General features: G+C 72.6%; 48 protein-coding genes and 4 pseudogenes (1 of these 52 cut by a window edge). 31 read left to right on the plus strand and 21 right to left on the minus strand.

The genetic code is table 11. The features are described 5' to 3' along the window. Positions 1 to 1254, minus strand: partial view of a GDSL-type esterase/lipase family protein gene (locus OHA72_RS64650; RefSeq protein ID WP_442788580.1) — the 5' portion only. Its footprint begins 414 nt before the window's first position; 1254 of the gene's 1668 nt are visible here — the first part of the coding sequence; its start codon is at positions 1252 to 1254; its stop codon lies off the left edge, out of view. Positions 1255 to 1405: 151 nt separating this feature from the next. On the opposite strand from OHA72_RS64650, the gene OHA72_RS14330 reads away from it, so the two are divergent. Genes OHA72_RS14330 through OHA72_RS14365 form a run of 8 tightly spaced genes read left to right on the plus strand, consistent with a single transcriptional unit; the run spans position 1406 to position 7767 of the window. After that, positions 1406 to 2839, plus strand: coding sequence for a glycoside hydrolase family 76 protein (locus OHA72_RS14330; RefSeq protein ID WP_327008315.1), 1434 nt, complete (start codon positions 1406 to 1408; stop codon positions 2837 to 2839). A 50-nt stretch (positions 2840 to 2889) separates the two neighbouring features. Continuing rightward, positions 2890 to 3432, plus strand: a complete 543-nt coding sequence (locus OHA72_RS14335; protein WP_327008316.1) for an RNA polymerase sigma factor — start codon at positions 2890 to 2892, stop codon at positions 3430 to 3432. Continuing rightward, entirely contained in the window at positions 3429 to 4250 is an 822-nt protein-coding gene (locus OHA72_RS14340) for a zf-HC2 domain-containing protein (protein WP_327008317.1), read from the plus strand. The genes OHA72_RS14335 and OHA72_RS14340 overlap by 4 nt, the downstream gene beginning before the upstream one ends. After that, complete coding sequence (locus tag OHA72_RS14345) at positions 4247 to 5134, plus strand: ABC transporter ATP-binding protein (RefSeq protein ID WP_327008318.1); 888 nt, start codon at positions 4247 to 4249, stop codon at positions 5132 to 5134. Before OHA72_RS14340 ends, OHA72_RS14345 begins: the two co-directional genes overlap by 4 nt. Continuing rightward, complete coding sequence (locus OHA72_RS14350; protein WP_327008319.1) at positions 5131 to 6717, plus strand: hypothetical protein; 1587 nt, start codon at positions 5131 to 5133, stop codon at positions 6715 to 6717. Before OHA72_RS14345 ends, OHA72_RS14350 begins: the two co-directional genes overlap by 4 nt. Next, on the plus strand, positions 6705 to 6857 hold the full coding sequence (locus OHA72_RS14355; RefSeq protein WP_327008320.1) for a hypothetical protein: 153 nt from the start codon (positions 6705 to 6707) through the stop codon (positions 6855 to 6857). The genes OHA72_RS14350 and OHA72_RS14355 overlap by 13 nt, the downstream gene beginning before the upstream one ends. Beyond that, on the plus strand, positions 6845 to 7195 hold the full coding sequence (locus tag OHA72_RS14360) for a hypothetical protein (RefSeq protein WP_327008321.1): 351 nt from the start codon (positions 6845 to 6847) through the stop codon (positions 7193 to 7195). The genes OHA72_RS14355 and OHA72_RS14360 overlap by 13 nt, the downstream gene beginning before the upstream one ends. After that, positions 7192 to 7767: a hypothetical protein gene (locus tag OHA72_RS14365; protein ID WP_327008322.1), complete on the plus strand. Its 576-nt coding sequence runs from the start codon at positions 7192 to 7194 to the stop codon at positions 7765 to 7767. Before OHA72_RS14360 ends, OHA72_RS14365 begins: the two co-directional genes overlap by 4 nt. Positions 7768 to 7832: 65 nt before the next feature. On the opposite strand, the gene OHA72_RS14370 is transcribed toward OHA72_RS14365, so the two are convergent. Then, positions 7833 to 9437: an ABC-F family ATP-binding cassette domain-containing protein gene (locus OHA72_RS14370; protein WP_327008323.1), complete on the minus strand. Its 1605-nt coding sequence runs from the start codon at positions 9435 to 9437 to the stop codon at positions 7833 to 7835. Positions 9438 to 9692: 255 nt separating this feature from the next. Continuing rightward, entirely contained in the window at positions 9693 to 13055 is a 3363-nt protein-coding gene (locus OHA72_RS14375; RefSeq protein WP_327008324.1) for a hypothetical protein, read from the minus strand. Positions 13056 to 13079: 24 nt separating this feature from the next. On the opposite strand from OHA72_RS14375, the gene OHA72_RS14380 reads away from it, so the two are divergent. Genes OHA72_RS14380 through OHA72_RS14390 form a run of 3 tightly spaced genes read left to right on the plus strand, consistent with a single transcriptional unit; the run spans position 13080 to position 15235 of the window. After that, positions 13080 to 13580, plus strand: a complete 501-nt coding sequence (locus OHA72_RS14380) for an acyl-CoA thioesterase (protein ID WP_327008325.1) — start codon at positions 13080 to 13082, stop codon at positions 13578 to 13580. Between the two features lie 36 nt (positions 13581 to 13616). Continuing rightward, positions 13617 to 14144: an RNA polymerase sigma factor gene (locus OHA72_RS14385; protein WP_327008326.1), complete on the plus strand. Its 528-nt coding sequence runs from the start codon at positions 13617 to 13619 to the stop codon at positions 14142 to 14144. After that, positions 14141 to 15235 (plus strand): hypothetical protein, encoded by a 1095-nt coding sequence (locus OHA72_RS14390; protein ID WP_327008327.1) that lies wholly within the window; start codon positions 14141 to 14143, stop codon positions 15233 to 15235. Before OHA72_RS14385 ends, OHA72_RS14390 begins: the two co-directional genes overlap by 4 nt. Here the strand turns inward: OHA72_RS14390 and OHA72_RS14395 are convergent. After that, positions 15204 to 15689 carry a TspO/MBR family protein gene (locus OHA72_RS14395; RefSeq protein WP_327008328.1) on the minus strand — a complete coding sequence of 162 codons (486 nt, stop codon included), beginning with the start codon at positions 15687 to 15689 and terminating at the stop codon, positions 15204 to 15206. The two genes, OHA72_RS14390 and OHA72_RS14395, sit on opposite strands and share 32 nt — an antisense overlap. A gap of 98 nt (positions 15690 to 15787) precedes the next feature. Here OHA72_RS14395 and OHA72_RS14400 point away from each other — a divergent pair, with 98 nt between their 5' ends. Beyond that, positions 15788 to 17722 (plus strand): acetoacetate--CoA ligase, encoded by a 1935-nt coding sequence (locus tag OHA72_RS14400; RefSeq protein WP_327008329.1) that lies wholly within the window; start codon positions 15788 to 15790, stop codon positions 17720 to 17722. On the opposite strand, the gene OHA72_RS14405 is transcribed toward OHA72_RS14400, so the two are convergent. Beyond that, positions 17712 to 18452 carry a TIGR03089 family protein gene (locus tag OHA72_RS14405; protein WP_327008330.1) on the minus strand — a complete coding sequence of 247 codons (741 nt, stop codon included), beginning with the start codon at positions 18450 to 18452 and terminating at the stop codon, positions 17712 to 17714. The genes OHA72_RS14400 and OHA72_RS14405 overlap by 11 nt on opposite strands. A gap of 71 nt (positions 18453 to 18523) precedes the next feature. Here OHA72_RS14405 and OHA72_RS14410 point away from each other — a divergent pair, with 71 nt between their 5' ends. From OHA72_RS14410 to OHA72_RS14420, 3 genes are all read left to right on the plus strand, one after another. Beyond that, on the plus strand, positions 18524 to 20527 hold the full coding sequence (locus OHA72_RS14410) for an N-acetylmuramoyl-L-alanine amidase (RefSeq protein ID WP_327008331.1): 2004 nt from the start codon (positions 18524 to 18526) through the stop codon (positions 20525 to 20527). A 129-nt stretch (positions 20528 to 20656) separates the two neighbouring features. Further along, positions 20657 to 21802, plus strand: coding sequence for a glycosyltransferase family 4 protein (locus tag OHA72_RS14415; RefSeq protein WP_327008332.1), 1146 nt, complete (start codon positions 20657 to 20659; stop codon positions 21800 to 21802). Between the two features lie 101 nt (positions 21803 to 21903). Beyond that, positions 21904 to 23001, plus strand: coding sequence for a mannose-1-phosphate guanylyltransferase (locus OHA72_RS14420; protein ID WP_327008333.1), 1098 nt, complete (start codon positions 21904 to 21906; stop codon positions 22999 to 23001). A gap of 456 nt (positions 23002 to 23457) precedes the next feature. On the opposite strand, the gene OHA72_RS14425 is transcribed toward OHA72_RS14420, so the two are convergent. The 4 genes and pseudogenes from OHA72_RS14425 to cofD all read right to left on the minus strand — a co-directional run bounded on the left by OHA72_RS14425 (position 23458) and on the right by cofD (position 26676). Then, positions 23458 to 24006: an NUDIX hydrolase gene (locus tag OHA72_RS14425; protein ID WP_327008334.1), complete on the minus strand. Its 549-nt coding sequence runs from the start codon at positions 24004 to 24006 to the stop codon at positions 23458 to 23460. A gap of 542 nt (positions 24007 to 24548) precedes the next feature. Beyond that, a pseudogene (locus tag OHA72_RS64655) lies at positions 24549 to 25364 on the minus strand (coenzyme F420-0:L-glutamate ligase); the annotation flags it as partial. A gap of 62 nt (positions 25365 to 25426) precedes the next feature. After that, positions 25427 to 25723, minus strand: coding sequence for a hypothetical protein (locus OHA72_RS14435; RefSeq protein ID WP_327008335.1), 297 nt, complete (start codon positions 25721 to 25723; stop codon positions 25427 to 25429). Beyond that, positions 25720 to 26676 carry a 2-phospho-L-lactate transferase gene (gene cofD, locus OHA72_RS14440; protein WP_327008336.1) on the minus strand — a complete coding sequence of 319 codons (957 nt, stop codon included), beginning with the start codon at positions 26674 to 26676 and terminating at the stop codon, positions 25720 to 25722. The genes OHA72_RS14435 and cofD overlap by 4 nt, the downstream gene beginning before the upstream one ends. Positions 26677 to 26807: 131 nt before the next feature. Here cofD and OHA72_RS14445 point away from each other — a divergent pair, with 131 nt between their 5' ends. Together OHA72_RS14445 and OHA72_RS14450 are read left to right on the plus strand one after the other, a co-directional pair. Beyond that, entirely contained in the window at positions 26808 to 28655 is a 1848-nt protein-coding gene (locus OHA72_RS14445; protein WP_327008337.1) for a hypothetical protein, read from the plus strand. A 312-nt stretch (positions 28656 to 28967) separates the two neighbouring features. Continuing rightward, positions 28968 to 31448 (plus strand): bifunctional FO biosynthesis protein CofGH, encoded by a 2481-nt coding sequence (locus tag OHA72_RS14450; protein ID WP_327011560.1) that lies wholly within the window; start codon positions 28968 to 28970, stop codon positions 31446 to 31448. Positions 31449 to 31703: 255 nt separating this feature from the next. On the opposite strand, the pseudogene OHA72_RS14455 reads toward OHA72_RS14450, so the two are convergent. Further along, positions 31704 to 32102, minus strand: a pseudogene (locus OHA72_RS14455) (signal peptidase I); the annotation flags it as partial. Between the two features lie 324 nt (positions 32103 to 32426). Here OHA72_RS14455 and OHA72_RS14460 point away from each other — a divergent pair. Beyond that, complete coding sequence (locus OHA72_RS14460; protein WP_033364663.1) at positions 32427 to 32684, plus strand: WhiB family transcriptional regulator; 258 nt, start codon at positions 32427 to 32429, stop codon at positions 32682 to 32684. Positions 32685 to 32730: 46 nt separating this feature from the next. Here OHA72_RS14460 and OHA72_RS14465 read toward each other — a convergent pair whose 3' ends face one another. Further along, positions 32731 to 33087 carry a DUF3499 domain-containing protein gene (locus tag OHA72_RS14465; RefSeq protein ID WP_327008338.1) on the minus strand — a complete coding sequence of 119 codons (357 nt, stop codon included), beginning with the start codon at positions 33085 to 33087 and terminating at the stop codon, positions 32731 to 32733. 173 nt (positions 33088 to 33260) lie between these two features. Between OHA72_RS14465 and OHA72_RS14470 the strand changes: the two genes are divergently transcribed. Next, positions 33261 to 33710 (plus strand): metallopeptidase family protein, encoded by a 450-nt coding sequence (locus OHA72_RS14470; RefSeq protein ID WP_033364641.1) that lies wholly within the window; start codon positions 33261 to 33263, stop codon positions 33708 to 33710. A 1-nt stretch (position 33711) separates the two neighbouring features. On the opposite strand, the gene OHA72_RS14475 is transcribed toward OHA72_RS14470, so the two are convergent. Genes OHA72_RS14475 through OHA72_RS14490 form a run of 4 tightly spaced genes read right to left on the minus strand, consistent with a single transcriptional unit; the run spans position 33712 to position 37512 of the window. Beyond that, positions 33712 to 35046 carry an NAD(P)/FAD-dependent oxidoreductase gene (locus tag OHA72_RS14475; protein ID WP_327011561.1) on the minus strand — a complete coding sequence of 445 codons (1335 nt, stop codon included), beginning with the start codon at positions 35044 to 35046 and terminating at the stop codon, positions 33712 to 33714. Between the two features lie 8 nt (positions 35047 to 35054). Beyond that, positions 35055 to 35651, minus strand: a complete 597-nt coding sequence (locus tag OHA72_RS14480) for a pyridoxamine 5'-phosphate oxidase family protein (protein WP_327008339.1) — start codon at positions 35649 to 35651, stop codon at positions 35055 to 35057. Continuing rightward, positions 35636 to 37015, minus strand: a complete 1380-nt coding sequence (locus OHA72_RS14485; protein ID WP_327011562.1) for an aspartate aminotransferase family protein — start codon at positions 37013 to 37015, stop codon at positions 35636 to 35638. The genes OHA72_RS14480 and OHA72_RS14485 overlap by 16 nt, the downstream gene beginning before the upstream one ends. Beyond that, positions 37012 to 37512, minus strand: a complete 501-nt coding sequence (locus OHA72_RS14490) for an Lrp/AsnC family transcriptional regulator (protein WP_327008340.1) — start codon at positions 37510 to 37512, stop codon at positions 37012 to 37014. The genes OHA72_RS14485 and OHA72_RS14490 overlap by 4 nt, the downstream gene beginning before the upstream one ends. A gap of 231 nt (positions 37513 to 37743) precedes the next feature. Here OHA72_RS14490 and OHA72_RS14495 point away from each other — a divergent pair, with 231 nt between their 5' ends. The 6 genes from OHA72_RS14495 to speB all read left to right on the plus strand — a co-directional run bounded on the left by OHA72_RS14495 (position 37744) and on the right by speB (position 44203). Then, a complete protein-coding gene (locus OHA72_RS14495; protein WP_327008341.1) occupies positions 37744 to 38979 on the plus strand; it encodes a polyamine ABC transporter substrate-binding protein in 1236 nt (411 codons plus the stop codon). Positions 38980 to 38982: 3 nt separating this feature from the next. After that, on the plus strand, positions 38983 to 40131 hold the full coding sequence (locus tag OHA72_RS14500; protein ID WP_327008342.1) for an ABC transporter ATP-binding protein: 1149 nt from the start codon (positions 38983 to 38985) through the stop codon (positions 40129 to 40131). Positions 40132 to 40305: 174 nt separating this feature from the next. Further along, positions 40306 to 41208 carry an ABC transporter permease gene (locus OHA72_RS14505; protein WP_327008343.1) on the plus strand — a complete coding sequence of 301 codons (903 nt, stop codon included), beginning with the start codon at positions 40306 to 40308 and terminating at the stop codon, positions 41206 to 41208. Further along, positions 41208 to 42014, plus strand: a complete 807-nt coding sequence (locus tag OHA72_RS14510) for an ABC transporter permease (RefSeq protein WP_327008344.1) — start codon at positions 41208 to 41210, stop codon at positions 42012 to 42014. The genes OHA72_RS14505 and OHA72_RS14510 overlap by 1 nt, the downstream gene beginning before the upstream one ends. A gap of 3 nt (positions 42015 to 42017) precedes the next feature. Next, entirely contained in the window at positions 42018 to 43214 is a 1197-nt protein-coding gene (locus OHA72_RS14515; RefSeq protein WP_327008345.1) for a saccharopine dehydrogenase family protein, read from the plus strand. Next, positions 43211 to 44203, plus strand: a complete 993-nt coding sequence (gene speB, locus OHA72_RS14520; RefSeq protein WP_327008346.1) for an agmatinase — start codon at positions 43211 to 43213, stop codon at positions 44201 to 44203. Before OHA72_RS14515 ends, speB begins: the two co-directional genes overlap by 4 nt. Here the strand turns inward: speB and OHA72_RS14525 are convergent. The 5 genes and pseudogenes from OHA72_RS14525 to OHA72_RS14545 all read right to left on the minus strand — a co-directional run bounded on the left by OHA72_RS14525 (position 44186) and on the right by OHA72_RS14545 (position 49404). Next, positions 44186 to 44566, minus strand: a complete 381-nt coding sequence (locus OHA72_RS14525; RefSeq protein ID WP_327008347.1) for a DUF779 domain-containing protein — start codon at positions 44564 to 44566, stop codon at positions 44186 to 44188. The genes speB and OHA72_RS14525 overlap by 18 nt on opposite strands. Before the next feature lie 2 nt (positions 44567 to 44568). Continuing rightward, positions 44569 to 46095 (minus strand): aldehyde dehydrogenase, encoded by a 1527-nt coding sequence (adh, locus tag OHA72_RS14530; RefSeq protein WP_327011563.1) that lies wholly within the window; start codon positions 46093 to 46095, stop codon positions 44569 to 44571. After that, positions 46059 to 46595, minus strand: a pseudogene (locus OHA72_RS14535) (transcriptional regulator); the annotation flags it as partial. The pseudogene OHA72_RS14535 and the gene adh, both read right to left, overlap by 37 nt. A gap of 71 nt (positions 46596 to 46666) precedes the next feature. Next, on the minus strand, positions 46667 to 47974 hold the full coding sequence (gene gabT, locus OHA72_RS14540) for a 4-aminobutyrate--2-oxoglutarate transaminase (protein WP_327008348.1): 1308 nt from the start codon (positions 47972 to 47974) through the stop codon (positions 46667 to 46669). Next, positions 47974 to 49404 carry a gamma-aminobutyraldehyde dehydrogenase gene (locus OHA72_RS14545; protein WP_327008349.1) on the minus strand — a complete coding sequence of 477 codons (1431 nt, stop codon included), beginning with the start codon at positions 49402 to 49404 and terminating at the stop codon, positions 47974 to 47976. Before OHA72_RS14545 ends, gabT begins: the two co-directional genes overlap by 1 nt. Positions 49405 to 49520: 116 nt before the next feature. Here OHA72_RS14545 and OHA72_RS14550 point away from each other — a divergent pair, with 116 nt between their 5' ends. Then, positions 49521 to 50945: an aldehyde dehydrogenase family protein gene (locus OHA72_RS14550; protein WP_327008350.1), complete on the plus strand. Its 1425-nt coding sequence runs from the start codon at positions 49521 to 49523 to the stop codon at positions 50943 to 50945. Here OHA72_RS14550 and OHA72_RS14555 read toward each other — a convergent pair. Beyond that, positions 50917 to 51876: a cation diffusion facilitator family transporter gene (locus tag OHA72_RS14555; RefSeq protein ID WP_327008351.1), complete on the minus strand. Its 960-nt coding sequence runs from the start codon at positions 51874 to 51876 to the stop codon at positions 50917 to 50919. The genes OHA72_RS14550 and OHA72_RS14555 overlap by 29 nt on opposite strands. A gap of 142 nt (positions 51877 to 52018) precedes the next feature. Here OHA72_RS14555 and OHA72_RS14560 point away from each other — a divergent pair, with 142 nt between their 5' ends. The 5 genes and pseudogenes from OHA72_RS14560 (at position 52019) to manA (ending at position 56948) form a co-directional block, all read left to right on the plus strand. After that, on the plus strand, positions 52019 to 53389 hold the full coding sequence (locus OHA72_RS14560; protein ID WP_327008352.1) for a phosphomannomutase/phosphoglucomutase: 1371 nt from the start codon (positions 52019 to 52021) through the stop codon (positions 53387 to 53389). 30 nt (positions 53390 to 53419) lie between these two features. Continuing rightward, positions 53420 to 53665 (plus strand): Trm112 family protein, encoded by a 246-nt coding sequence (locus OHA72_RS14565; RefSeq protein ID WP_327008353.1) that lies wholly within the window; start codon positions 53420 to 53422, stop codon positions 53663 to 53665. A gap of 5 nt (positions 53666 to 53670) precedes the next feature. Continuing rightward, positions 53671 to 54848, plus strand: a pseudogene (locus tag OHA72_RS14570) (SIS domain-containing protein). Beyond that, the gene (locus OHA72_RS14575) at positions 54845 to 55804 is read left to right on the plus strand and encodes a cation diffusion facilitator family transporter (protein WP_327008354.1); all 960 of its coding nucleotides are present in this window, start codon (positions 54845 to 54847) and stop codon (positions 55802 to 55804) included. Before OHA72_RS14570 ends, OHA72_RS14575 begins: the two are co-directional and overlap by 4 nt. A 1-nt stretch (position 55805) precedes the next feature. Next, positions 55806 to 56948, plus strand: coding sequence for a mannose-6-phosphate isomerase, class I (gene manA / locus OHA72_RS14580; protein WP_327008355.1), 1143 nt, complete (start codon positions 55806 to 55808; stop codon positions 56946 to 56948). The last annotated feature ends 128 nt before the right edge of the window (positions 56949 to 57076 follow it).

The raw sequence follows: 57076 nt of genomic DNA on the forward strand, positions 1-57076 counted from the left end.
GACGCCCGGGTACGCGCCGCCCTCGTCCGTGACGGCGATGTCGTCGACGTAGCCGCGGAACGGGCCGGTGCCGGTCGGGCGGTCGAAGCCGACGTCGACGCGGGTGACGGTGCGCCCGGCGAGCGCGCCGAGGTTGACCCGCACCAGGTTCCACTGGTTGAGCACCAGGCGGCCGCCCTCACCCTGCAGCTGCGGGTGGGCGCGGACGCCGAACTGGTCCACGGCACCGGAGTCGCGCAGCGCCGAGCCGTCGCTGAACTGCAGGTCGACCGCGACGAACGTGCCGGTCGCCTGCTGCGGATAGATCCAGTACGACAGCACGCTGGACGCGCCGATCGGCAGGTCCGCGGCGAAGATCCGCTGGTAGGAGTACGACTGGGTGGCGGAGTTGTCGCTGCCGGAGTACATCAGCGCGCCGGTGCCGCTGCGGGACACGCCCTCGGCCCGGGGCGAGGACTCCATCGCGGTCAGGGCGCAGCAGTAGCCGCCGACGCCGATCGCCGCGCCGGCGCTGTCGAGCCAGGTCGGCGCCGGGTCGCCCGCCTCGAACGAGGCCCGCAGCAGGGGCCAGTCGCGGCCGTCGCCGAGGACCGGCTCCAGCGCGGTGTACCAGCGCACGGCCATGCGTGCGTAGCCGGAGTCGTTCGGGTGCAGCGTGTCGTTGAGGTCCGACGCCGCGAGCGTCGAGAGGTCGACGAGCCGGGCCCTGGCGCCGCGGGCGCTCACGACACCGGGGACGGCCGCGTTGAAGGCGTTGATCCGTGCCTGGATGGTGGCGTCGAGCGCGGGCACGATCTTCGCGACGAGGACGGTTGCGGTGGGGCGTGCGGCGAGGATCTGGTCAATGAGCCCGCCGAGCCGCTGCGGTGCCGTGCCCACCTGGTAGTTCTGGTTCATGTCGTTGGTGCCGATGTGCAGCAGGACCACGTCGGGCTGGTAGGTCGCGAGCCAGCCGTCGATGTTCGCCGCGATCTGGTCGATCCGCCAGCCGGAGTGGCCCTCGTTGTCGGTGTCCGGCAGCGACCCGGACCGCTGCGAGCCGACGAAGTCCACGGCGTAGCCGGCACCGGCGGCCAGGCGGTTGTACAGCGGCGCCCGGTAGCTGGAGGTGGTCGGGCTGCCCTCGCCCCAGGTGATCGAGTCGCCGAGCGGCATGATCTTGATCGGCCTGGTCGTCACGGCCGCCCCGGCGGGTGCGGCAACCGCGGCGACGGCGATGAGGCAGCCCACGAGGGCGGCGGCGAGCTTGCGCAACGTGGAGCTCCTCCGTGCCGGACATTGGCGAATGTGGCGAGTGTGTCGGCGTGGTCCGGTTGTGTCAAGAGTTGACAGAACCGCAACGCGGGGAGGATCGTCGATGAAAACCGGATGGCGGTCCGGGCCACGCTTCCCCTGGGAGGGAACTGTGTCCCTGCGCCTGCTCGCCGCCCCCGTGCTCGCCCTGGCCGCCGTGGTGCTCATCCCCGCGCCGGCGGCGCAGGCCGCCACGACGATCTGCAACCGCTACTGCGACGGCCGCGACGCCGCGCTCGCCCCGTCCGACCGGCAGCCGGTCGCCAGCACCCTGTACGGGCGGCGCTTCACCCTGCACGTCAACGACACCGACGCCATGGCATGGGGGAGCCTCGACAACGGCAGGGCCGGCGACGAGGTGTGGCTGGACCGGTCCTTCGACGGCGGCCGCACCTGGGTCGACGGCCGCCTCGGCGCGGGTGCCGTCGCCGCCGGCGCCACCAGCCGGCGCACCGCGCAGTTCAACGTCGACAACTGGGCCGCGAACGGCGTCGGGGCGCTGCGCGCCTGCGGCAAGGCCGGCGACCGGCCCGAACTGACCTGCACCGCGTGGGCCCGCAGCACCTGGAACGCGTGGGACCGGCGCACCGCCGCCGCCACCGCCCTGATGATGCAGTACAACCTCGGCACCGGCCTGTTCGGCAACAACGACTGGTGGACCGGCGCCAACGCGCTCACCGCCGTCATCGACAACAGCCGCCGCTCGGGGATGGGCAGCTACCGGTACGCCATCGCCACCACCTACGACAAGCAGGTGACCGCGAAGCTCGGCCAGTTCCGCAACGAGTACCTCGACGACACCGGCTGGTGGGCCCTGGCCTGGGTCGCCGCCTACGACGCGACCGGCGACAGCCGCTACCTGAACACCTCCCGTGCCGGCGCCGACCACATGTACGCCTACTGGGACACCACCCGCTGCGGCGGCGGGGTCTGGTGGAAGACGGACCGGCTGGTCAAGAACGCCATCGAGAACAGCCTCTACATCCAGCTCAACGCGGCCCTGTCGGCGCGGATCCCGGGCGACACCGTCTACCGCGGGCGGGCCCAGGCGGGCTGGACCTGGTTCCAGAGCACCGGCATGCTCAACGGCGCCAACCTCGTCAACGACGGGATCAGCCTCAGCACCTGCCGCAACAACGGCGCCGTCACCTGGACCTACAACCAGGGTGTCCTGATCAACGCGCTGGTCCAGCTCAACCGGCTCACCGGCGACGCGGCCGCGCTGGGCACCGCCCGGCGCATCGGTGACGCGCTGGTCGGCAGCGCCTACCTGTCGCCGGGCGGCATCCTGCGCGAGCCCAACGAGAGCAACACCTGCTCCGGCGACGGCGTGTCGTTCAAGGGCGCCGCGATCCGCGGGCTCGGCGTGCTGAACACGGCGACCGGCGGGGCGTACAACGCCTATCTGCAGCGCAACGCGGACAGCGCGTACCTCAACGCCCGCGACACGATCGACGCCTACGGCAGCCACTGGGCCGGGCCGCGGACCGCCACCAACCACAGCTGCCAGCACAGCGCAGTGGATCTGCTCAACGCCGCTGCGTAGTTTTCCGCGCACCCGTGAACCGATCGGCGGGTCCGATCCGATGATGGGGTGTGACATCACCACCTGAGGACGCCGATCTGCTCGCGCTGGCCGCCGCCGGCGACAGGGCGGCGTTCGAGGCGTTCTATCGACGGCACGCCGTCTGGTTGACGTTGCGGCTGCGGTACCGGTGTGCCGACGCCGCCCTGGTCGACGACGTCGTCCAGGAGACGTTCCTGGAGTTGTGGCACGGCGGCGCGGCGCGGTATCGGGCCGAGGGCGACGTGGCCGGCTGGCTGTGGCGGATCGGCTCGCGCCGCCTCGTCGACGCGCTGCGCCGCACCGGCGCCCGCCACCGGCTCGGCCGCGTCCTGGCCCGGCTGCGCGGCCGCGACGAGCCGTCCGCCGAGGAGCAGGTGCTGCGCGGCGTCGAGCACGGCGACCTCGCCGGCGCCCTGGCCCGCCTCTCCCCGGAGCTGCGGGCCGTCATCCAGGCCACCGTCCTGGACGGGCTCACCACCGCCGAGGCGGCGGTGCTGCTCGGCATCCCGCCCGGCACGGTCAAGACGCGGGCGATGCGGGCCCGCCGGCAACTACGGCAGGAGCTGGCATGAGACATTCTGCTGCCTGGCATCTCCAGGACTGCGACCTGCACGCGTATGCCGGCGGTGAGCTCGGCGGCCCGCTGCTCTGGTCGGTGGAGGCGCACCTCGCCGCGTGCGCCCCGTGCCGCGACCGGCTGCACGGCTGCGTGTCGCGGACCGACCCGCGGCTGGTCGAGGACGGCTGGGCCCGCGTCGACGCCGCCCTCGACGCACCCGTCCCCGGCCCGGTCGAGCGGCTCCTGCTGCTGCTCGGCGTGCCCGACCACACGGCCAGGCTGCTCGCCGCGACCCCGGCGCTGCGCCTGTCGTGGCTCGTCGCGGTCGCCGTGACCCTCGCGACGACCGCCGCGATCGCCCGGTTCGCCGACCCGATCGTGTTCCTCGCCGCGGCCCCGCTGCTGCCGCTCGCCGGCGTCGCCGCGTCGTTCGGGCCCGGCATCGACCCCACCTACGAGATGGCGCTGGTCGCGCCGATGCAGTCCTTCCGGCTGCTCCTGCTGCGCTGCGTCGCGGTCGTCTCCGCCAACACGGTGCTCTGCGGGCTCGCCAGCCTGGCGATGCCCCACGTGGGGTTCGGGGCCGCCGGCTGGTTCCTGCCGTCCCTCGCGCTGACCGTGCTCACCCTGCTGCTTGCCCCCAGGTTCGGCACCGTCGCCGCGGCCTGCGCCGTCGGCGCCGGCTGGGCCTGCCTCGTCGTCGCCGCCACCGGCGCCCTCTTCACCGCCGCCGGCCAGTCCGGCATCGCCGCCGCCGCGGCCCTCGCCGCCGCCGTCGTCGCCCGGCGGGCCTCGGCGTTCGACACGTCCACGTTCAGGAGGATCCGATGAGTATCGACGCCGGTATCGATGTCGCCGTGCGCGCCGACGGCCTGGTCCTGCGCTACGGCCGCAAGGCCGCCCTCGACGACGTCACCGTCACGTTCGGCGCCGGCGTCACCGGCCTGCTCGGCCCCAACGGCGCCGGCAAGACCACCCTCCTGCGGATCCTCGCCACGGCCCTCACGCCCGACGCCGGCTCGCTGCGCGTCCTCGGCCACGACCCGCTCACGGCACCGGGGCGGCTCGCCGTCCGCCGGCGCCTCGGGTACCTCCCGCAGGACCCCGGCTTCCATCCCGGCTTCACCGCCTTCGAGTTCGTCGACTACGTCGCGATCCTCAAGGAGCTGACCCACCGCGGCGACCGCCACGCCGAGGTCCGCCGCGTCCTGTCCGCCGTCGGCCTCGACGACCAGCGCCGCACCCGCATCCGCGCACTGTCCGGCGGCATGCGCCAGCGGGTCGCCCTCGCCGCCGCCCTCGTCGGCGACCCCGACCTGCTCATCCTCGACGAGCCCACCGTCGGCCTCGACCCGCAGCAGCGGATGCGCTTCCGCGAGCTGTTCGCCGACCTCGGCGAGGACCGGGCCGTGCTGCTGTCCACCCACCAGACCGAGGACGTCATGTCGCTGTGCCGCCAGGTCGTCGTCATCGACCAGGGCACCGTCCGCTTCGCCGGCACCCCCGCCGACCTCGCCGCGCTCGCCGACGGCCGCGTCTGGACCAGCGCCACCCGCGAGCCCGGCGCCCTCGCCTCCTGGCGCACCGGCACCGGCGCGCACCGCCACGTCGGCGACCCGCCACCCGGCGCGGAGCTGCTCCCGCCGACCATCGAGGACGGCTACCTCATGCTCGTCGACCTGGGCGCCACCGCCGCCGTGGACGGTGCCGCATGACGGCCGCCGTCGCGACGCGCCCCACCGCACCCGCGGCCCGGGTGCCACGCCGGCGGGCGATGCTGGCCCTGGCCAGAGTCGAGGCGGTGCGGTTCCTGCGGCACCCGCTGTCGATCGCGGCGCTGCTGCTGTTCGTCTCCCCCTGGGTGTACGACGCGGTCACCGGCAAGGCCGACCGTTACCCCGTCCTGCACGACCAGGCCGTCAACCTGCAGCTCCCCGGGATCTTCATCCTCGGCGGCGGTGCCCTCGTCGTCGCCAACCTCAACGCGCTGCGCGGCCACCGCCACCACACCGACGCGCTCTACTCGACCCTGGTCCTGCCCGACCCGTGGCGCACCGCCGCGTTCCTGCTCGCCCCGCTGCCCTTCGCGGCCGCCGTCGCCGTCCTCGTCACGGCCCGCGTCGGCGTCCTCGCCCTGCTCCCCGGCGCCGTCGGCCACCCCGACCCGGCCGAGCTCGCCACCACCCCGGCCGTCGTGCTGCTCTTCGCCGCCCTCGGCGTCCTGCTCGCCAAGCTGGTGCGCTCCGCCGTCGTCGCCCCGCTGGCCATGTTCACGTTCGCCGTCGCCGCGTTCGTCGCCCTGGTCGCCGCCGCCAGGGGCAACACCGCCCTGCGGGTGCTGCTGCCGGTGATGTTCACCGACCTGCCCTTCTCCCTGCCCGCCGACCTGGTCGACCGCCCGTCGCTGCGCCACCTCGCGTACCTGGCCGGCCTCGCCGCACTCGTCGCCGTGGCCGCCCTCGCCCGCTCCGGCGCCCGCGGCCGCCCCGTCCTCGTCGCCGTGACCGTCGCCGCCGTCCTCACCGCGACCGCGGGCGCCGCCCAGTTCCGCACCGACGACGCCGTGCGCCGCGCCGCGGTCACCGCCACCGACAACCCTGCGCCGCTGCAGACCTGCCACCGCCGCGGCGACGTCACCTACTGCCCCTTCGACGACTTCACCCCCTGGATCGACGGCTGGGACACGGTCGTGCAGGGCGTCCGCCGCGCCGTCCCCGCCGCCGTCGCCGGCTCGCCGCTCGCCGTCCGCCAGCGCGTCTGGGCGCACGGCTACCCGACCGGCGGCTCCGTCACCGCCGACGAGACCGGCAGCAACGCCGCCTGGGAACGTGCCGCGGCCGCCGCCGGCACCCCCGCGGTGATCCCGGTCGGCACCCGCTGGGGCGACGGCGACTCCGAGGCCACTTTCGCCGCCGGTGTCGCCTACCGCCTGATGACCGGCAGCGCGTTCGCCTCCAACGGCATCGTCTGCGGCGCCCGCGGCGCCCTGCTCGTCTGGCTCGTCGGCCAGGCCACCCCCGCCACCGCCAAGGGGCTGCGCAGCCTCGACGCCGCCAGCTGGGGCGGCCTCGTGTTCATCGACTTCGCCACCTTCATGCACCTGTCGGTCCCCGACCGCGACGCCGGCCCGGGCCTCGCCGCCCTGAGCCACCCGGCCGCCGAGGTCGGCGCCCTCGTCGTCGCCAACTGGGCGGAGCTGACCGACCCTGCCACTCCGGCGGACCGCTTCGCCACCCTCCTCGGCGTCCCCATCGCCGCCGAACCGCCGGCCAAGGAGCGCACCGTATGCGCCGCCTGACCCGCCCTGCCGCCGGCGCCGTGCCCGTCCGGTCCATCGCGGCCGCCGGTGTCCCCGCAGCGGACCGCTTCGCCACCCTCCTCGGCGTCGCCATCGCCGCCGAACCGCCGGCCAAGGAGCGCACCGTATGCGCCGCCTGACCCGCCCTGCCGCCGGCGCCGTGCCCGTCCGGTCCATCGCGGCCGCCGGTGTCCCCGCAGCGGACCGCTTCGCCACCCTCGTCGGCGCCTCCTCGGCGATCTCCCGTCGACGGGCGCCGGACGTGCGCCGCCTGACCGGCTCGGGTGCCGGGCCCGCGGCCGGTGTCCTGCCGACCCCGCGTTCCGCGGGAAACGCATCGCGAGGAGCGGCCCGCATGCGCCACCTGACCCGTCAGTCGGCGCGGCACCTGCCCGGGCCGCTGCCGGGGTGCCGGCCGGGTCCCGCCGCGGGCCGTCCGGCCGGTGCGGGCACGCGCGACCGGGGCGGGCTGTCATGAGGCGGCTGGCCCTCGCATGGCCGACGCTGCGGGCGGCCCGCCGGGCCCCGCTGCTCGGCGCGATGGCGGCGGGGCTCGCGATCGTCGCCGTCCCCGCGGCGTTGCCGGTGACGTTCACCGCCGACAACCTCGCCGTGCTGTTGCGGCTCGGCATGGCGTGCGCCGCCGTCGGCCTGGCGTTCCTGTTCGACGACCCCGCGAAGCCGACCATCGCGACCGCGCCCGTGCCCGCGTGGCAGGGCATCGCGGTCCGTACGGTCGTCGCCGCCACCGCCATGACCGCCTGGTGGGCCGCGGCGATCGGCGTCACCCTCGCCGGCGCGGAGGGCGACACCGCCGACCCGCTGCCCTGCCGGGCCTGGCGCTCGAGGCGGCGGCCCTCGGCGCGGTCGCCGTCGCCGCGGCCGTCGTCGCCTGGCGGTTCGCCCCGCGCGGCGCCGCCAGCCCGGCCGCCGCGCCCGCCGTGCTGGTCGTCGTCGGCGTGCTCGCGTTCGCCCCGCCGTGGGCCGCGGTGTTCGTCCTCGTCGCCAGCCCCGAGTGGACCGTCGCCCATCAACGCCTGGCGGTCCTGATCGCCGTCTGCCTGACCGTCGCGGCCACCGCCGCACTCCAGCTCACACCCCGCCGCCGGCCCTCCTCATGACGCTGCGACCTGGCCGGCGCCGACCTCCCAGCGCCGGTCGAAGCCGACGTTGCGGGCGAAGTACGCATCGTGCGTGATCATTACCATCGTGCCGTGGTACGCCCGCAGCGCCTCCTCCACGACGTCGATCGCCTCGAAGTCCAGGTAGTTGGTGGGCTCGTCGAGGAAGAGGATCTCGGCGCCGGTGTTGACGATGACGGCCAGCAGCAGCCGGCGCAGCTCCCCGGCGCTGAGGTCACGCAGGCGGCGGTCCCACTCGTCGGGGCCGAACAGGTGCGCTTCGAGCAGGGATTCGGCCTCGTCGACGTACACCGGGACCTTGGAACGGAAGAATCCCAGCACGGTGCGGTCGTCGCCGCGAAGGTCGTCGTGGGTCTGGGGGAGCACGGCGACGTCCGCGGCGGTGGTGACGGTCCCCGCGTCCAGGGGCAGCCGGCCGGACAGGGCGCGCAGCAGCGTCGTCTTGCCGGCGCCGTTCGGCCCGGTGACCAGGATGCGGCCCTGGACGTCCAGGTCGACGTCGTCGAGGATGCGCCGCGAGCCGAGCTTCACCGTCAGCCCCCGGGCCGTCATCACCGAAGCATCGTCCGGGTCCGGTGATGGGAACGCGAGGGTGAGCGGGGGACGGGTGGCCGGCTCGGCGATCCAGCGGGCCGACGTCAGCTGCCGGGTCAGCCGCCGCTCGCGGGCCTTCGCCTTCTTCGCGACCTTCTTCGCGTACCGGCGCAGCTTGTCCGAGCCGAGCCCCGACCGCACCGTCTGCTCGACGCCGCGGGCCTGGCTCTTCGTGGTCGCGATGTCGGCCTCCAGCCGCCGCCGGAACTTCTCCTGCGCCTCATGGTCGAGCAGGAGCTTCTGCCAGCGGCGGGTCTTCTCGGCGCGGTAGTCGGTGTAGCCGCCCTCGTACCACTGCGGCTGGGTGTGGATGCCGTCGAGTTCGACGATCCTCGTCACCGTCCGGTCGAGGAACGCCCTGTCGTGCGTGACGACCATGACCGCGCCGCGGAACGCCGCGAGGAACTCCCCGAGCCACGCCGTGCCGGCCGCGTCGAGATGGTTCGTCGGCTCGTCGAGGATCAGCACGTCGGGCGTCGACAGCAGCACCCGGGCGAGCATCAGCCGCGCCTGCTCGCCGCCGCTGACGTCGCCGAGCGGCAGGTCGTCGGGCAGGTGCGCGATGTCGAGCCGCTCGCGCACCTCGGCCCGCCGCTGCGGCGCCGCCCAGCCTTCCAGGGCCAGCCAGCGGTCCTGGACCTGCCCGTACTCGTCGAGGAGCGTATGGTCGTCCGCCAGCCGGGCCTCGAGCGCGTGCATCCGCTGGTCGAGCCGGTTGACCTCGCCGTCACGCAGAAATGCGAGAACGGAAAGACCAGGGTCCGGTACCTGCTGCGCGAAGTACCCGATCCGCCGCCCCGGCGCGAGGCTGACGTGCCCGCTCGTCGGTTTCTCGGCGCCGGTCAGCAGTCGCAGCAGCGTGGTCTTGCCGGCACCGTTGGGCCCGACCAGCCCCAGCCGGTCGCCGGCGTTCAGGGTGAGCTCGACGCCTTCGAACAGCAGCTCGGCGTCGTAGTGCTTGGAAAGGGAGACAGCGCGTAGCAAGAGAGCCTCGCAGCGGGTGTGAGAGCGGACGGGAACAATGCCCGGCCGGGTCCCCCGGTCAGGCGTTCGACACGTCCCTCGAATCACACCCCAGCATCATCTCCTGGTCCGCCACGGCGCTGCCACCGATTTTCCGCCGCCGGTACGGCCGAGGGCCGCCCCTTCCCAGGTGACGGCCCTCATGCTGCGCTCGTGGTGCCCGCATTGCGCGGTGTCCGGGTGATGCGGTGTTCTCTGCGGTGCGGTGCGGTGCGGTCAGGTGCGGTCGCGTGGCGGTGCGGACCACGGCGACGTCGGCGGCTCGTCGTCGCCGGCCTCGCCGGAGGCGGCCCGTTCGGCGGCGAGCCGGTCGAACTCCGCCTGCGCGTCGGCCCGCCGCTCCGCCTCGCCCCGCGCGAACGCCGCCCGGCGCTCCGCCTGCTCCGCCGCGCTGGGCGCGCCGAGCCGGGTGGTCACGTCCGGGTCGACGGGGCCGATCCGGGTCGTCGCCTGCTGGTCCACGTCGGGATCCTGGACGGGGTCGGTGGCCCGCATCGGCGTGAACCGGGACGCGGTGCCCTCGCCGTCGCCCGTGCCGACGGTCGGGTGCTCACCGGTCTCGCTCTGCGCCGCGTGCCGCGGCCGCGCCCCCGGCGACTGCCGCCCGGGGTGGTACGCCTCGGTCTCCTCTTCCCGCACGCCCCGCCGCCCGGCGCTGAACCCGTCGAACGACGGCCCCGCCAGGATCGACGTCTCCTGCACCACCTCGGACCGGGCCGCCCGGGACGGCAACGCCCCACCACCCCCGGCGATCGGCACCACGGGCGCCGCCGGTGCCGCGGCCGGCGGCACCTGCTGGGTGGCACCGAGCGGCTCGGTGGCGGGCTCACTCATGCTCGGCCGCCCGTACCGGGTCTGCGGAACCCCGGACGGTGGCGCGACCGACTCGGACGCGGGACGCAGCGGCCCGCCGCCCCCGTACGGCGCGGGCGGCGACGTCGGCGACGTCAACGGCCGCGTCGGCAACTCATCACCGGCCGCGGCATCCTGCCCCGTGGTCTCGCCGGCCAACCCGCCGGGCACCCCGGACCACGGCGTACCCCCGGTCGCCCCACCGGCGGCCCGCAACGGCGGAGCGCCCTGCGTGCCCCCGCCGGACCCCGGACACGGGTGCCGCGGACTGCGACGCGGACGCAGCCCCCGTTGAGGGCGCCACGAACTGTGACGCGGGCGGCGCGGACGCCGGCCCGGAGGCGGGTGCCGCGAACTGCGACGCGGGCGGCGCGGACGCCGGCCCCGTTGAGGGCGCCGCGAACTGCGACGCCGGGGGCGCGGGCGGCCCGGACGCGGGGCCGGTGAACTGCGGCGCGGTCGCCGGCGGCGCGAACGGCGGTGCGGCCGCCGGACCCGACACGGGCGCCGAGAACTGCGGCGCGGCCGCCGTTGCCCCGACTGCGGCGCGGGGGTGCGGACGCAGGCCCGGACACGGGTGCCGCGAACTGCGGCGCGGACGCCTGCCCGGAATGCGATGCGGGCGTCGCGAGGTGCGGTGCCGACGCGGGCCCGGAGGCAGGTGCCCCGAAGTGCGGTCCGGACCCCGGCTGGCCGGAAGGCGGCGCGGGTGGCCCGGATGCAGGTGCGAAGTGCGGCGCGGATCCAGGCTGCGACGCCGGCGGTGCGGACGCGGGCCCGGAGACGTGTGCCCCGAAGTGCGGCCCGGACCCTGGCTGGCCGGAAGGCGGCGCGGGTGGCCCGGACGCCGGACCGGGGTGCGGCGCGGGCGGTGCGGATGCCGGCCCGGAGTGCGGCGCGGGCGGCGCGGGCGGTGCGGATGCCGGCCCGGAGTGCGGCGCGGGCGGTGCGGGCGGTGCGGATGCCGGCCCGGATGCGGGTGCGTATTGCGGCGCGGACCCGGAGGGCGGCGCGGGTGGTGCGGACGCGGGCCCGGAGGCGTGTGCCCCGAAGTGCGGCCCGGACCCTGGCTGGCCGGACGGAGGCGCGGGCGGCCCGGACGCCGGACCGGAGTGCGGTGCGGGCGGTGCGGATGCCGGCCCGGATGCGGGTGCGTATTGCGGCGCGGACCCGGACGGCGGCGCGGGTGGTCCGGACGCCGGACCGGAGTGCGGCGCGGGTGGTGCGGACGCCGGACGGGCAGGGCCGGGCGGCGCGAACGGCGGTGTCTGCGCGGGCGACGTCCCGGCCGCAGGCCTGAACTGCGTGCCGCCGCCCTGGCCGGGTGCCCCTCCGGGCGGGAACGGGCCGGGCGGCGTTGTGGCGACCGGCGGTGCGGCGGGAGGCGGCGGGCCGCCTCGACCACCGAGCGACGGCGGGAACGGCCCAGGCGGCGACGCCGGCGCGGCCGGACCACCGGCGGGCCCGGCAGCGGCGGCGGGCGGCTGTGCGACCTGCGGCTGCGCGGCAGTCGAGTCCGGCGTCAGCCACGACGGCGCCGAGGCGCTGCCGGGTGCCGACACCGGCGCCGGACCGCCCTGCTGGCCCGGCGGCCGCGGGCGGCTGGGCACCGAAACCGGACCCGGCTCCAGGACCCGACACCGGCCCAGCCTGCGGCTGCCCGGAACGCCCGGCACCCCCGGGCGGCGGGAACGACCCGGCCGGCGGCGAGGACGTGACCGGCGGCGCGTAGGAACCGGGCGGCGAGGACGTGACCGGCGGCGCCGAGGCCACCGGCTTCGCAAAGGACGCCGGCGGAGCTGAAGACACCGGCGGAGCGGACGAAGCCTGCGCACCGAACGGCGCCGGCGGAGCAGATGACACCGGCGGCGCGGACGACACCGGCGGAGCGTAGGACGACGCGGGAGGCGCCGAGGTCACCGGCGGCGGGTACCCGGACGACGCCCGCGGCGGCATCGAGACCGGCTGCGTCGCGTCGCTGCCCAGCCCCTGCCCGAACGAGGCACCACCCGAGCCCGCACCGCCGGCGCCAGCGGCACCGGAGGACGCGGCCGCGCCGTACGACGGCAGCACCGACGTGGCGCCCGCGCCGGACCCGCCGCCCGGGCCGCCCGTGCCGGCCGTGGCGCCGTACGGCGGGAGGACCGACGTGGCACCGGCGGGGCCCGCGGACGGGAACTCGGCGGTCTGCGGCGCGTACGGGGTCCTGGCGCCGAACTGCGGCGGTGCCTTCGGCCCCTGGCCGAGCGGGTACTCGTGCGGGTCGAGCGGCTCGCCACCGGCCACGACGACCGGGGCGGTCGCCGGCCACGCGCGCCAGCGTTTGACGCTCGCGGCGGCGACCAGCAGGGCCAGGCCGAGGACGGCGGTGGTGCCGTTGACGATGGGCAGCTGCAGGTTGATCGTGAGGCCGGCGAGCTTGTAGTCCGCGGGCAGGCCGTCGAGGGCACCGAGCGGGTCGATGAAGAGGCTCACGTAGGTGCCGAGCAGCGCCAGGCCGGCCACGATCGGGCCGACCGGGGAGATGCGCAGGGTGGCAATGAGGCCGATGATGAGGCCGGCGCCCAGGAGGTAGGCGGCGGGTGCGATGAGGTCGACGCTGTCGAAGGCGCCGCGCTCCACCCACTTCGCCACCGTTTCGGTGGATTTCTGCTGGCCGAGGGCGATCAGCAGCCACGCGATCGGGGCGATCAACATCCCCGCGATCAGGCTTCCCACGTGTCGCATGGTTCGCACCGTACCGTCTGTGTCATGCAGGAGCACACCGGCCGACCGACCGCCTATTCGCGGGTCACGCTGAGCCGGATCATGACCGCCGTCGACGTGAATCTCTACGGCACGGTCCACGGCGGCGTGATCATGAAGTTCGTCGATGACGTGGCGGGGGCGGCGGCGGCCAGGCACGCCGGTGGCACGGCGGTGACGGCGTCGATCGACGAGATCCTGTTCCTGGAGCCGCTGCGGGTCGGGGACCTGGTGCACGCGTACGCGCAGGTCAACTGGACCGGTTCGACGTCCATGGAGGTCGGGGTCCGGCTGGAGCGGCAGCGCTGGGACGAGGTGGCCGAGCCGATGGTCGTGGCGACCGCATACCTGGTGTTCGTCATGGTCGACGCCGACGGCAAGCCACGGCCGGTGCGGCCGGTCGAGCCGGACTCGCCGGAGAACGAGGGCCGGTGGCGGGAGGCGGAGATCCGCCGCGAGCACCGCCTGGCCCGCCGTGACGCGATCCAGCGGCACCGCCAGAAATAGGGGGAACACGGCGGCGGTCTGCGGACAAGAAGAGGTGTGGACCCGGAAGGCAACCTCTTGATCGCGGACGGCTTCACGGCCCTCTACGACCGGCACGCACGCACGTTGTACCGCTACTGTGCGCGTCGCGTCGGGCCGGATCTCGCCGAGGACGTCGTCGCGCAGACGTTCCTCGTCGCGTACGAGCGCCGCCACACCTGTGTACAGGACCAGCCGCCGCTGCCGTGGCTGTTCGGCATCGCCACGAACGTGCTCAACCGGCACCGCCGCGACGAGGTGCGCGGCTACCGCGCCCTGGCCAGGACGGGCGTGGACCCGGTGCAGGAGAGTCACGCGGCCCGCGCCGAGGAGCGCACCGACGCGCAGCGACGGTCCCGCAAGGTTGCGCGGGTCCTGGCGAAGCTGCCCAGGCGGCAGCGGGACGTGCTGCTGCTGTTCGCGGTCGCCGAGCTGTCCTACGCGGAGATCGGCGAGGCCCTGGACCTGCCGCTCGGCACGGTCCAGTCGGCGCTGCACCGGGCCCGGACCAAGATGCGCAAGGCTTTGGAGGACGAGGACCGATGAAACACGATGACCTCGCCGCGGTGCGCGAGTTCCGCGCCGGGCTCGACGAACCCCGCGAGGGCGCCCTGGTCAGGGGGCGCTGGGAGCTGGCCGGCGCGGCCGCCCCGGAGCGGGCCAGGCCCCGGAGGATCTGGATGCTGGCGACCGCCGGCGCCGCCGTGGCGGTGGCTGTCGTGGTCGGCGCGGCGGCAGCGGTGCAGACGCCGCAACAGCCACCCGAGCAGGTCACGGTGTCGGCGGGAAGCACCCCGACGCCCTCCGTCGTGGACCTGCCGGTGACGCACGGCACGAAGGCACCGATGAACCCGGCCGTCATGGGGCGGCCGGGTGGTGATCACGCGCAGGCGGTCGAGGCGCTGACCAGGATCGCCGCGAAGCAGACCGGTGGCCCGCTGGCGATCGGCTCCGACCAGGTCCTGTACGTCAAGTCGTACTCCCTGACCGACGGTGAGGGCCGCTACATCCATGAGCTGTGGATGGATGTGCAGACCGGCACGGCGCTGCGGATCCGGCGCAACGACGACGGGCCCAGGGTCTTCGACCGCACCATGTCGCAGGCGGAGATCGACGAGGACGAAGCGCGCTCGGCGGGCACCCCGCCGGGGCTCCACAACATCAACGGCGCCTACGTGGCGGCGTTCCCCTCCGCCCAGCCGGAGGCGCTGGCCGCGAGCTGGAAGACCTGGGCCCAGCAGGACTACCCGGGCCGCGCCGCCGACCCGCTGATCTTCAAGCAGCTGCACGAGGTGTTCCACTACGCCGACCCGCTGCTGACCGCGGCCCAGCGCAGCACGTTCTACCTGGCGCTGACCTACCTGCCGTCGGTGAAGGCGACCACGGCCACCATCGCCGGCACCCAGTACGACGTGGTGTGCGTGTCCGGTCAGGCGCAAGGCACGCAGTGTGCGCTGTTCGACTCGGCGACCGGCCGGTACGCGGGCGACGCCGGCACCGGGACGGACATGGTCGTCAAGCTCGGCCATTTCACCTTCGTGGACTTCGCCGCACAGCCGCGGCCCGTCCCGGGCGCCCCGGTGGTCCCGCAGGAGAAGAAGGGCCCTAGCGGTTCAGCCACCACACCGAAGCGTTGAGCGCGGTGGCGAACGTGACCCACGCCCAGTAGGGCAGCAGCAGGCCGGCGGCGAGCCGGGACCGCCGCCAGAACACCGCGATGTTCACGCCGATCAGTACCCACAGCGCGACGATGTCCACGAGGGCGGGCCCGCGCAGGCCCGCACCGAAGAACAGCGGCGTCCAGATCGCGTTGAGCACCAGCTGCGCGGCGAAGACGGTGAGGGCGGCGTTCCACCCGGAGCGCCGCCACACCAGCCAGCCGGAGACGGCGATGCAGCAGTACAGGACGGTCCAGACCGGCCCGAACAGCCACGACGGCGGCGCCCACGAGGGCTGGGCGAGCGAGTCGTACTCGCCTGCGGTCCCGGCGACACCGAGCCCGCCGACCAGGGCGGCGGCCGCGGCGGCGGCACCGAACCCCAGCAGGCCGACCCACTGCGGGCGGTGGTGGTGTGGCAACGGCAGCGTCATACCCGCCTCGATTACCCGACCGGGCCACACGGAAACCCGGCAACGGATGTCGGCGGCCCACACTGAGCGATCGTTCGGGCGTGCAGGAAGATGGTCGGATGGCGAAGGAGCTGTGGCGACCCCCGGCAGACGTCCGCGAACGCACCCGCATCGGTGCGTTCCTGCGGTGGCTGTCCAGCGAGCGGGGCCTGGAGTTCGAGGACTACCAGCATCTGTGGCAATGGTCGGTTGACCATCCGGCGGTGTTCTGGCAGGCGATCTGGGACCACTTCGAGATCGTCGCCCACCAGCCGCCGGCCGGGGCGCTGCCCGACGCGCGGATGCCAGGTGCCGACTGGTTCCCCGCCGCCCGCCTCAACTACGCCGAGCACGTGCTGCGGATGCCCGGCGTCGCCGCCGACGACCCGATCGTGCTGGCATATTCGCAGACCCGCGCGCCGGTCACGCTGAGCGCCGCCGAGCTGCGTGAGCAGGTCCGCCGGGCGCAGGCGACGCTGCGCCGGCTCGGCGTCGGCGAGGGGGACCGGGTCGCGGCGTACGCGCCCAACATCCCCGAGACGTTCGTGCTCATGCTGGCCGCCGCCGGCCTCGGCGCGATCTTCTCCAGCTGCGCGCCCGAGTTCGGCACCCGCTCGGTGGTCGACCGGTGGCAGCAGATCGAGCCGAAGATCCTGGTCGCCGTCGACGGCTACCGCTACGGCGACAAGGCCGTCGACCGGCGCGCCGAGGTCGCCGCGATCCGGGCGGCGCTGCCGTCCCTCGAGGCGTTCGTCGAGATCCCGTACCTGCACGGCGACAGCGAGGTGTGGGACGTCACCGACGAGCCGCTGACGTTCGCGGCCGTGCCGTTCGACCACCCTCTCTACGTGCTGTACTCCTCCGGGACCACGGGCCTGCCGAAGCCGATCGTGCACGGGCACGGCGGCATCCTGCTCGAGCACCTCAAGATGCTCGCCCTGCACCATGATCTCGGCCCCGGCGACCGGTTCTTCTGGTTCACCACCACGGGCTGGATGATGTGGAACTACCTGGTGTCCGGCCCCGCGGTCGGCGCCGCGATCGTCCTCGTCGACGGCAACCCCGCCCATCCCGACCTCGGCTGGCTCTGGCGGGTCGCGGCGGAGTCCGGCACCACCTACTTCGGCACGTCGGCACCGTTCCTGCTGTCGTGCCGGAAAGCGGGTGTCGTACCGCGGGAGCTCGCCGACCTGTCGGCGCTGCGGGGCGTCGGCTCGACCGGTGCGCCGCTGCCGCCGGAGGGCTTCGAGTGGGTGTATGAGGCCGTCTCCTCCGACGTCCTGCTCGCCTCGGCGTCCGGGGGCACCGACGTCTGCACCGCCTTCGTGGGCGGCGTGCCGCTGCTGCCCGTCCACGCCGGTGAGATCGCCTGCCGGGCCCTGGGCGCGCGGGTCGAGGCGTATGCGGCCGACGGCACCCCCGTCGTCGGCGAGCTCGGTGAGCTGGTCATCACCGCGCCGATGCCGAGCATGCCGGTCGGGTTCTGGGGTGACACGGACGGGTCCCGGTACGCCGACGCGTACTTCGGCACCTACCCGGGCGTGTGGCGGCACGGCGACTGGATCACGATCGACGACACCGGCGCGTGCGTGATCACCGGGCGCTCCGATGCCACCCTCAACCGCGGTGGCGTCCGGCTCGGGACCAGCGAGTTCTACTCCGTGGTGGAGAGCCTCGAAGAGGTCGTCGACTCGGTGGTCGTACACCTCGAAGATCCTGAAGGGGGAGCGGGCGAGCTGCTGCTGTTCGTGGTGCTGCGCCCCGGGCTGACCCTCGACGACGCGCTGCGCGCGGCCATCGGGCGGGAGCTGCGCACGGCTTTGTCCCCGCGGCACGTGCCCGACCAGGTGTTCCAGGTCGACGCGGTGCCGAGGACCCTGTCGGGCAAGAAGCTGGAGGTGCCGGTGAAGCGGATCCTCACCGGCACGCCGGTCGACCAGGCCGCCGCGAAGGGCGCCCTGGCCAACCCGGAGTCACTGCGCTACTTCGAAGCCGTCCGAGCGGCTAGAGGGTAGGCCCGACGGTCAGGTCGACCTGCTCGGAGGTGCCCCGCGCGGGCAGCTTCGACAGGTCGGTGTTGACGCTGAGCACCACGCTCGCCCCGGCCGACAGCGGCGCGAGCAGCCAGTCGAGCGGATACGGGTAGGCGTCCGCGTCGATGAGCACCCGGCCGCCCGTGACGCCGAGTTCGGCGGCGCGGGCCCGGGCGCGCTCCAGCAGCGTGGCGTGGCTGTCGAGCGATCCGTCGGTCTCGAACAGGGCGGCGGTGTCCGCGGTGACGGGTGCGCCGGGGAAGTGATCGCCGTGCTGGCGGGCCGAGAGCACGTAGTCGGCCCAGCCGGCCGGCGTCTCCCGCAACGGCATGCCCATCGGCGCCAGCCCGAGGACGAACCGGTCCGGTGGGCCGGTGGGCGCGCCCGCCTCGACCGCCCGCAGCGATGCGAACTCGACGTCGGTGCCCTCCGCGGTCGGCTCCCCGTACGTCACGGTGATCCCGGCCGACCAGGCGCCGAGCAGCACGGCCGCGGTCTGCCAGTGCGGCGGGAGCCAGACGCCGGCGGTGTCGCCGGGGCCCAGGCCGCAGCCGTCCACGATGAGGTTCGCGGTCTTGGAGATCCAGTTGCCGAGGGTCGCGCCGGACAGTTCGACCCGTTCGCCGGTGGCGTCGTCGTAGAACGTCAGCAGCGGAAGTGACGGGTCTCTCCCGACAATTGCCGCAAAGAGTGAAGGAACTGTATTCCCCATATGTCCGGAAAATCCTCCCATAGCATCTCCAATCGGGTCTAGCTAGGTGGTGTGCGATGGGGGTATGGGCAATGCGACGATACCGGCGGTTCAAACTGGTCGCCGTCGGCGGCGTCGCCGTAGCCCTGCTCAGCACCGGCGGAGCCACCGCCGATCCCCGCATCCCGTTCCTGCCGCCCGCCCCGGATCTCGCCGAGCCGATCCAGTGGGCCAACCCCGCCGCGAAGGCGGCCGGCACCGGCGTCACCCCGCAGGTCACGCGCATCCCGCTGGGCAGCTTCGAACGCCCAGCCGACGGCGTCGCCGCACAGGCGGGCGTGCCGTCCGGCGTCCCTGAGGGGTACCGGCGCGGCGCGAAGACCCGCACGCTCACCGTCACCCGCCAGTCCACGTCGCCGTTCAGCGCCGTCGGCGTCACGTGGCGGGAGACCGGTCGGATCGGCACCGTCTCCGTCGCTGTGCGTCACCATGTCCTCGGGGGTACGTGGAGCGCCTGGCGCAGCGTCGACGCCGGGGAGGCGGACCGCGACACCGCCCCCGGCCGTGCCACGCAGCGCGGCGGTGCCGAGCTGGTCTGGACCGGCAAGGCCGACGGCGTGCAGCTGGCCGTCACCACCACCGGCGGGCCGGCGCCGCACGACATCGCCGCGGACCTCATCGACCCCACCGACGCGCCCGGTGACACTGCGCCGACGCCGCCCGTTGTCTCGCCGGAGAGCCAGCCGGTCGGGCTGCGGCCCTTCATGCCCACGATCCTGCGCCGGGCCACCTGGGGCGCCAACGAGCAGCAGATGGACTGGCGGCCGCAGTACGCCCCCTACGTGAAGGCCGTCGCCCTGCATCACACCGCCACCGGCAACGAGTACAGCCCGGAGGAGGTGCCGAAGATCCTGCGGTCGATCTACCAGTACCAGACGGTCAGCCGAGGCTGGGGCGACATCGGTTACAACGTGCTCGTGGACCGCTTCGGCCGGTTGTGGGAGGGCCGCTCCGGCGGGCTGTCCCGCCCCGTCGTCGGCGCCCAGGCGGGCGGGTTCAACACAGGCACCGCGGGCGTGGCGATGATCGGCGACTTCCGCTACACGAACGTGCCGCAGGTCGTCCAGGAGGCCACCGCGCAGTACACCGCGTGGAAACTTTCACTGCACCAGGCGATCGACCCGCGTGGCACCGTCAGCCTCACCGGCGGCGGATCGACGTCGCGGTACCCCGCCGGCACCACCGTCACGGTGCCCCGCGTCTTCCCGCACCAGCAGACCAACCCGACCGAGTGCCCGGGCGCCAAGGGCGTCGCCGTGCTGCCCTGGATCCGCGACCGTGCGGGCGCGCTGCTCGGCGACCTGGTCAAGCCCGAGGTCGTGCGGACGCTGCTGGCCGTGTACCGGCCGAGCGACGGCACCGTGCGGCTGCAGGGCGTCCCCGAACCCGTCTTCACCAGCGGCCCGAACGAGATCCCGGTCGCCGCGGACTACAACGGCGACGGCAAGGCCGACGTCGCAACCTGGTCACCGACGACCGGCAACTGGAGCATGCTGCTGACCGGCGAGGGGCGCAGGACCGTCCAGTGGGGCCTGCCCGGCGACCTGCCCGCCCCGGCCGACTTCGACGGCGACGGCACCGCCGAGCTGGCCGTCTTCCGGCCGGCGACCGGTGTCTGGTACATCAAGGGCATCGGCGAGGTGCAGCTGGGCCTGCCCGGCGACGTGCCCGTCCCGGCCGACTACACCGGCGACGGGCGGGCCGAGGCCGCCATCTGGCGCCCCTCGACCGGCCTGTGGGCGATCTACGCGCTGCGCGAGTTCAAGGTCGGCGCACCCGGCCAGCTCGCCGCCCCTGCCGACTACGACGGCAACGGCACGATCGACGCGGCGACCTGGTCCCCGGCCACCCGGCAGTTCAGCGTCGACGGCCAGCCCGCGATCCGCTTCGGCGCCGCCGGAGTCCCCGTCTCCGCCCAGTACGACGGGGACGGCCGGGCCGACCCCGCGGTGTTCCGTGACGGCCGGTACGACATCCGCGGTGCGGGCGGTTACGACGTCGGTGCACCGGGCGACATCCCGATGCCGCTGAGCTGAATACTGCAGTTTCCTCGATCGCGAGTCGCGTCGTGGACATCGATCACCCGGGGATCGGGCGTAGGCTTTGCCTGACGTATCGCGTGACGTTCGTTACGCGTGGCAAGCCGTGTTCGAAGGAGACGCCCAGTGACCCCCGGCCGTCCGCCCCGTGTGCTCGTCGACGCCACGAGTGTCCCAGCCGACCGAGGCGGTGTCGGACGCTACGTTGACGGCCTGCTCGGCGCCTTGGCCGCGCTCGACGCGGACCTCGCCGTGGTCTGCCAGCGCACCGACGCCGAGCGTTACGGACGGTTACTGTCCGGTGCCCGGATCATGGCCGCACCGGCCGCCGCGGCGCACCGCCCGGCCCGCCTCGCCTGGGAGCAGACCGGCCTGCCGATGCTCGCCCAGCAGGTCGGCGCCCAGGTGCTGCACTCGCCGTTCTACACGTGCCCGCTGCGGGCCGGCTGCCCCGTCACCGTCACCGTCCACGACGCCACGTTCTTCACCGAGCCGGAGCACTACGACAAGTCCCGCCGCACGTTCTTCCGCTCCGCGATCAAGACGTCACTGCGCCGCGCCAGCCGGGTCATCGTCCCCAGCAAGGCCACCCGCGACGAGCTGATCCGCCTCCTGGACGCCGACCCGACCCGCATCGACGTCGCCTACCACGGCGTCGACCCGGACGCGTTCCACTCGCCGACCGACGACGAGAAGGCCCGCGTCCGCGCCCGCCTCGGCCTCGGCACGACCGAGTACATCGCCTTCCTCGGCGCCAAGGAGCCCCGCAAGAACGTTCCCAGCCTCATCCGCGGCTGGATCTCCGCCGTCCGCGACCGCAAGGACCCGCCCGCCCTCGTCATCGCCGGCGGCCAGGGCCACGACGACGAGATCGACGGCGCCCTCGGCGAGGTGCCCAGCCACCTGCGGCTCCTGCGCCCCGGCTACCTGCGCTACGCGGACCTGCCCGGCTTCCTCGGCGGCGCCGTCGTCGCCGCGTACCCCTCCTTCGGCGAGGGCTTCGGCCTGCCGATCCTGGAGGCCATGGCCTGCGGCGCGCCCGTGCTCACCACGCCGCGCCTGTCGCTGCCCGAGGTCGGCGGCGACGCCGTCGCCTACACCGGCCCCGGCACCGACGAGATCGCCCGCGACCTCGCCGCGTTGCTCGACGACGACGAGCGCCGCAACGCCCTGGCCAAGGCCGGTGCCGCCCGCGCCAAGGAGTTCACCTGGGAGTCGAGCGCTGAGGTGCACCTGGCCGCCTGGTCACGGGCCGCGAGCCCGCGCAATTAGTCGCCCGGCGTCACCTTCTGAAACCCCATCAGGCGATTTTGGTAATGGACATGACACCACCGAGTTGCTGGAATGCGTCCTCGCCTGGGCATGATGAGGCTGTGTTCTACGCGGTCATTCCAGCAGGAGGCAGTGGCACGCGGCTCTGGCCGTTGTCGCGAGCCGGTCATCCGAAGTTCCTCCACGCGCTCACCGGCACGCCGTTGTCGCTGCTCCAGGCGACGTACGGCCGCCTGAGCGACCTCGCGACACCGGAGACCACGTTCGTGGTCACGGGGGTGGCGCACGCGGCGGCAGTGGCCCGGCAACTCCCCGGCCTCCCCGAGGGCAACATCCTCGTCGAGCCCACCCCCCGCGACTCGTGCGCCGCCATCGGCCTCGCCGCGGCGGTCATCGCCCGCCGCGACCCGCACGCCGTCATGGGTGCCTTCGCCGCCGACCAGCTGGTCCGCGACGTCCCCGCCTTCACGTCCGTGCTGCGGGCGGCGATCCGCGGCGCCGAGGACGGCCTGCTGATGACCATCGGCATCACCCCGACCCACCCCGAGACCGGCTACGGCTACCTCCACGTCGGCGAGCCCACCGGCACCGACGACGTCTGCAAGGTCGCCTCCTTCGAGGAGAAGCCCGCCCTCCCGCTCGCCCGGTCCTACGTCGAGTCCGGCGAATACCTGTGGAACGCCGGCATGTTCGTCTGGCGCGTCGACGTCTTCCTCGACGAGCTCGCCCGCCAGCAGCCCTCCCTCCACGACGGCCTCACCCGCATCGCCGAGGCCTGGGACACCCCCGACCGCGAAGAGACCCTCGCCGAGATCTGGCCCGACCTCACCAAGATCTCCGTCGACTTCGGCGTCATGGAGGGCGCCGGCGTGGCCGGCCTCGTCGGCACCGTCCCCGGCCAGTTCGGCTGGAACGACGTCGGCGACTTCCACACCCTCGGCGAACTCCTCGAGACCGACACCGCCGGCAACGTGGTCGTCAACCTCGACCCCGCGGCCCCCTCCGGCGTCCTCATGCAGGACGCCGAACGCGTCGTGGTCGTCCCCCAGTCCGGCCGCCTGGTCGCCGTCGTCGGCGTCAGCGACCTGATCATCGTTGACACCCCGGACGCGCTGCTGGTCTGCCCCCGCTCCCGCGCCCAGGACGTCAAGAAGCTCGTCGACAGCCTGAAGGAACGCGGCTCGGTCGAGCTCCTCTGACCCCCACCCGCGCCCGCCCCTCCACCTGCCTGCGGCGCGGCGTGCCTGGGCGGTCGCCGCGAAGAACGCGGCAACCCGAAGCATCCACGGGGTCAGCGCCGGAAATCCTTCGGGTTGTCAGCCGTTCCCTCACCCGCCGTCGCGGCGGGCCTCCGCCGTTGTGCCGGGTGATGACCCCACGGATGTTCAGCAGCGACCGGCGCAGGTCTGGGCGCCGCGGCTCCGCCGTGGACTGGCGCTGCGGGCCGGGCGTGGTGGTCCGGCGGTGTCAGCGACCCGCTGCGTGAACGCCCGGATGCCCCGGGGTGTGGCCCGGCTCCGGATGCGCTTTGGACCGGGGCTGCGTCCGGCCGGGTGCCGGTCCAGCGCCGCGGGTGAGCATGACGCTGTGGGGTGACCCGCCGTGTGAACGCCCGGATGTCGTCAGGGGTGTGGGCGGCTCCGGGCGCACCGTGGTCAGGTGCGGCGGGCCCAGGCGAGGGCGGGTGCGACGAGCGGCTCGGTGGCGCCGGCGAGTGGGGTCGGCAGGTCGTCGGGGGCGAACCAGCCCAGCGCCGCCGACTCGGTGCTCACCGTCTCGACCGCGCCCGCGGGGGCGATGGCGGCATACCTGATGTCGTAGTGCAGCGACGGGACGCCGGCGCACTGGACGTGGTGGACGTCGAGGTCGATCGGGGCCTCGCTGATGCGCAGGCCGGCGATGCCCGACTCCTCGGTCGCCTCGCGAAGGGCGGCGGCCGCCACGCTCGCGTCGCCGGGCTCGCAGTGGCCGCCGAGCTGGACCCAGCGCTTGATCCGGCCGTGCAGGCACAGCAGGACCCGCTCAGCGGTCGAGTCGACGACCAGGGCACTCGCCGTGACGTGCGCGCCGGGATGCTCCCGCCACACCGTCGACGGGTCCCGCAGGACGAACTCAATGAACCGCCGCCGGGTCTCCTCAGCCTCCTCGGTGGGAGCCGTCCACTGGGTCAGCACCGCGAGTGCGTCATCGTGCAACGTCGTCATAGTGACGGCAGGCTACCGCGACCGACAGCGAGCACACCGAGGGGCACGCCCCCTTCGGGAACGTCGACCCCGGACAGGTCGACCTGGTCCACCTCCAGCCAACTGGACGCAACCCCGTCGGCGGCCAGCCCTGCCCTGATCCGCTGCACCTCCATGCCTGCCTCCAACGCCCGCCGCAGATCTCCGGCCGGCGCCCAGACCAGCAACAACCGCTCCGCCACCCCAGCACCGAGCGCCGGAGTTGCGGCACCCGCCGGAACCGTGGCAGCCGCCTGAGCTGCGGCCGCCGTTGTGGCAGTGAGCGTTGGCGGACCCGGAGGAACTGCGGCTGTCGTCGTTGCAGCGGGTGACGGCGAAGCTGCGGGACCTGCCTGGGCAGGGAGCGGTGGCGCGGCGGTGAGGACTGCCGGACCCGCGGGCGGCGGCGCGGTGGTGGTGGTGGTGCGGGTGGATGGGGCCGGGGGAGTGAACGGGGGTGTGGGGGGCAGGACGTTGGTGGGGAGGACATGGGTGGGAATGTGGGGGAACTGGATCGGAGGGGCGTCGCGGATGTCGGCCGCGGCGCGCAGGCCCTTGGCGACGGCCTCGGCGGTGCCGAGGGAGAACAGGTCGGCGTCGGCGCCGCGGATCAGGGCGGCGGCGCCGGTGCCGTGGCCGTCGGGGCGGACGGGCAGGCCGCGCACCACGGCGACCGGGACCTGGCCGGTCTTGCCCTTGACCAGGTCGGCGGCGCCGGCCAGCTCGTCGATCACGGCCATCTGGGTCAGCTGCAGCTCGTTGCCATACGGGTCGAGCACGCCACGGTAGTCGGTCACGGCGTCGATGCCGGCGGCGCCGATGGCGACGTCGGTCAGGCCCATCCGCCAGGGGCGGCCCATGGTGTCGGTGACGACGACGGCGACCCGCAGGCCGAAGCGCTCCCGCAGCTCGTCGCGCAGCCAGCGGGCCGAGGCGTCGGGATCCTTGGGCAGCAGCACGAGCCGCGTCGGCTCCACATTGGACGCGTCGATGCCGGCCGACGCCAGCACGAACCCGTGGTGCGTCTGCACGATCTGCGTCGCGCCGCGGCGGGCGACGACCCGGGACGTCTCGGCGCGCAGGACCGCCTCGCGGGCGGCCTCGCGCGCCGGCTCGTCGAGGGGTACGTCGACCAGCTGCCCCTCGGCCTTGCTGACGACCTTGCTGGTGACGACGAGGATGTCGCCGTCGACCAGCCACGGCGCGGCCGTCGTGATCAGGGCGGCCAGGTCGTCACCGGGCCGGACCTCGCCGATGCCCGTGACCGCGCGCACCTCGAACCCGACCGGCGGCGTCGCGCCCGCCCCGGCACCTCCGCCGACCTGCGGCGTCGCATGCATCCCGGCACCTCCGCCGACCTGCGAACCGCCCGTGCCGACCAACTCGCCGTCCTCCATGCCGCTCACGCCGTCATCGCCGCTGCGAGCCCGCGCCGGACCGAGCCGAACCCGTCACTGCGACCCGCGAACCCGCCAGTGCGATCCGCGAACCCGCCGCTGCGGTCCGTGCCCTTGCCGCAGCGGTTCGCGAACCCGTCACTGCGATTCGAGACGACGCCACCGCAATTCGAGACGACGCTGCCGCGATGCGCGACCACGCCGCTGCGCCGCGGGCCACGAGAGGTCAGGCTGCGGGCAGGCGCCGGACCGGGCCGCACCCGCGCCTCCGGTGAGCGGCCGCCGGGCTGCAGAGTGCTCATGCCACGCCTGCCAGGGACAGTGCCTCCCGGACGATCGCCGAGGTCGCGGGCACGTCGGTCATCCACAGCGGCCGGGCACGGACGGTCAGGCCGGGCACCTCGGCGCCGGCGTCGGTCTCGTCGACCAGCCAGCCGTCGAGGACGCCGCCGGCCGTGCGGGCGCCGAACAGGGCGCCGACGCCGGTGGGGCTGCACTCGACGCCCATCACCGCGAGGCACTTGTCGGCCATGCCGCGCACCGGGGCGGTGCCGATGATCGGGGACACCCCGACGACCGGAGCGGTGCCGGTGGCGACCGCCTCGCGGACCGCGGGGACGGCCAGGATCGGCGCGATGGAGACGATCGGGTTGCTCGGGGCGACCAGCACGACGTCGGCGGCGGCGAGGGCCTCCAGCACACCCGCGGCGGGCTTGGCGGTCTCGGCGCCCACGAACACGAACCGGGACGTCGGGATCTCCGCCCGGTGACGGATCCACCACTCCTGGAAGTGGATCGCGCGGCTGGCGCCGTCGACCTCGACGACCGCGTGCGTCTCGACCCGGTCGTCGCTGGCCGGGAGCATCCGGATGCCGGGCTTCCAGCGGTCGCACAGCGCCTCGGTCACCGCCGACAGCGGATAGCCCGCGTCGAGCATCCGGGTGCGCACCAGGTGGGTCGCGATGTCCTTGTCGCCGAGGCCGAACCAGGTCGGCTCCGCGCCATAGGCGGCGAGCTCCTCCTTGACGGTCCACGTCTCGCCGACGCGTCCCCAGCCGCGCTCCGGGTCGGCGCCGCCGCCGAGCGTGTACATGACGCTGTCGAGGTCGGGGCAGATCCGCAACCCGTGCAGGGTCACGTCGTCGCCGACGTTGACCACCGCGGTGACCTCCGCGCCCAACTCCTGCCCCACCGCGCGCACCCCGAGAAGGAAGCGCGCGCCGCCGATGCCACCGGCCAGAACCACGATCCGCATGTCACCCATCCTGCCTGACGGGTACGACAGTTCCGGTCTCCGGGCGGTGCCGTCCACGCACGCGAATTTTCCGTTCGAGGACTAGGCTGCGAGCGACCTGTCGCGTGACCGCTAGATCTTGGGGAGAGCCAGTGAGCACCCAGCCACCCGATCCGACCTCCTCGGCGGCGCCGCACCCGGCCTACGCCGCCGGACCGGCCACCTCGTCGTTCCAGCCTCAGCCACAGCCGCAGGGCGCTCACGCCCCGGCCCCCGTGGCGGCACCGGTCGACGTGAAGAAGGCCCGTGCGCTCACCATGCCCTATCGCGAGCTGGCGGCGTTCGTGCTGCTCGGCGTCGCCGGGGCGTTCCTGCTCGCCGGGTTCATCGCACTGCTGACCACGCTGACGGACCAGTTCCTGAACAACGCCGGCGGTGCGTTCAGCGCGTTCGTCTCGATCGAGACGGTGGCGCTGCCGATCCTCGCGGTGCTGCTCGCGACCCACCTCGACCCGGTCGTGCCGAAGGCGAAGCTCATCGTCCTCATCGCATTGATCGAGTACGCGGTCGCGGCGCTGTTCGGTCTCGTCATGCTGCTCGCCAGCCTGATCGGCGACCTGCGCGGCGAAGGGGTGCCGATGGGGCCCGTCCTCGCGGTCTTCCTGACCCGGCTCGGCACGCTCTCACTGCTCGGTCTCGGCCTGTTCCTGGTCATCCGGGTCTACCTCGGCGCCTACGCGCCCCCGAAGCCGCCCCCGGGCGTCTACGGCCAGCCGGCGTACCCGTACGGGCCGCAGCAGGGCTACCAGTATCCCCAGCAGCAGCAGTACGCGCAGCACACCGGCTACCAGCAGCAGCCCGGCGCGGCCCCGCAGCAGGCGTACCAGCAGCAGCCGGGCTACCCGCAGCAGCAGCCGGTGACCGGCGCCTGGACGAACCCGGCGACCACCGGCACCGGGCAGGTCGTCCCCGCCGCGCAGCAGCAGGCGTACGCCACGCAGCCGATCAACTACCCTGCGGCACAGGCGTCGGGTGCCCCCGTGCCCGCCTCCGGTGCCCCAGCACCCGGCTACAACCAGCAGGCGGCGGCCGCACCCGGCTACAACCCGCAGGCGGCGGCGCAGCCCTACAACCCGGCGGCGTCCGGTGCTCCCGCGTTCAACGCGCAGGCGACAGGTGCTCCCGCGTTCACGGCTCCGGCGTCCGGCGCTCCCGCGTACACCCCGCAGCCCGCCGCCGAGACGACCGGGTCGGCGGAGCCGGTGTCCGCGGCACCCGCGTCGACGCCGCCGCTGAGCTCGCCGTTCGCGACGTACACGGCACCCGCGGCCACCCAGCCGGTCTCGGCGCCTCCGGTCACCCCGCCGGTCTCGGCGCCCCCGGCCGGATCCGCCACCGACGGCGGGGTGACGCCTCCGGGTGGTTTTGCGGCGGCCGGCTGGCCGGGCGGGTCCTCGACCCACCCGACCTCAGGTGCCGCGACGGGCGCCCCGGCCGTGGAGCAGCCGGTCGAGGAGACCGGCGACGGCGCCGCGTCACCATTCGGCAAGACCGGCGCGTTCCCCGCGGAGACGACGGCGCAGACGCAGGCCGGCGCCGACGCGGAGCCGGAGACCCAGGCGGCCCCGGTCAGCATCGCGAAGGCCGACGCCGACCCGGACGCCACCGCCGCCTACACCCAGGTGAGCGCGGCCCAGCCGGCCGGGGAGCAGGCCACGGACGCCCCGGCGCACACGGCCGACGCGAACGTCACCGAGGCACACCCGGTGGTGGCCGACCCGGACGCCACGACGGTGTTCACCCCGGCCGGTCACGACGCATCGGATGGCCAGGGAGCATCGGGCGGCCACGCAGCACCCGCCGCCCAGGATGACCCCGACGCGACCACGGCGTTCACGGCCCCGGCCACCGGGCACGGCACCGAGCAGACCGCCCAGCACGGCACCGACGACGACGGCGACGACACCCAGCGCACCCAGGTGATCCCGCCGAAGTCCTGACCAGCGCCGAGGCAAGGCCAGCGCCGAGGCAAGGCCAGCGCCGAGGCAAGGCCAGCGCCGAGGCAAGATCAGCGCGCCGAGGCAAGGCCGGCGCCGAGGCGAGACCAGCGTCAAACAAGGCCGGCGCCGGGGCGAGAGCAACAGGCATCAGCGCCGGACACAGAGGCGAACACCACGGGCACCCGTCGAACCGCGGCGGGTGCCCGTGGTCGTAAGGAGAACAGTCACATCGGGTGTGCGGGCACATCGGCCCGGCGGCGGCCTACGCTGCAATGCGTGACGTCTGTAGTCAGAGGTACCGAGGGCAACGCCATGCGCCGGGCGTTGCGCCGTGCGGCGGACGGCCGTGCACTCGACGTGACCGAGGCCGCCGTGCTGCTCACCGCCCGGGACCAGGCCCTCGACGATCTGCTCGCCATCGCGGGTGCGGTCCGCGACGCGGGCCTCGCCGACGCCGGAAGGCCGGGCGTCGTCACGTATTCCAGGAAGGTCTTCATCCCGCTGACCCGGCTGTGCCGGGACCGGTGTCATTACTGCACGTTCGCGACGGTGCCGCACCGGCTGCCGAGCGAGTATCTGGAGATCGACGAGGTCCTGGCCATCGCCCGGGAGGGCGCCGCGCAGGGCTGCAAGGAGGCGCTGTTCACCCTCGGCGACCGCCCGGAGGACCGCTGGGAGCAGGCGAAGCGCTGGCTCGACGAGCGCGGCTACGACTCGACCCTGGACTACCTGCGGGCCTGTGCGATCGCGGTGCTGGAGGAGACGGGCCTGCTGCCGCACCTGAACCCCGGCGTGCTGTCGTGGGCGGAGCTGCAGCGGTTGAAGCCGGTCGCGCCGAGCATGGGCATGATGCTGGAGACGACCGCGACCCGCCTGTGGTCGGAGCCGGGCGGCGCGCACTACGGCTCGCCGGACAAGGAGCCCGCGGTGCGGCTGCGGGTCCTGGAGGATGCGGGCCGGGTCGGGGTGCCGTTCACGACGGGCATCCTGATCGGCATCGGCGAGACGATCGAGGAGCGCGCCGAGTCGCTGTTCGCGATCCGGAAGGCCATGCGCGAGTTCGGCCACATCCAGGAGGTCATCGTCCAGAACTTCCGCGCGAAGCCGGACACGGCGATGCGCGGCATGCCCGACGCGGAGCTGCACGAGCTGGCCGCGACGGTGGCGGTGGCCCGGCTGGTGCTGGGCCCGAAGGCCCGGATCCAGGCCCCGCCGAACCTCATCGACGATGAGCACGGCCTGCTGCTGCGCGCCGGCATCGACGACTGGGGCGGCGTCTCACCCGTCACCCCGGACCACGTCAACCCCGAACGCCCCTGGCCGGCAATTGCCGATTTGTCCGAAAAATCGGAGCAAAACGGATTCACCCTCAAAGAGCGGCTCACCATCTACCCCGAGTACGCCAAGCGGGGCGTCCCCTGGCTCGACGCAAGGCTCGTCGCCCACGTCGAGGCCCTCATGGACGCCGGGACCGGCCTCGCCAAGGAGCACACGAAGCCGGCCGGCCTGCCCTGGCAGGAGCCCGACGGCGGCATCGAGAGCAGCGGCCGCACCGACCTGCACGAGACCATCGACACCGACGGGCGCACGGACGACCGCCGCGGCGACTTCGACGCCGTCTACGGCGACTGGCAGGAGGTCGCCACCAGAGTCGTCACCACGACGACCACGCATCTCGACAGCGAGGTCCACAGTGGACTCAAGCTGGCCGGGAGCGACCCTGCCAAATTGCTGCTGCCGCGGTACGAGGCCGAGGCGCTCGCATTGTTCAATGTGGACGGTGCCGGCCTGGAGGCGCTCACGCGGATCGCCGACGACCTGCGTCGGGACGCCGTCGGCGACGACATCACCTACGTGATCAACCGCAACATCAACTTCTCGAACGTCTGCTACGTCGGCTGCCGGTTCTGCGCGTTCGCCCAGCGGGAGCGCGACGCGGACGCCTACCGGCTGTCCTACGAGGAGGTCGCCGACCGTGCCGAGGAGGCCTGGCACGCCGGCGCCGGCGAGGTCTGCATGCAGGGTGGCATCGACCCGAAGCTGCCCGTCGGTGCGTACGCCGAGCTCGTGCGCGCGATCAAGGCCAGGGTCCCGGGCATGCACGTCCATGCGTTCAGCCCGATGGAGATAGTGACCGCCGCCTCGAAGGCCGGGGTGTCGATCCGCGACTGGCTCAGCCAGTTGAAGGAGGCGGGCCTGGACACGATCCCCGGCACCGCCGCGGAGATTCTCGACGACGAGGTCCGCTGGGTGCTCACCAAGGGCAAGCTGCCGACGTCGGCGTGGGTGGAGGTGGTGACCACGGCGCACGAGCTGGGCATCCGGTCCAGCTCCACCATGATGTACGGCCACGTCGACCACCCCGGCCACTGGCTCGGCCACTTCCGGGTGCTCGCCGGCATCCAGGACCGCACGGGCGGCTTCACCGAGTTCGTGGCGCTGCCGTTCGTCCATCACAGTGCGCCGATCTACCTCGCCGGCATCGCCCGGCCGGGCCCGACGTGGCGCGACAACCGGGCCGTGCACGCGATGGCGCGGATCCTGCTGCACACCAGGATCGACAACATCCAGTGCTCATGGGTGAAGCTCGGCGACGAGGGGACCGTGGCGATGCTCAACGGCGGCGCGAACGACATCGGCGGCACCCTGATGGAGGAGACCATCTCCCGGATGGCGGGCTCGGAGCACGGCTCGGCGCGCACCAGGGAGGAGCTGGAGGCGATCGGGAAGGCCGCCGGCCGCCCGGTGCGCCAGCGCACCACCACCTACGGTGAGGTCGCGGCCCGGACGTAGGACGCCGTGGGTGAGCGCCGGCGGGTGAACTTCCGGCGCCCGCACCCCGGGAACAGGCAACGCGGGCAGCGCCCCGGAAGCGGGCAGCGCGCCGGTCGTGGGCACCATCGCCACGACCGCGACAAGGCCGCCGAGCACGACGATCCGCAGCAGCCGCCGGCGTGGCCAGACGACTGCGAGGATCAGCGCGCCACCGGCGACCTTGAACGGGTGGGTGCGGACCTGGACGACGGGCCAGCCGATGTGCGGCACGATGAGGCGGACCGGCCCGACCACCTGTCTTCGCTCGACCGGGCGCGTGTCGGGCCGCAGGTTGGCGTCGCCCTTGACCGTGAACGTGCCGTCCTCCGCCTGGCCGACGACCCGGTGCGTGACCAGGCCGCGAGGGTCGGAGTAGGTGACGATCTCATAGACGGCAAGGGATGTCGCTTCCGGATCGACGAGGATCAGATCCCCGGCGTGCAGCGCCGGCGACATCGACTCCGACGTGACCACATAGGGCTTCCAGCCGAGACCGACGATGCCGACCGTGAACAGCGCGACGCTCACCGCGGCGCCGAGCAGCAGCCGCCTGATCACGACGGTACCGCGAGTCGAGCCACCGCCGTGCCGAACTCCAGGTTTCCCCGCACATCGGCGTATTTCGGCCGGCACCCGGGGCGCTTGAGCAAACTCGCCGAGAGTCTTCCGGCGCGTCCGGCGTGTCGCCCGTTACCTCCGGCGGGGCTTGCTCGGTATGGGTACGGCACGGGGTGCAAGCGATCGCCCGAGCGGGCCTATTTATCAGGTTCGGCTTGACGACGCACGCATTACACGCGTGTAATTTCACGGGGGATGTTCGAGGAGGTGACCGAAAGTTGGCCATCTTTCGGACATAAAGAACACCGCGCCGAGGAACAGCAACCTTGTAGGACATGCGCCTTCCGCGTGGGGGGTTGCGCCGGCATCGTCGCCGGTGCGCAAGAAGGAGGCACGCTGATGGACGGCCGACCAGTCGTGGCCGACCTGCTGGGTAACGCTCCGGAGTGGCAAGAACGCGCCTTGTGCTCGCAGACCGACCCGGAGGCATTCTTTCCGGAGAAGGGTGGGTCCACCCGCGAGGCCAAGCGCATCTGCTCGCGCTGCGAGGTCCGGGCGGACTGCCTGGAGTACGCGCTGGGGCACGACGAGCGCTTCGGGATTTGGGGTGGGCTCTCGGAACGGGAGCGTCGCAAGCTCAAACGACGCGCTGCCTAGCAGGTCGCAGGTTTGTGAGGGGTTCCGGCCGCGAGGCCGGGACCCCTTATGCGTCTGGTGGGATGACCCGCAGGTGACCGCGGCGGCCCTGCTGGTGCGGATAGTTGCCGGGGTCCTCCTTGTGCGGCGCGGGCCGCGCGGCCTCGCGGACCGCCTCGGCGAGCGCGACCAGATCGTCGTTGGACGGCGGCGGCGGACCGTATTCACCCTCGTGCCGGACCAGGTCCCAGCCTCGGGGCGCGGTCAGGCCGCGCGCGTGGGATTCGCACAGGTCATAGGAGTGCGGCTCGGCGAATGCGGCCAGTGGACCGACAACTGCGGTCGATTCGGCATAAATGTACGTCAACGTCGCAACGGGCTGTCGGGGGCATCCGTTGCGCGAGCATCGACGTGGGGTCCTCACGGCCGAACCGTATCGCCCCGTGGGCCCGAGCCCAACCCCGAAGCCTTTCGACACGCCGTGGTGACCACGCCGACACGCCCGACCGGTTGACGAGCGGCACCCCGAAGTGGCATGGACGATCGCGAGGTGGCGCCGAAACGCTGCCGTGATGGTTGTGGCGCTACGCTGGCAGCGTGGCGAGCCCCGATCGACGACGCAGCGGACCGGGCCGGCGTGGCCGCGACCGGCACGGTCGGGGGCTGCGCGGCAGGCTGGTGCCCGCCTCGTTGCCGATGTCCCGCACCCGCGCGGAGATGTTCGACGACCTGGTCCTGGACTCCGTCGAGCAGCTGGAGCAGCGCTTCGCCAACGAGCTGGCCGGTGTCGAGTTCGCCGTCGAGGACGTCCCGCCGGACCTGAACGTCTACGACTCCGACGTCCTGGAGGACGGCGAGGTGCCGCTGGCGCGGCTGCTGCCGGGCCGCCCCGGCCGCCATGGCGTGCCGCCGCGGATCGTGCTGTACCGCCGGCCGCTGGAGTTCCGGGCCGCCGACCACGACGACCTCGCCGACCTCGTCCACGACGTGATCCTGGAGCAGGTCGCCAACCTCCTCGGCGTGGCACCCGAGGACCTGGAGCCGTAGGTCAGCCACCGAGCACCCGCGCCATCAGTGCGGCCCGCCGCGACGGCCGGCCGGTGCGCGACTCCGACGCGTCCGCGCCGGTCATCACCCGCAGACTGGTGTTCACACCCAGCCACCGCAACGGCTCCGGCTCCCACCTCGGCGAGCGGTGCCCCACCCAGGGAAGGCGGACCAGCGCGGAGTCCTGTTTGCGGATCAGGTCGGCGAGGGTACGCCCGGCGAGGTTGGACGTGCCGACACCGTCGCCGACGTAGCCGCCCGCCCACGCCAGTCCCGTGACGGGGTCGAGGCCGACGGACGCCATCCAGTCCCGGGCGATGCCGAGCGGCCCGCCCCACGTGTGACCGACCTCGACGGCGCCGAGCGCCGGGAACAGCTCGCCCAGGACCCGGCGCAGCTCCGCGAACACCCGGGGCGACGCGTCGAACGACGGCGCGACCGCCGACCCGAAGTGGTACGGCGCGCCCCGCCCCCCGAACGCGAGCCGGTCGTCGGCGGTGCGCTGCCCGTAGATGATGAGATGCCGGTGATCGGAGAACGTCTCGCGCCGCGCCAGCCCGGCCGAGGCCCAGAAGGAGGCCGGCAGCGGCTCCGTCGCGATCATCAGCGAGTAGACCGGCGCGATCGTCCGGCGCAGCCCCGGCAGCCGGGGCGTGAACCCCTCGGTGGCCCGCACCACGATCGGCGCCCGCACCGTCCCGTGTGGAGTGTCCGCGCACCCGGCGGTGATGGCGGTGACGGGGGTCCGTTCATACAGCCGCACCCCGAGCCGCTCGACCGTGGCGGCCAGCCCGCGCACCAGTTTGGCCGGCTGGATCGCCGCGCAGTGCGGCGTGTACGTGGCGCCGAGCACGTCGCTGGCCCCGACCCGTGAAGACGCCTCGGCCGAGGACAGCAGGCGTAGGTCGATCCCGAGCTCCTGCGCCTCGGCGACCTCGTGCCGCGCGCGATCCAGCTGTACCGCCGACCGGGCGAGGACGACGGTGCCGCCCTTGGCGTAGTCACAATCGATGCCCTCGTCGGCCGCGACCCGCCCGACCTCGTCCACTGTGGACTCCATCGCGGCGTTCAGGGCCAGGGCGGCGGGCAGCCCATGGGTGCGGGCGAGCGCGGGAACGGACTTGGGGAACAGCGCCGAGCACCAGCCCCCGTTGCGGCCGCTCGCCCCGAACCCCGCGGTCTCCGCCTCCAGCACCACGATCCGCAGCGCGGGGTCGGCCTTGGCGAGGTAGTACGCCGTCCACAGCCCCGTGTACCCGGCGCCGACGATGGCGACATCGGCATCGGCGTCGCCGGGTAGCGGGGCGCGCGGCGGAACCGGAGGGAGCGCGGACATCCAGAAACTCACGACAGCTCCTCCTCGCACTCGATCGGTTCGCCGCGTTCAACGCGGAACGGCACTACCCCTGTCCACACGTCGAATCCCGCGTCCTCGGGGGAAGTGCCCGGCGGCCCGTCGCTCACCTTCACCGACACTTCGTCCAGGGAGAGTGCGAGGACCAGGGTGGCGGCCAGCTCCTTGCGTGACGGCGGCCGGACGACGGCCCACCGTCCCGGGATGATGTGCTCGCTGACCGCCTCCAGGGCCGGCAGCTTGTCCTCGACGACCGTGCAGGTGCCGAGGACCATCACGGACCGGTAGTGCATGGAGGTCTCGAACGCGCTGCGGGCCAGGACCAGGCCGTCCAGGAGCGTCACGGTGAAGCAGCACGGCGCGCCGTCGGCCAGCAGGCGGAACAGGCGGCTGCCGGTGGAGCCGTGGAAGAGGACCGACGAGCCGGACCGGCCGTACGCGACGGGAATCGCATACGGCTGTCCATCGTGGACGATCGCGACCTGGGCGACCGTCCCCGCGTCGAGAATGCCGTGCAGCACGGCCGGATCGTCCACCTGCAGCTCGGGCAGGCGGCGGACCCGTGTGCGGTCTACAGGCGCGCCCATGCCTCGGTCAGCACCGAACGCAGGATCTGCTCGATCTCGATGAAGTGGCTCTCGCCGCAGTTCAGCGGCGGGGCCAGCTGGATCACCGGGTCGCCACGGTCGTCGGCGCGGCAGTAGAGCCCGGCGTCGAAGAGGGCCTTGGACAGGAAGCCGCGCAGCAGCGCCTCGGACTCCTCGTCGTTGAAGGTCTCCTTGGTCGCCTTGTCCTTCACCAGCTCGATGCCGAAGAAGTAGCCGTCGCCGCGGACGTCGCCGACGATCGGCAGGTCGTACAGGCGCTCCAGGTAGGACCGGAACAGCGGCGAGTTGTCCCGCACGTGCCCGTTGAGGTCCTCGCGCTCGAAGATGTCGAGGTTGGCCAGGGCGACCGCGGATCCGACGGGGTGACCGCCGTAGGTGATGCCGTGGGCGAACCAGTTGGCCCCCTCCAGGAACGGCTCGGCGAGCCGGTCGGAGGCGAGCATCGCGCCGAGCGGCACGTAACCGGAGGTGAGGCCCTTCGCGACGGTGATGATGTCCGGCTGGTAGCCGAACCGCTTGGCGCCGAAGTACTCACCGAGCCGGCCGAACGCGCAGATGACCTCGTCGGAGACGAGCAGCACGTCATAGCGGTCGCAGATCTCCCGGACCCGCTGGAAGTAGCCGGGCGGCGGCGGGAAGCAGCCGCCGGCGTTCTGCACCGGCTCCAGGTAGACGGCGGCGACGGTCTCCGGGCCCTCGAACTCGATCGCCTCGGCGATGCGGTCCGCGGCCCAGATGCCGAACTGCTCCTCCGTCATCGACTGGTCGGGCCGGCGGTAGAAGTTGGTGTTGGGCACCCGGAACGCGCCCGGCACGAGCGGCTCGAACTCCTGCTTGAGCACCGGGATGCCGGTGATCGACAGGGCGCCCATCGACGTGCCGTGGTAGGCGATCGAGCGGGACAGCACCTTGGTCTTCATCGGCTTGCCGGTGCGCTTGAAGTAGGAGCGGGCCAGCTTCCACGCGCTCTCGACGGCCTCGGAGCCGCCGGTGGTGAAGAAGACCCGGTTCAGGTCCCCTGGGGTGAGGTCGGCGAGCCGGTCGGCGAGCTCGATCGCCTTCGGGTGCCCATAGGACCACAGCGGGAAATACGCCAGCTCCGACGCCTGCTTGGCGGCGGCGTCGGCGAGCTCCTGCCGGCCGTGGCCGGTCTGCACCACGAACAGCCCGGACAAGCCGTCGAGGTAGCGCTTGCCGTTGCTGTCGTAGATGTAGGGCCCGTCGCCGCGGACGATCACCGGAATCGGCGCCTCGGCGTAGGCCGAGAGGCGGGTGAAGTGCATCCAGAGGTGGTCGCGCGCGGCCTGGTCGAGGCGCGCGGCGTCGGGCTGCTGGTCGGTCATCGGGTCCCCCACGCATAGGTCTGCTTGGCGAGTTTGAGATAGACGAAGGTCTCCGTGGCGGTGACGCCAGGGATGCTCCGGATCGTGTCGTTGAGAAGGTTGAGCAGGTGCTCGTCGTCGGTGCAGACGAGCTCGACGAGCAGGTCGTAGCCCCCGGCGCAGATCACCACGTAGTCGATCTCCGGCACTGCGGCGAGAGCCTTGGCCACCGGCCTGAGATCCCCCTCGACCTTGAGTCCGATCATCACCTGCCGGGCGAAACCCAGGGTCAGTGGATCAGTCACCGCCACGATCTGCATGACCCCGGTGTCCAGCAGCCGCTGCACGCGCTGCCGGACCGCCGCCTCCGACAGGCCGACGACCTTGGCCAGGGAGGCATAGGACATGCGACCATCGCGCTGCAGCTGCTCGATGATCCGCTTGTTGACGTCGTCGAGGACGGGCTCGGTCACGTGTGGATTCTTGCCCAAGACCCCGCTGTTGGCAACTAATTCCATAGCCTGGAAACGAGGTATCTGCGGATTCGTGATCCCACCGGAAGCGGTAGTCGTTCGGGACCGTATTTCACCGGGGTGACGGCCGTAACCTCAGTTTGACCATATGGCGCTTTTCGTTGTGCGGCTCGATCGTGACAACGGAATCCCTTGTCTGTGATGGCACCTCGTGTCAGGATCGGTCGTCGGTTACCGCCCCCCGTGTGTGCCGGCTCGAGATCCGTAGGAGCCCTCGTGCGAAACCCCTCTCGCCCGCCGCTCTCTCCCGAAGCGGCCGCCGTCCTCAATGCCACCGGCCTGTCGCGCCGGACCCTGATGCGTGGTCTGTTCGCCGGTGGTGCCTTCATCGCGACGGGTGGCGCCCTCGCCGCATGCGGCACGAAGCCCGCGAAGAAGACCGAGGCGGAGAAGGCGGCGTGCACCGCCACCGACGTCTCGGCGACCGAGAAGAAGCTCAACTTCTCCAACTGGCCCCTGTACGTCGACGTCGACGAGAAGGACGAGTCGAAGCGCCCGACGCTCGACGCGTTCACCGCGAAGACCGGCATCGCCGTCACGTACAACGAAGACGTCAACGACAACAACGAGTTCTTCGGCAAGGTGCGCAACCAGCTGCAGGCGTGCCAGTCGATCGACCGCGACATCATGGTGCTCACCGACTGGATGGCGTCCCGCGTCGTCGGGCTCGGCTGGGTGCAGCAGTTCGACAACACCAAGACGCCGAACTTCACCAAGAACGCCCTCGCGACCCTGCGCAACCGGCCGTGGGACAAGGACATGAAGTTCGCCGCGCCGTGGCAGTCCGGGCTCACCGGCATTGCCTACAACGCGAAGGTGACCAAAGAGGTCCGCACCATCGACGAGCTGCTCACCCGCGCCGACCTCAAGGGCAAGGTGGCCGTGCTCTCCGAGATGCGCGACACCGTCGGGCTGATCCTCATGTCGCAGGGCAAGGACCCGGGCACCGTGACGGACGCCGAGTTCGACGCCGCGCTGGACAAGCTGAAGAAGGCCGTCGACTCCGGCCAGATCCGCAAGTTCACCGGCAACGACTACAAGGAAGACCTGAACAAGGGCGACCTCGCGGCCTGCATCGCCTGGTCCGGCGACGTGATCCAGCTCAGCGCCGAGAACGAGGACGTCAAGTTCGTCACGCCCGAGTCGGGCCTGATGCTGTGGTCGGACAACATCCTGATCCCGTCGACGGCGACCCACAAGGGCAACGTCGAGCAGCTCATCGACTACTACTACGACCCGAAGGTCGCGGCGGAGCTGGCGGCGTACGTCAACTACATCTGCCCCGTCCAGGGCGCGCAGGACGAGATGCAGAAGCTCGACCCGGACCTGGCCAGCAACCCGCTGATCTTCCCGGACGCGGCCACCCTCGCCAAGACCAAGAGCTTCAAGGCCCTGACCGAGGAAGAGGACAAGAAGTACTCGGCCAAGTTCGAAGCGATCTCGGGGGCCTGATACATGTCCGAGCAGCGAGACGGTGACAGCGGTGCTGACCTCAACCTGGTCAGCGTGACGAAGTCGTTCGGCGCCTTCACGGCCGTCGACGATCTCAGCCTCACGGTGCCCCAGGGGTCGTTCTTCGCCCTCCTCGGCGCCTCCGGCTGCGGCAAGACCACGACCCTGCGGATGATCGCCGGGCTCGAGGAGCCGACGACCGGCCGTATCCTGCTCGGCGACCAGGACGTGACCCGGCTGCGGCCCTACAAGCGTCCCGTCAACACGGTGTTCCAGAGCTACGCGCTCTTCCCGCACCTGAACATTGCCGACAACGTCGCGTTCGGCCTGCGCCGGCGCGGCGTCAAGGGTGTCGCCGACCAGGTGGAGCAGATGCTCCACCTGGTCGACCTGGACGGCTTCGGCAAGCGCAAGCCGGCCCAGCTCTCCGGCGGCCAGCAGCAGCGCGTCGCCCTCGCCCGGGCACTGATCAACCACCCGCAGGTGCTGCTGCTCGACGAGCCGCTCGGCGCCCTGGACCTCAAGCTGCGCCGGCAGATGCAGGTCGAGCTCAAGCGGATCCAGACCGAGGTCGGCATCACCTTCGTGCACGTGACCCACGACCAGGAGGAGGCCATGACCATGGCCGACACGGTCGCGGTCATGAACGCCGGCAAGATCGAGCAGCTGGGCAGCCCGGTGGAGATGTACGACTTCCCCGGCACCGCCTTCGTCGCCAACTTCCTCGGCCAGTCGAACCTCTTCGCCGGCACCGTCACCGGCCGCTCCGGCGACGACGTCCTCGTCGAGGCGCACGGCGCCCGCTTCTCACTGCCCGCGACCCGTAGCAGTGCGGACACCGGCTCGGTGTGGCTCGGGGTGCGGCCGGAGAAGATGCACCTGGCGGCAGGACTGGACAAGGTGCCGTCCGGGCACCAGTCGGTCACCGGCATCGTCACCGATTCCTCGTATGTCGGCGTCAGCACGCAGTACCTGGTGCGGCCCGCATGGGGCGACGAGCTCACGGTGTTCGTTCCCAACTCCGGCGTCGCCGCCCCGCAGCCGGTGGCCAGCGAGGTGACCGTGCACTGGCGCCCCGAGCACGCGTTCCTGCTGTCGCGTCCCGAAGGGCAGACGGTGGCACCCGTGGTGGACGCCGAGGCGTTGGCATGAGCGGCCCGGAGCGTAGCGGAGGAGCTGCGAATCAGGGGTGCAGTTTTGGCTCAGGCCGACGCCGGAGCGCAGCGGAGGTGGCGGCATGAGCGGCCCGGAGCGTAGCGGAGGAGCTGCGAATCAGGGGTGCAGTTTTGGCTCAGGCCGACGCCGGAGCGCAGCGGAGGTGGCGGCATGAGCGCGCTCGGGCACGTCGGAGGCGCCACCGGTACACCGGCGAAGCTCGAACAGCCGAGGAAGCGCTGGCTGCCATATCTGCTGCTGCTCCCCGGCGGCCTGTGGCTGGTCCTGTTCTTCGCGGTGCCGGCGATCCAGCTCTTCGCCACCAGCCTCTACGATCCGAGCGGGTCCCTCGAAGAGGGCTACGCGATGACGTGGCAGTTCAGCAACTACACCGACGCGGCGAGCGAATACCTGCCGCACTTCATGCGCTCGCTCGGCTACGCGGCCGTCACCACCGTCATCTGCCTGCTTTTGGGCTACCCCCTCGCCTACGCGATCGCGCTCAAGGGCGGCCGGTGGAAGAACCTGCTGCTGATCTGCGTGATCGCCCCGTTCTTCACCAGCTTCCTGATCCGCACCCTGGCGTGGAAGGTCATCCTGTCGGACAACGGCTGGGTCGTGACGACGCTCAACGCGCTGCACGTGCCGCTGCCCGACGACCGGCTCCTGGCCACCACCCCGGCCGTCATCGCCGGCCTGGTCTACAACTTCCTGCCGTTCATGGTGCTGCCGCTGTACGCCAGCCTGGAGAAGCTCGACCCGCGCCTGCTCGAGGCCGCCGGCGACCTGTACGCCCGGCCGGTCGCCCGCTTCACCAGGGTCGCGCTGCCGCTGTCGATGCCCGGCGTCGTGGCCGGCACGCTGCTCACGTTCATCCCCGCGGCGGGCGACTACATCAACGCGCAGCTGCTCGGCACCAACCGGCAGTACATGATCGGCAACGTCATCCAGTCGAAGTTCCTGAGGGTCGGCGACTACCCGAGCGCCGCCGCGCTGTCGTTCACGCTCATGGCGGCGATCCTGGTCCTGGTCTTCGTCTACGTGCGGCGCGCCGGAACGGATGAGGTGCTCTGATGCTGCATCGCCTACGCCGCTACGTCGCCGACCGCTGGGTCATGGCGATCGGCCTGCTCGTGCTGGTGTACCTGTTCGTCCCGATCGGGGTCGTCGCCGCGATGTCGTTCCGCGACGCCGGCCGCAACGCGCCCTACACCCTGGAGAACTACAAGTTCACCTGGGCGCACTGGGCCGACCCGTTCGGCGCCGCCGGGATCGGGCACGCGTTCTGGCTCAGCATCGCCATCGCCGGGCTCGCCACCCTCGGCGCCGTCATCCTCGGCACGCTCATGTCCTTCGCCCTCGCCCGGCACACGTTCCGCGGCCGGGCCGCGACCAACACGCTGATCTTCCTGCCGATGGCGACCCCCGAGATCGTCATGGGTTCCTCGCTGCTGGCGCTGTTCGTCGCCTCCGGCGTGCAGCTGGGCTTCTGGACGATCGTCATCGCCCACGTCATGTTCTGCCTGTCGTTCGTGGTCGTCACCGTCAAGGCCCGGCTCGCGGGGCTCGACCCGCGGCTGCAGGAGGCCGCGATGGACCTCTACGCCAACGAGACGCAGACGTTCCTGCGGGTCACGCTGCCCCTGGTGATGCCCGGCATCGTGGCGGCGGCGCTGCTGTCGTTCTCGCTGTCCTTCGACGACTTCATCGTCACCAACTTCAACTCCGGCAGCGTCGTCACGTTCCCCATGTTCGTCTGGGGCGCCTCGCAGCGGGGCATCCCGCCGCAGATCAACGTGATCGGCACCGCCATGTTCGTGATCTCCTTCCTGGTCGTGCTCATCGGCCAGATCCCCAACATGCGGCGTCGGAAGGCCTAACGCATGCGACTGCTCATCGTCGGCGCCGGCGGCGTCGGCTCCGCCGCCGTGCGCATCCTCGCCCGCCGCGACTTCTTCGAGGCCTGCGTCGTCGCCGACTACTCCCTTCCGCGGGCCCAGGCGGCCGTGGTGGACGCGCGGTTCACCGCGGTCCAGGTCGACGCCTCCTCCGCCGCCGCCGTCGAGGGCCTGTGCCGCGAGCACCGCATCACGCACGTGCTCAACGCCGTCGACCCGCGCTTCGTCATGCCGATCTTCGAGGGGGCCTTCGCCGCCGGCGCGCACTACCTGGACATGGCCATGTCGCTGTCGAAGCCGCACGCCGAACGGCCCTACGAGGAGACCGGGGTGAAGCTCGGCGACGAGCAGTTCGCCGCCGCCGGGCAGTGGGAGGTCTCCGACCGGCTCGCCCTCGTCGGGATCGGCGTCGAGCCGGGCCTGTCCGACGTCTTCGCCCGGTACGCCGCCGACGAGCTCTTCGCCGAGGTGCACGAGATCGGCGTCCGCGACGGCGCGAACCTGGTGGTCGAGGGCTACGACTTCGCGCCGTCCTTCTCCATCTGGACGACGATCGAGGAGTGCCTGAACCCGCCGGTCATCTGGGAGCGGGACCGCGGCTGGTACACCACGGCGCCGTTCTCCGAGCCGGAGGTGTTCGACTTCCCCGAGGGCATCGGCCCGGTCGAGTGCGTCAACGTGGAGCACGAGGAGGTCCTGCTGATCCCGCGCTGGGTCGCCAGCAACCGGGTCACCTTCAAGTACGGCCTCGGCGACGAGTTCATCGACGTGCTCAAGACCCTGCACAAGCTCGGCCTCGACTCGACCCGTCGGGTCAGGGTCGGTGGCGTCGAGGTCGCGCCCCGGGACGTGGTCGCCGCCTGCCTGCCCGACCCGGCCGGCCTCGGCGACCGCATGCACGGCAAGACCTGCGCGGGCACCCTCGTCACCGGCCTCGGCAAAGACGGTTCGCCGCGCAGCACCTACCTGTACCACGTCGTGGACAACGCCTGGTCGATGGCCGAGTACGGCTCCCAGGCCGTCGTGTGGCAGACCGCGATCAACCCGGTGGTGGCCCTGGAGCTCCTGGCGAGCGGCGCCTGGCAGGGCCGCGGTGTGCTCGGCCCGGAGGCGCTGCCGCCGAAGCCGTTCCTGGAGTTGCTCACCGCGTACGGCTCGCCGTGGGGGATGCAGGAGAAATGACGCGATACGGGCCCATGTACGGCCCCGACATCACGTTCCTCGGGGTGCCGCCCTGTGACCTCACGGAACTCCCGGACGCGGACGTGGTCATCATCGGCGCGCCGTTCGACGGCGGCACCTCGCACCGCCCCGGCACCCGCTTCGGCCCCGGTGCGATCCGGCAGGCCTGCTACCTCGCCCACGACGGCTCCCGCCCGTCGCTGGCCCTGCGCGTCGACCCGCTGCAGGACCTGCGCGTGTACGACGCCGGCGACGTCGAGATGTTCTCCGGCGACGCCGCGGGCTCGGTGCGCAAACTCGAGGAGGCGGTGTACGCGGTGGCCGCCACCGGCGCGATCCCGGTGATCCTCGGCGGCGACCACACCATCGCCTGGCCCGACGCGACCGGCGTGGCCCGGCAGCTCGGCTACGGCCGGGTCTCCCTGGTCCACTTCGATGCCCACGCCGACACCGGCGACACCGAGTTCGGCTCCCTGGTCGGGCACGGCCAGCCGATGCGCCGCCTCATCGAGTCCGGCGCCGTGCGCGGCGACCGCTTCCTGCAGCTGGGCCTGCGCGGGTACTGGCCGGGGCCCGCCACGCTCGACTGGATGGCGCAGCAGCGGATGCGGTCCTACGAGATGACCGAGATCGTCGCCCGGGGCCTCGACGAGTGCCTGTCCGAGGCGTTCACTATCGCGACCGACGACTGCGACGGGGTCTTCCTGTCCGTCGACGTCGACGTCGTCGACCCCGGCATGGCCCCCGGCACCGGCACCCCGGAGCCGGGCGGCCTCACCTCGCGGCAGCTGCTCGACGCGGTCCGGCGCTGCTGCTACGAGCTGCCGGTCGTCGGCGTCGACGTGGTCGAGGTGTCGCCACCGTACGACCACGCCGAGATCACCGCGTACCTTGCCAACCGCGTCGTCCTCGAAGCGCTGTCCGCCATCGCCAGGCGCCGCCGGGGCGACCCCTGGGACCCCCGCCAGCCCCTACTCCAGGGCCGCTAGCTCAGCGGAGGTCAGCAGGCGGGAACGGATCAGGAAGCGGACGCCCTCCGGCGCCTCCAGGGAGAAGCCGGAGCCGCGGCCCGGGACGACGTCCACCGTCAGGTGGGTGTGCTTCCACAGCTCGAACTGCGACCTCGACATCCAGAACGTGACCGGCTCGGCGACGCCGTCGATCCGCAGCGACTCCAGCAGGACGTCGGAGGAGCCGGTGCGGAACTCGCCCTCCAGGTAACACATGGGGGAGCTGCCGTCGCAGCAGCCGCCGGACTGGTGGAACATCAGCGGGCCGTGGGCGCCCCGCAGCGACCGGATGAGCTCGGCCGCCGCGGGGGTGACATCGACACGGGACGGGCCGCGGGTCATGGCTAGAAGAACCCGAGCTTGTTCGGCGAGTAGCTGACCAGGAGGTTCTTGGTCTGCTGGTAGTGCTCCAGCATCATCTTGTGGTTCTCCCGGCCGATGCCGGACTGCTTGTAGCCGCCGAAGGCCGCGTGCGCCGGGTACGTGTGGTAGCAGTTGGTCCAGACCCGGCCGGCCTGGATGGCGCGGCCCGCCCGGTAGGCGGTGTTCGTGTCGCGGGTCCAGACGCCGGCGCCCAGCCCGTACAGGGTGTCGTTGGCGATCTTGATGGCGTCGGCGAAGTCGGCGAACGAGGTCACCGACACCACGGGCCCGAAGATCTCCTCCTGGAAGATCCGCATCGCGTTGTCGCCCTCGAAGACGGTCGGCTGCACGTAGTAGCCGCCGGACAGCTCCCCGCCGAGGTCGGCCCGCGCACCGCCGGTGAGGACCTTGGCGCCCTCCTGCCGGCCGATGTCGAGGTACGAAAGGATCTTCTCCAGCTGGTCGTTGGACGCCTGCGCACCGATCATCGTGCCGGTGTCCAGCGGGTGCCCCTGCTTGATCGCGTTGACCCGGTCGACGGCGGCGGCCATGAAGTCGGCGTAGTGCCCCTGCTGCACCAGGGCCCGCGACGGGCAGGTGCAGACCTCGCCCTGGTTGAGCGCGAACATGGCGAAGCCTTCGAGGGCCTTGTCCAGGAACGCGTCCTGCGAGGAGCTGACGTCGTCGAAGAAGATGTTCGGCGACTTGCCGCCGAGCTCGAGGGTGACGGGTTTGATGTTCTCCGAGGCGTACTGCATGATCAGCCGCCCCGTCGTGGTCTCGCCGGTGAAGGCGACCTTCGCGACCCGGGGGCTGCTCGCGAGGGGCTTGCCGGCCTCGACGCCGAAGCCGTTGACGATGTTGACCACGCCCGGCGGGAGCAGGTCGGCGATGAGGCCCATGAGGACGTGGATCGAGGCGGGGGTCTGCTCGGCGGGCTTGAGCACCACGGCGTTGCCGGCGGCCAGGGCCGGCGCCAGCTTCCACGTGGCCATCAGGATCGGGAAGTTCCACGGGATGATCTGCGCGACGACGCCGAGCGGCTCGTGGAAGTGGTACGCGACGGTGTCGTCGTCGAGCTCGCCGAGGCTGCCCTCCTGGGCGCGGACGGCACCGGCGAAGTAGCGGAAGTGGTCGATCGCCAGGGGGATGTCGGCGGCGAGGGTCTCCCGGATCGGCTTGCCGTTCTCCCAGGTCTCGGCGACGGCGAGGAGCTCCAGGTTGGCCTCCATCCGGTCGGCGATCCGGTTGAGGATGTTGGCGCGGTCGGCGACGGAGGTGCGCCCCCAGGCGTCCGCGGCGCCGTGCGCGGCGTCGAGGGCGGCCTCGACGTCCTCGGCGGTGCCCCGGGCGATCTCGCAGAAGATCTCGCCGGTCACCGGGCTGGGGTTGGTGAAGTACCGGCCGTGGGCGGGTTTGACGTACTCGCCGCCGATCCAGTGGTCGTAGCGGGGCTGGAAGGTGACGAGGGCCCGGTGTGCGGGTTGTGGATCGGCGCGGCGGAGCAGGTCCACGGCTGCGCCCGCCGGCTGAAGTGCTCGGTCGCGAAGATCTGCACCGCGTGGTCGACGGCCACGGCGGTGCCGGGCGCGTTGGTGCCGGCGTGCGCCTCGTCCCAGTGCGCCCCGGCGACGAAGTGCATCGCCTCGGCCTTGCGCAGCACGGTGCCGTGCCCCTCGACCCACAGCAGCCGCCCGTGGGCGTCGCAGATCGCCATGAGATGGTCGCCGTCCTCGGCGATGCTGCCGAGCAGGTCCCGGAACAGCGGCAGGGTGTGCCGCAGCGGGTGCATGGCCCGGTAGTCCTCCAGGGAGTCGAGGTCCACGGGCGCGGCGGCGCCGGGGTCCAGCAGCGCTGCGGCGCTGCGGCGCCACGAATCGGCGACCACGCTGCGCACGTCGGCGACGGTGCCGGCACCGGCCAGGAACGCGTCGTGGGCGGCGCCCATCTGGCGGGTCCGCTCCCGGGGGTCGGCGCCGGCGCGCAGCGCCAACCAGGGATTCCGCATGACCCATAGTGACCCCGGTCACGCATGATCCGCCAGTGCCCCGGGGTTTCGTTCCGGGGCACCGGCGTCACTTACAGTGCTGACTCCAGCGCGTCCAGGGCGCAGCCCAGCGTCGCGTCGTCCATCACGAGCGGCGGCAGGAAGCGGATCACGTTGCCGTACGTGCCGCAGGTCAGCAGCAGCAGGCCGGCCTCGTGCGCCGCCTTCTGGATCGCCGCAGTCCTCGCCGGATCCGGCGTGGCGCCGGGTGCCGCGCCGCGCCCCGGGGCCCGCTCGGGGGTCGGGGCGCCGGGCACGACGATCTCCACCGCCAGCATGGCGCCCCGGCCGCGGACCTCGCCGATGTACGGGTGCGCCGCGGCGAGGGATTCCAGGCGGGGCCGCATGACCGACTCGATCCGTCGCGCCGCCGCGGTCAGGCCGAGCTCCCGCATGGTCTCGATCGAGGCGAGCGCGGCCGCGCAGGCGATCGGGTTGCCGCCGTACGTGCCGCCGAGGCCGCCGACGTGCACGGCGTCCATCAACTCGGCCCGGCCGGTCACCGCGGCGAGGGGCAGGCCGCCGGCGATGCCCTTCGCGGTGGTGACCAGGTCCGGCTCCACACCCTCATGGGTCGAGGCGAACCATTCGCCGGTGCGGCAGAACCCGGTCTGGATCTCGTCGGCGACGAACAGCGCCCCACTGGCCTTCGCCCAGGCGGCGATCGACGGCAGGAACCCGGGCGCGGGGACGATGAAGCCGCCCTCGCCCTGGATCGGCTCGATGAGCACGGCGGCGACCTGGTCGGCGCCGACCTGCTTCTCGATCATCCCGATCGCGAGGGCGGCCGCGTCGGGGCCGGACAGCCCGTCGCGGAACGGGTACGACATCGGCACCCGGTAGATCTCACCGGCGAACGGGCCGAAGCCGTGCTTGTAGGGCATCGCCTTCGCGGTCAGGGCCATCGTGAGGTTGGTGCGGCCGTGGTACGCGTGGTCGAACACCACGACCGCCTGCCGCCCGGTGGCGTGCCGGGCGATCTTCACCGCGTTCTCGACCGCCTCGGCGCCGGAGTTGAACAGCGCCGAGCGCTTCTCGAACGCGCCCGGCGTCAGCGCGTTCAGCTGCTCGCACACGGCGACGTAGCTCTCGTAGGGCGCGATCATGAAGCAGGTGTGGGTGAAGCGCTCGACCTGGCGCCGCACCGCCTCCACCACCTTCGGCGAGGCGTTGCCGACGTTGGTGACGGCGATGCCGGCGGCCATGTCGATCCATTCGCGGCCGTCCACGTCGGTCAGCGTGCCGCCCGACGCGTGGTCCACATAGGACGAGATCATGCTGCCGACGCCGCGGGCGACCGCCGCCGTCCTGCGCTTGTGGATGTCCTCGGAGTTGCCCATCACAAGTCGATGTTGTGCATGACGTGCTTGATCCGGGTGTAGTCCTCCAGCCCGTACATGGACAGGTCCTTGCCGTAGCCGGAGGACTTGAAGCCGCCGTGCGGCATCTCGGCGACGATCGGGATGTGGGCGTTGACCCACACGCAGCCGAAGTCCAGGCGACGGGTCATCCGCATCGCGCGGCCGTGGTCCTTCGTCCAGACCGAGGAGGACAGCCCGTACTCCACGCCGTTGGCCCAGCGGACCGCCTCGTCCTCGTCGGTGAAGCGCTGCACGGTGATGACCGGCCCGAACACCTCGTCCTGGATGATCTCGTCCTCCTGGCGCAGGCCGGACACGACGGTGGGGGAGTAGAAGTAGCCCCGGTCGCCGACCCGGGCGCCGCCCGCGTTGAGCTTCGCGTGGTCGGGCAGCCGGTCGAGGAAGCCGGCGACCCGGGCCAGCTGGCCGGCGTTGTTCAGCGGGCCGTAGAGCACGTCCTCGTCGTCGGGCGCGCCGGTCTTGGTAGCGGCGGCCTGCTCGGCGATCGCGGCCACGAAGTCGTCGTAGATGCCGGGGCCGGCGAGCACGCGGGTCGCCGCGGTGCAGTCCTGCCCGGCGTTGAAGTAGCCGGCGACCGCGATCGCCTCGGCGGCCGCCTCCAGGTCCGCGTCGTCGAAGACCACGACCGGTGCCTTGCCGCCGAGCTCCAGGTGGGTGCGCTTGAGCATGGGCGCGGCGGCGCCCGCCACCTCGCGGCCCGCGCGGACCGAGCCGGTGATCGACACGAACTGCGGCGTCGGGTGCGACACCAGGGCCCGGCCGGTGTCCCGGTCGCCCGTGACCACGTTGAGCACGCCCGGGGGCAGGAACTCCGCGGCCAGCTCGGCCAGCAGCAGCGACGACACCGGCGTGGTGTCCGACGGCTTGAGCACGACGGTGTTGCCGGCGGCCAGGGCCGGCGCGATCTTCCAGATGGCCATCATCAGTGGGTAGTTCCACGGGGTCACCTGCGCGCAGACGCCGATCGGCTCGCGGCGAACGTAGCTGGTGTGGCCCTTCATGTACTCCCCGGCGGACTTGCCCTCCAGGACGCGGGCGGCGCCGGCGAAGAACCGGACCTGGTCGACGGCCGGGGGCAGCTCGTCGCTGGTGGTCAGCGCCCGCGGCTTGCCCGTGTTCTGGCACTCGGCGTCGATGAGCTCGGCCGCGCGGTCCTCCATGGCGTCCGCGAGCTTCAGCAGCGCCCGCTGCCGCTCCGCGGGGGTGGCGTCGCGCCACGTCTCGAACGCCTTGCTGGCCGCCTTCACCGCGCGGTCGACGTCGGCCTCGCCCGAGACCGGTGCGGAGGCGAAGACCTCACCGGTCGACGGGTCGATCAGGTCCGAATAACGGCCGTCGGCGGGCTCCACGTGGGCGCCGTCGATGAAGTTCTGCAGTTGCTTGGTCATTGTCCACTCCTTTGAGTGCCGGCAGCCACATCCTTCCACCGATTCCGCAGCACACAACCCTTTGAGCAACTGTTTCCGCGTCGTGAACGGGCCTTCGGCGGCGTAGTCTGGCGGTCGTGACCCCGTTCTACATCGCCGGCCGACCGGCGACCAGCGACGACGCCGTCGAGATCCGCCACCCCTTCGACGGCCGGGTGGTCGGCAGCACGTCCAATGCCACCCCGGCGCAGGTCGAGGAGGCAATCGCACAGGCAGCGTCGGTACGCGCGGAGGCGGCGGCGCTGCCCGCGAGCGTCCGGGCGGCCGCCCTGGACCACGTCAGCGCCCGCCTCAAGGAGCGCGCCGAGGAGGTCGCCCGGTTGATCACCGGGGAGAACGGCAAGCCGCTGAAGTGGTCCCGTGGCGAGGTCGGCCGGGCGGTGTCGACGTTCCGCTGGGCCGCCGAGGAGGCCCGCCGCTTCTCCGGCGCCGTGCAGCGCCTCGACACCGACCCCGCCGCGACCGGCAGGATCGCGCTGGTCAAGCGGGTGCCGAAGGGGCCGGTGCTCGGCATCGCCCCGTTCAACTTCCCGCTCAACCTGGTCGCGCACAAGGTCGCCCCGGCGATCGCGGTCGGCGCGCCGATCGTGCTCAAGCCCGCGCCGGCGACCCCGCTCAGCGCCCTGCTGCTCGGCGAGATCCTGGCCGAGACCGACCTGCCCGCCGGCATGTGGTCCGTCGTGCCGGTCCCCAACGACCGCGCCCCGGCCCTGGTCGCCGACCCGCGCCTGCCGGTGGTGTCCTTCACCGGCTCCGGCCCGGTCGGCTGGCAGATCCGCGACGCGGTGCCCCGCAAGCACGTCACCCTCGAGCTCGGCGGCAACGCCGCGGTCCTGGTCTGCGAGGACTGGGACGACCTGGACTGGGCCGCGACCCGCATCGCCACGTTCTCCAACTACCAGGCGGGGCAGAGCTGCATCGCCGTGCAGCGGGTCTACGTCCACGACCGGCACTTCGACGCGCTGAGCGACCGCCTGGTCGCCGCGGTCGAGGGACAGGTGACCGGCTCGCCGTGGGAGGACGCCACCGACGTCGGCCCGCTGGTCAGCCGGGCCGCCGCGGAGCGGGTCGAGTCCTGGGTCTCCGAGGCCGTCTCCGCCGGCGCGAAGCTGCTGACCGGCGGCACCCGCGACGGCGCCGCCTACGCGCCGACCGTGCTGACCGGCGTGCCAGCCGGCGCGAAGGTCGTCGCCGAGGAGGTCTTCGGCCCTGTCCTGGTCCTGGAGCGGGTCGCGTCCGACGCGGCGGGTCTGGCCGCGGTCAACGACTCGCAATACGGGCTGCAGGCCGGCGTCTTCACCCGCCGCCTCGACCGGGCCTTCGAGGCGCACCGCGTCCTGGACGTCGGCGGCATCATCGTCGGCGACGTCCCCAGCTACCGCGCCGACCAGATGCCCTACGGCGGGGCCAAGGCCAGCGGCGTCGGCCGCGAGGGCCTGGCCAGCGCCATGGCCGACTACACCGAGGAGCGGGTCATGGTGCTGACGGGCCTGCAGCTGTAGCCGCGGAGCCCGGCGGCTTGTCCCGCGTCTCGTGCAGGCGCTGGTCCCACACGTCGGGCTCCAGGAACACGAAGCACTCGTCGTCGAGGTCCTCGCGGATGCGGGCCTCGGCCCGGTTGATCGCGTCCGCGACGCGCGCGACGGTCTCGTCGGCGGCGAAGGCGACCTTGGCCGCGATGAGCAGCTGGTCGGGCCCCAGGTGCATGGTGCGCAGGTGGATCATCCGCTGGACCAGGGGCTCGGCCTCGATCGCCGCCTCGATGCGCCGCAGCGTCTCCTGGTCGGCGGACTCGCCGATCAGCAGGCTGCGCATCCGTGTCGACAGGGTGATCGAGATGATGACCAGCAGCACGCCGATGGCGATGGTGCCGACCGCGTCCCACCGCCCGTCGCCGGTGACGACGGCGAGGGTGATCCCGACCGAGGCGAAGACCAGGCCGGTGAGCGCGCCGAAGTCCTCGGCGAGCACGACCGGCAGCTCCGGCGAGCGGGTGGTCCTGATGAAGCGCAGCCAGGGCAGCCCGCGCCGCTCCGGCTGCGCCTCGTGCACCGCGGTGCGCAGCGAGAAGGACTCCAGCACGATCGAGACGGCGAGCACCGCGAACGCCCAGATCGGCGACTCGACCGGCTCCGGGGAGTGCAGCTTCTCCCATCCCTCGTACAGGGCGAAGACGCCGCCGACGAGGAAGATGACGAGCGTCACCAGAAAGCCGTAGAAGTAGCGGAAGCGCTGGTAGCCGAACGGGTGCAGCGGCGAGGCCACCCGCTTGGCCCGCCGGCCGCCGATGAGCAGCAGCAGCTGGTTGGCGGTGTCGGCGACGGAGTGCACGGCCTCGGCCAGCAGCGCCGAGGACCCCGTGAACAGGAACGCGACGAACTTGCTCACGGCGATGCCGAGGTTGGCGGCGAACGCGGCGATGATCGCCTTCATGGAGTTACCTTCCTCGGCCACGCTCATGCTGTACCACACCTGTGACGTGAACTAACACCGGCAACTCCGGACTGACATGTATGCGGAACGTCACCGCACTAGGCTTCGGCGTAGGACAGCGACCACGACAGGAGCGCGGACTGTGATCGACCTGAGCCGGATCGTCAAGGCCTACGACGTGCGGGGGACGGTGCCCGACCAGCTCAACGAGCCGGTCGCCGAGGCGCTCGGCAGGGCGTTCGTGCAGACGCTGCGTCACCGCGGCGAGTTTGTCGAGCGCGTCGTGACCGCGCACGACATGCGCGAGTCGGGTCCGGCGCTCGCGTCGGCCTTCGCCGCGGGGGTGCGGGCCGAGGGCGCCGACGTCGTCGAGTCGGGGCTCGGCTCGACGGACCTGCTGTACTTCGCCTCCGGCACGCTGGACCTGCCGGGCGCGATGTTCACGGCCAGCCACAACCCGGCCCAGTACAACGGCGTCAAGCTGTGCAAGCAGGGCGCGAAGCCGGTCGGGCAGGACTCCGGCCTGGCCGAGATCCGCGAACGCGCGCAGGCGATCCTGGAGGGCCGGGGCGAGCCCGCGACCGCGACCCGGCAGGGCACGATCGAGCAGCACGGCATGCTGGAGGCCTACGCGGCCTACCTGCGCGGCCTGGTCGACCTCACCGGCATCCGGCCGCTGACGGTCGTCGTCGACGCCGGCAACGGCATGGGCGGCTACACCGTCCCCGCGGTGCTCGGCCAGGGCCTGCCGCTGACGATCATCCCGCTGTACTTCGAGCTGGACGGCTCGTTCCCCAACCACGAGGCCAACCCCCTGGAGCCGGCGAACCTGGTGGACCTGCAGGCCAAGGTCCGCGAGACCGGCGCCGACCTGGGCCTCGCCTTCGACGGCGACGCCGACCGCTGCTTCGTCATCGACGAGCGCGGCGAGGCCGTCTCGCCCTCGACGATCACCTCGATGGTGGCCGTGCGGGAGCTGGCGAAGTCGCCGGGCGCCACGATCATCCACAACCTCATCACCTCCCGGGCCGTGCCGGAGATCGTGCGCGAGCACGGCGGCGTGCCGGTGCGCACCCGGGTCGGGCACTCGTTCATCAAGGCGGAGATGGCCAGGACCGGCGCCGTCTTCGGTGGAGAGCACTCCGCGCACTACTACTTCAGCGACTTCTGGGGCGCCGACACCGGCATGCTCGCCGCGATGCACACCCTGGCGATGCTCGGCGGTCAGGCGGCCCCGCTGTCGGCGCTGACCAAGGACTACGTGCGCTACACGGACTCCGGGGAGATCAACTCCACGGTCGCCGACCCGGCTGCGAAGATGGCCGAGATCGAGGCCGCCTACCCGGTGCCCGTCGACCGCCTCGACGGCATCACCCTGGACTTTCCCGACGGCAGCTGGGTCAGTGTGCGGCCGTCCAACACGGAGCCGCTGTTGCGGCTTAACGTGGAGGCGCCGACCGCGGAGCGGATGGCAGCCCTGCGCGATGAAATGCTTGACGTCATCCGCCGCTGACGATCGCCGCTAGAAGGAGTTGGAACAGACGTGTCCGTCGACCCCGCCCTGCTTTCCATCCTGCGCTGTCCGGACGAGCACCACGCCGAGCTGACGCTCGACGACGCAGCGCAGACGCTGACCTGCACCGCTTGCGGGCGGATCTTCGAGATCCGGGACGGCATCCCCGTGCTGCTGCTCGACGAGGCCAAGCTCCCCGAGGCCAAGCTCGACGAGGCCAAGCTCGACGAGGCCAAGCTCCCCGAGGCCGGGCTCCCCGAGGGCGGTGCCGCGTGAACCCCCTGGAGGGCACCGCGGGCGTCCGTGGACACCGTGAGATCGACCTGTCGCTGCTCGACGACGCCGCGGCCCTGGAGCGCAACGACCCGGGCGGCATGCTGCGGGCCACCGCGTCCGCCGGCGCCCAGGTCCGCGAGTCCGCGGCCCTGGCGGCGGAGACCGACCTGAGCGCCCTGGCCGACGACGGCGCGGGGGTCGGCACCGCCGCCCGCACCGGCGACATCCTGGAGACGGTGGCGGGTCCCCGCTGCCCCGTGCCGGTGCTCGCGCACCGCAGCGCCGGCATCCCCGGCTGGGTCGGCGCGGCCGACGTCGTCATCGCCGTCTCCGCGTCCGGTCGCTCCCCGAGGCCCTCGCGGCCGCCGAGGCCGCCGGCCGCCGCGGCGCCCGGCTCGTCGCGATCGGCGCCCCCGACACGCAGCTGCACGCGCTCGCCGACCGCTTCCGGGCGCCGTTCATCCCGGTGCCGCGCCGTGCGCCGGCCCGCGCCAGCCTGTGGGGCCTGGCCGTGCCGGTGCTCCTGGCGGGCCGGCAGCTCGGCCTGGTCAAGGTCAACGAGGCGGACTTCGCGGAGACCGCGGCCCGCCTGGACGCCGACGCCGACCGGTGCCGCATGACCCTCGAGTCGTTCGTCAACCCGGGCAAGAGCCTCGCGCTGGACCTGGCCCTGTCCGTGCCCATCGTGTGGGGCTCCTCGCCCCTGGCCAACGTCGCGGCGCGGCGCTTCGGCGACGTCCTGGCCGCCAACGCCCGCTACCCCGCGGTCGCCGGCGCCCTCGGCGAGGCGGGCCGCGGCAGGGTCGGCCTGCTCGACGGTGTCTACGGCGGCCTGGCCGAGGCCGGCCGCGACATCTTCGCCGACCCCTCCGAGGAGGACGAGTCGGTGACCCGGCTGCGGCTGGTGCTGCTGCGCGACGGCGGCCTCGCCGAGGACGAGGAGGAGGCCGACGGCGAACCTTCCGCGGTGGAGGAGAAGCGGGCCGAGGCGGTGCAGCAGCTCGCCGAGCGCCGCGGCGTGCGGGTGAGCCTCATCACCGCCGAGGGCGGGTCGGCGCTGGAGCGACTTGCGTCTCTCGTCGCGGTGCCCGACTTCGCTTCGATCTATCTTGGACTCGCGCACGGCTTCGACCCCATGGCCGTGCCGGCGGTGTCCGAGATGAAGGAGCTGGTCAGTCCATGAGTACTGAAGGTGGCACGAAGGCCGTTGTCGCGGCACTGTTTGCGAACCTCGGCATCGCCGTCACCAAGTTCGTGGCGTTCCTGCTCACCGGGTCGTCGTCGATGCTGGCCGAGTCGATCCACTCCATCGCGGACTCCGGTAACCAGGGTCTGCTGCTGTTCGGTGGTCGCCAGGCCAAGCGGCGCGCTGACGCCGAGCACCCGTTCGGCTACGGCCGGGAGCGCTACGTCTACGCGTTCGTCGTCGCGGTCGTGCTGTTCTTCGTCGGCGGCATCTTCGCGCTGTACGAGGCCTGGCACAAGATCGGGCACCCGGAGCCGATCGACCAGTGGCAGTGGGTGCCGGTCACGGTGCTCATCGCGGCGATCGTCATGGAGAGCCTGTCCTTCCGCACCGCGATCATCGAGACGCAGAAGATCAAGGGCAACGTCACCTGGTGGCAGTTCATCCGCCGGGCGAAGCAGCCGGAGCTGCCGGTCATCCTCCTGGAGGACCTCGCCGCCCTGGTCGGTCTGGTCCTCGCCCTGTTCGGCGTCGGCCTGACCCTGATCACCGGCGACGGCATCTGGGACGGCGTCGGCACCGCCGCGATCGGCGTGCTGCTCATCGTGGTCGCCGGGATCCTCGCGGTGGAGATGAAGGGCCTGCTCGTCGGCGAGTCCGCGTCGCCGGAGCAGATCGCGCAGATCCGGGCCGCCATCGTCGCCGGGCCGGAGGTCGAGTCGCTGATCCACATGCGCACCGTGCACCTCGGCCCCGACGAGCTCCTCGTAGCGGCGAAGATCGCGGTCCGGCACGACGAGACCGCGTCCGAGGTGGCCCGCGGCATCGACGCGGCCGAGTCCCGGATCCGGGCGGCGGTGCCGATCGCCACGATCATCTACCTGGAGCCCGACATCTACCAGGCAGGGAAGCCCGCGAAGACGGACCTGCCGGACACCGCGGAGGCGCACTAGCGTGGAGCTGCTCGAGAGCCCGATCCGCAAGTACGCGTGGGGGTCGCTGACCGCGATCGCGACGCTGCAGGGGCGCCCGGCGCCGACGGCCGAGCCGGAGGCGGAGCTGTGGATGGGCGCGCACCCGGCGAGCCCGTCCCGGCTGGCGGTGAGCGGCACGTCGCTGGTCGACGCGATCGCCGCCGACCCGGTGGGCCTGCTCGGCGCGCCGGGCGTCGAGCGGTTCGGGCCTCGGCTGCCGTTCCTGCTCAAGGTCCTCGCGGCGGCCCAGCCGCTGTCGCTGCAGGCGCATCCGACCCTGGCCCAGGCCAGGGAGGCGCACGCGGCCGGCCACCCGTCCTATGTGGATGCGTGGCACAAGCCGGAGATGCTGGTGGCGCTGACCGACTTCGACGCGCTGTGCGGCTTCCGTGACCCGGCCGCCACCGCCGCCGACCTCGCCGCGCTCGGCGTCGCCGGGCTGGAGGAGACGGTCGGCGCGCTGCGCCAGGACGACAAGGCCGCCGCGCTGCACGACGCGGTGCGCGGCCTGCTGGGCAAGCCGGACACGCGGCTGGTCGAGGAGGTCGTGGCGGCCTGCGCCGCCCGCGGCGGGGCATACTCGTTGGCGCCTGCGCTCGCCGAGCAGTATCCGGGCGACGCGGGCGTCATCGTCGCGATGCTGCTCAACCGGGTCCGGCTGCGGCAGGGCGAGGCGGTCTGGATGCCCGCCGGCAACCTGCACGCCTACCTGCGCGGCGTCGGTGTGGAGATCATGGCGGCCTCGGACAACGTGCTGCGGGGCGGTCTCACCCCGAAGCACGTGGACGTCGAGGAGCTGCTGCGGGTGCTGCGCTTCGAGGTGCTCGACGACCCGGTGACCCGCCCGATCGACCTCGCGCCCGGCCTCGTCACGTGGCCGGTGCCGGTGCCGGACTTCACCCTGCACCGGGCGGTCGTCGATCCCGCACGCGACGGCACCGCGGCGGTCCGGCTGCCCGGTGGCGGGCCGCGGATCGTGCTCTGCGTGCGCGGCGCGGTCAGGGTCGACGACGGGGTGGTGCCGGTGACGCTCGTGGCGGGGCAGGCGGCGTTCGCCCCCGCGACGCGCGGCGAGCTCGCGGTGAGCGGCGAGGGCGACGTCTTCCAGGCCGCCACGCCGTAACCCCCGTCGGCGCAATCGCAACCCGGAAAAGTGGACTTGTCCGGATTCGCCTTGACATTGTTACTGCGCAGGGTAATGTTCTGGCTACGCAGGGTTTGGCACTGAGTCCGAGCCGCATGCGGGGGAAC

This window comes from Dactylosporangium sp. NBC_01737 (assembly GCF_035963215.1).
In the GTDB taxonomy this organism is placed as follows: domain Bacteria; phylum Actinomycetota; class Actinomycetes; order Mycobacteriales; family Micromonosporaceae; genus Dactylosporangium.

Coding starts and splice junctions, on each gene's coding strand:
- OHA72_RS14545 (WP_327008349.1), bottom strand. CDS start 49,404: ATGACCAAGCAACTGCAGAACTTCATCGACGGCGCCCACGTGGAGCCC.
- OHA72_RS14375 (WP_327008324.1), bottom strand. CDS start 13,055: ATGCGACACGTGGGAAGCCTGATCGCGGGGATGTTGATCGCCCCGATC.
- OHA72_RS14405 (WP_327008330.1), bottom strand. CDS start 18,452: ATGGGGAATACAGTTCCTTCACTCTTTGCGGCAATTGTCGGGAGAGAC.
- OHA72_RS14350 (WP_327008319.1), top strand. CDS start 5,131: ATGACGGCCGCCGTCGCGACGCGCCCCACCGCACCCGCGGCCCGGGTG.
- OHA72_RS14365 (WP_327008322.1), top strand. CDS start 7,192: ATGAGGCGGCTGGCCCTCGCATGGCCGACGCTGCGGGCGGCCCGCCGG.
- OHA72_RS14460 (WP_033364663.1), top strand. CDS start 32,427: ATGGACGGCCGACCAGTCGTGGCCGACCTGCTGGGTAACGCTCCGGAG.
- OHA72_RS14425 (WP_327008334.1), bottom strand. CDS start 24,006: ATGACGACGTTGCACGATGACGCACTCGCGGTGCTGACCCAGTGGACG.
- OHA72_RS14490 (WP_327008340.1), bottom strand. CDS start 37,512: ATGGAATTAGTTGCCAACAGCGGGGTCTTGGGCAAGAATCCACACGTG.
- OHA72_RS14340 (WP_327008317.1), top strand. CDS start 3,429: ATGAGACATTCTGCTGCCTGGCATCTCCAGGACTGCGACCTGCACGCG.
- OHA72_RS14510 (WP_327008344.1), top strand. CDS start 41,208: ATGCTGCATCGCCTACGCCGCTACGTCGCCGACCGCTGGGTCATGGCG.
- OHA72_RS14525 (WP_327008347.1), bottom strand. CDS start 44,566: ATGACCCGCGGCCCGTCCCGTGTCGATGTCACCCCCGCGGCGGCCGAG.
- OHA72_RS14480 (WP_327008339.1), bottom strand. CDS start 35,651: ATGGGCGCGCCTGTAGACCGCACACGGGTCCGCCGCCTGCCCGAGCTG.
- OHA72_RS14410 (WP_327008331.1), top strand. CDS start 18,524: ATGCGACGATACCGGCGGTTCAAACTGGTCGCCGTCGGCGGCGTCGCC.
- OHA72_RS14475 (WP_327011561.1), bottom strand. CDS start 35,046: ATGTCCGCGCTCCCTCCGGTTCCGCCGCGCGCCCCGCTACCCGGCGAC.
- OHA72_RS14395 (WP_327008328.1), bottom strand. CDS start 15,689: ATGACGCTGCCGTTGCCACACCACCACCGCCCGCAGTGGGTCGGCCTG.
- OHA72_RS14355 (WP_327008320.1), top strand. CDS start 6,705: ATGCGCCGCCTGACCCGCCCTGCCGCCGGCGCCGTGCCCGTCCGGTCC.
- OHA72_RS14400 (WP_327008329.1), top strand. CDS start 15,788: ATGGCGAAGGAGCTGTGGCGACCCCCGGCAGACGTCCGCGAACGCACC.
- cofD (WP_327008336.1), bottom strand. CDS start 26,676: ATGCGGATCGTGGTTCTGGCCGGTGGCATCGGCGGCGCGCGCTTCCTT.
- OHA72_RS14575 (WP_327008354.1), top strand. CDS start 54,845: ATGAGTACTGAAGGTGGCACGAAGGCCGTTGTCGCGGCACTGTTTGCG.
- gabT (WP_327008348.1), bottom strand. CDS start 47,974: ATGGGCAACTCCGAGGACATCCACAAGCGCAGGACGGCGGCGGTCGCC.
- OHA72_RS14435 (WP_327008335.1), bottom strand. CDS start 25,723: ATGAGCACTCTGCAGCCCGGCGGCCGCTCACCGGAGGCGCGGGTGCGG.
- OHA72_RS14505 (WP_327008343.1), top strand. CDS start 40,306: ATGAGCGCGCTCGGGCACGTCGGAGGCGCCACCGGTACACCGGCGAAG.
- OHA72_RS14555 (WP_327008351.1), bottom strand. CDS start 51,876: ATGAAGGCGATCATCGCCGCGTTCGCCGCCAACCTCGGCATCGCCGTG.
- OHA72_RS14360 (WP_327008321.1), top strand. CDS start 6,845: ATGCGCCGCCTGACCCGCCCTGCCGCCGGCGCCGTGCCCGTCCGGTCC.
- OHA72_RS14345 (WP_327008318.1), top strand. CDS start 4,247: ATGAGTATCGACGCCGGTATCGATGTCGCCGTGCGCGCCGACGGCCTG.
- speB (WP_327008346.1), top strand. CDS start 43,211: ATGACGCGATACGGGCCCATGTACGGCCCCGACATCACGTTCCTCGGG.
- OHA72_RS14380 (WP_327008325.1), top strand. CDS start 13,080: ATGCAGGAGCACACCGGCCGACCGACCGCCTATTCGCGGGTCACGCTG.
- OHA72_RS14450 (WP_327011560.1), top strand. CDS start 28,968: ATGCGCCGGGCGTTGCGCCGTGCGGCGGACGGCCGTGCACTCGACGTG.
- OHA72_RS14485 (WP_327011562.1), bottom strand. CDS start 37,015: ATGACCGACCAGCAGCCCGACGCCGCGCGCCTCGACCAGGCCGCGCGC.
- OHA72_RS14390 (WP_327008327.1), top strand. CDS start 14,141: ATGAAACACGATGACCTCGCCGCGGTGCGCGAGTTCCGCGCCGGGCTC.
- OHA72_RS14515 (WP_327008345.1), top strand. CDS start 42,018: ATGCGACTGCTCATCGTCGGCGCCGGCGGCGTCGGCTCCGCCGCCGTG.
- OHA72_RS14500 (WP_327008342.1), top strand. CDS start 38,983: ATGTCCGAGCAGCGAGACGGTGACAGCGGTGCTGACCTCAACCTGGTC.